General features: G+C 73.7%; 51 protein-coding genes and 1 pseudogene (1 of these 52 only partly in view). 30 read left to right on the forward strand and 22 right to left on the reverse strand.

All coding sequences use genetic code 11. The features are described from left to right. Both ACWDXC_RS37420 and aztA read right to left on the reverse strand, forming a co-directional pair. Positions 1-153: transposase (locus ACWDXC_RS37420; protein ID WP_449990594.1), on the reverse strand; the 153-nt coding region annotated here is incomplete at its 3' end. 71 nt (positions 154-224) lie between these two features. Then, positions 225-725: pseudogene (gene aztA, locus ACWDXC_RS37425) on the reverse strand (zinc ABC transporter ATP-binding protein AztA); the annotation flags it as partial. Between the two features lie 52 nt (positions 726-777). Here aztA and aztB point away from each other — a divergent pair. Genes aztB through aztD form a run of 4 tightly spaced genes read left to right on the forward strand, consistent with a single transcriptional unit; the run spans position 778 to position 4804 of the window. After that, entirely contained in the window at positions 778-1593 is an 816-nt protein-coding gene (aztB, locus tag ACWDXC_RS37430; protein ID WP_449990335.1) for a zinc ABC transporter permease AztB, read from the forward strand. Then, on the forward strand, positions 1590-2696 hold the full coding sequence (locus tag ACWDXC_RS37435; RefSeq protein ID WP_449990338.1) for a hypothetical protein: 1107 nt from the start codon (positions 1590-1592) through the stop codon (positions 2694-2696). Before aztB ends, ACWDXC_RS37435 begins: the two co-directional genes overlap by 4 nt. Then, complete coding sequence (gene aztC, locus ACWDXC_RS37440) at positions 2693-3583, forward strand: zinc ABC transporter substrate-binding protein AztC (protein ID WP_449990340.1); 891 nt, start codon at positions 2693-2695, stop codon at positions 3581-3583. Before ACWDXC_RS37435 ends, aztC begins: the two co-directional genes overlap by 4 nt. A gap of 36 nt (positions 3584-3619) precedes the next feature. Then, complete coding sequence (aztD, locus tag ACWDXC_RS37445) at positions 3620-4804, forward strand: zinc metallochaperone AztD (RefSeq protein WP_449990343.1); 1185 nt, start codon at positions 3620-3622, stop codon at positions 4802-4804. A 145-nt stretch (positions 4805-4949) separates the two neighbouring features. Here aztD and ACWDXC_RS37450 read toward each other — a convergent pair whose 3' ends face one another. Next, positions 4950-6227 (reverse strand): MFS transporter, encoded by a 1278-nt coding sequence (locus tag ACWDXC_RS37450; RefSeq protein ID WP_449990346.1) that lies wholly within the window; start codon positions 6225-6227, stop codon positions 4950-4952. A 122-nt stretch (positions 6228-6349) separates the two neighbouring features. Between ACWDXC_RS37450 and ACWDXC_RS37455 the strand changes: the two genes are divergently transcribed. Continuing rightward, entirely contained in the window at positions 6350-7843 is a 1494-nt protein-coding gene (locus tag ACWDXC_RS37455; protein ID WP_449990349.1) for a cobyric acid synthase, read from the forward strand. A 24-nt stretch (positions 7844-7867) separates the two neighbouring features. On the opposite strand, the gene ACWDXC_RS37460 is transcribed toward ACWDXC_RS37455, so the two are convergent. After that, the gene (locus ACWDXC_RS37460; protein ID WP_219503781.1) at positions 7868-8326 is read right to left on the reverse strand and encodes an ArsR/SmtB family transcription factor; all 459 of its coding nucleotides are present in this window, start codon (positions 8324-8326) and stop codon (positions 7868-7870) included. Positions 8327-8447: 121 nt separating this feature from the next. Between ACWDXC_RS37460 and ACWDXC_RS37465 the strand changes: the two genes are divergently transcribed. The 3 genes from ACWDXC_RS37465 to ACWDXC_RS37475 are packed head-to-tail and all read left to right on the forward strand — an operon-like array spanning position 8448 to position 11150. Continuing rightward, positions 8448-9359, forward strand: coding sequence for an ABC transporter ATP-binding protein (locus tag ACWDXC_RS37465; RefSeq protein ID WP_219503784.1), 912 nt, complete (start codon positions 8448-8450; stop codon positions 9357-9359). Further along, positions 9337-10128 (forward strand): ABC transporter permease subunit, encoded by a 792-nt coding sequence (locus ACWDXC_RS37470; protein WP_449990353.1) that lies wholly within the window; start codon positions 9337-9339, stop codon positions 10126-10128. The genes ACWDXC_RS37465 and ACWDXC_RS37470 overlap by 23 nt, the downstream gene beginning before the upstream one ends. Before the next feature lie 2 nt (positions 10129-10130). Beyond that, positions 10131-11150, forward strand: coding sequence for a PucR family transcriptional regulator (locus tag ACWDXC_RS37475; protein WP_449990356.1), 1020 nt, complete (start codon positions 10131-10133; stop codon positions 11148-11150). A 245-nt stretch (positions 11151-11395) separates the two neighbouring features. Here ACWDXC_RS37475 and ACWDXC_RS37480 read toward each other — a convergent pair whose 3' ends face one another. The 4 genes from ACWDXC_RS37480 to ACWDXC_RS37495 all read right to left on the reverse strand — a co-directional run bounded on the left by ACWDXC_RS37480 (position 11396) and on the right by ACWDXC_RS37495 (position 15923). Then, complete coding sequence (locus tag ACWDXC_RS37480; RefSeq protein WP_219503792.1) at positions 11396-12001, reverse strand: LysE family translocator; 606 nt, start codon at positions 11999-12001, stop codon at positions 11396-11398. Between the two features lie 68 nt (positions 12002-12069). After that, positions 12070-13017, reverse strand: coding sequence for a quinone oxidoreductase family protein (locus ACWDXC_RS37485; protein ID WP_449990359.1), 948 nt, complete (start codon positions 13015-13017; stop codon positions 12070-12072). A 522-nt stretch (positions 13018-13539) separates the two neighbouring features. Further along, positions 13540-14412 (reverse strand): Vgb family protein, encoded by an 873-nt coding sequence (locus ACWDXC_RS37490; protein WP_449990361.1) that lies wholly within the window; start codon positions 14410-14412, stop codon positions 13540-13542. Then, positions 14403-15923, reverse strand: coding sequence for an ABC-F family ATP-binding cassette domain-containing protein (locus ACWDXC_RS37495; protein WP_449990364.1), 1521 nt, complete (start codon positions 15921-15923; stop codon positions 14403-14405). The genes ACWDXC_RS37490 and ACWDXC_RS37495 overlap by 10 nt, the downstream gene beginning before the upstream one ends. A gap of 158 nt (positions 15924-16081) precedes the next feature. Between ACWDXC_RS37495 and ACWDXC_RS37500 the strand changes: the two genes are divergently transcribed. After that, a complete protein-coding gene (locus ACWDXC_RS37500; protein WP_219503804.1) occupies positions 16082-16630 on the forward strand; it encodes a TetR/AcrR family transcriptional regulator in 549 nt (182 codons plus the stop codon). Between the two features lie 7 nt (positions 16631-16637). Here the strand turns inward: ACWDXC_RS37500 and ACWDXC_RS37505 are convergent, their stop codons facing one another. After that, on the reverse strand, positions 16638-18263 hold the full coding sequence (locus ACWDXC_RS37505) for a serine/threonine-protein kinase (protein WP_308125706.1): 1626 nt from the start codon (positions 18261-18263) through the stop codon (positions 16638-16640). A 6-nt stretch (positions 18264-18269) separates the two neighbouring features. Then, entirely contained in the window at positions 18270-19220 is a 951-nt protein-coding gene (locus tag ACWDXC_RS37510; protein WP_449990368.1) for a hypothetical protein, read from the reverse strand. 188 nt (positions 19221-19408) lie between these two features. Between ACWDXC_RS37510 and ACWDXC_RS37515 the strand changes: the two genes are divergently transcribed. The 3 genes from ACWDXC_RS37515 (at position 19409) to ACWDXC_RS37525 (ending at position 23937) form a co-directional block, all read left to right on the forward strand. Continuing rightward, positions 19409-19675, forward strand: coding sequence for a DUF6504 family protein (locus ACWDXC_RS37515; RefSeq protein WP_219503810.1), 267 nt, complete (start codon positions 19409-19411; stop codon positions 19673-19675). Beyond that, positions 19675-23250: a DNA polymerase III subunit alpha gene (locus ACWDXC_RS37520; protein ID WP_449990597.1), complete on the forward strand. Its 3576-nt coding sequence runs from the start codon at positions 19675-19677 to the stop codon at positions 23248-23250. The genes ACWDXC_RS37515 and ACWDXC_RS37520 overlap by 1 nt, the downstream gene beginning before the upstream one ends. A gap of 159 nt (positions 23251-23409) precedes the next feature. Continuing rightward, the gene (locus tag ACWDXC_RS37525; protein WP_449990371.1) at positions 23410-23937 is read left to right on the forward strand and encodes a hypothetical protein; all 528 of its coding nucleotides are present in this window, start codon (positions 23410-23412) and stop codon (positions 23935-23937) included. A 119-nt stretch (positions 23938-24056) separates the two neighbouring features. On the opposite strand, the gene ACWDXC_RS37530 is transcribed toward ACWDXC_RS37525, so the two are convergent. Both ACWDXC_RS37530 and ACWDXC_RS37535 read right to left on the reverse strand, forming a co-directional pair. Then, on the reverse strand, positions 24057-25688 hold the full coding sequence (locus ACWDXC_RS37530) for a beta-N-acetylhexosaminidase (protein ID WP_449990373.1): 1632 nt from the start codon (positions 25686-25688) through the stop codon (positions 24057-24059). Then, a complete protein-coding gene (locus tag ACWDXC_RS37535; RefSeq protein ID WP_449990376.1) occupies positions 25685-26815 on the reverse strand; it encodes an MFS transporter in 1131 nt (376 codons plus the stop codon). The genes ACWDXC_RS37530 and ACWDXC_RS37535 overlap by 4 nt, the downstream gene beginning before the upstream one ends. 60 nt (positions 26816-26875) lie before the next feature. Between ACWDXC_RS37535 and ACWDXC_RS37540 the strand changes: the two genes are divergently transcribed. From ACWDXC_RS37540 to ACWDXC_RS37550, 3 genes are all read left to right on the forward strand, one after another. Then, positions 26876-27985, forward strand: coding sequence for an ROK family transcriptional regulator (locus tag ACWDXC_RS37540; protein WP_449990379.1), 1110 nt, complete (start codon positions 26876-26878; stop codon positions 27983-27985). A 165-nt stretch (positions 27986-28150) separates the two neighbouring features. Further along, positions 28151-30037 carry an ABC transporter permease gene (locus ACWDXC_RS37545; protein WP_449990381.1) on the forward strand — a complete coding sequence of 629 codons (1887 nt, stop codon included), beginning with the start codon at positions 28151-28153 and terminating at the stop codon, positions 30035-30037. Positions 30038-30058: 21 nt separating this feature from the next. Further along, a complete protein-coding gene (locus ACWDXC_RS37550) occupies positions 30059-31309 on the forward strand; it encodes an extracellular solute-binding protein (protein ID WP_219503830.1) in 1251 nt (416 codons plus the stop codon). Here the strand turns inward: ACWDXC_RS37550 and ACWDXC_RS37555 are convergent. Both ACWDXC_RS37555 and ACWDXC_RS37560 read right to left on the reverse strand, forming a co-directional pair. Continuing rightward, the gene (locus ACWDXC_RS37555; protein ID WP_308125707.1) at positions 31306-31989 is read right to left on the reverse strand and encodes a DUF4328 domain-containing protein; all 684 of its coding nucleotides are present in this window, start codon (positions 31987-31989) and stop codon (positions 31306-31308) included. The genes ACWDXC_RS37550 and ACWDXC_RS37555 overlap by 4 nt on opposite strands. Positions 31990-32057: 68 nt before the next feature. Then, positions 32058-32705, reverse strand: a complete 648-nt coding sequence (locus ACWDXC_RS37560) for a response regulator (RefSeq protein ID WP_219503836.1) — start codon at positions 32703-32705, stop codon at positions 32058-32060. A 90-nt stretch (positions 32706-32795) separates the two neighbouring features. On the opposite strand from ACWDXC_RS37560, the gene ACWDXC_RS37565 reads away from it, so the two are divergent. The 3 genes from ACWDXC_RS37565 (at position 32796) to ACWDXC_RS37575 (ending at position 36844) form a co-directional block, all read left to right on the forward strand. After that, positions 32796-33473 carry an ABC transporter ATP-binding protein gene (locus ACWDXC_RS37565; protein WP_449990385.1) on the forward strand — a complete coding sequence of 226 codons (678 nt, stop codon included), beginning with the start codon at positions 32796-32798 and terminating at the stop codon, positions 33471-33473. After that, positions 33470-35398, forward strand: coding sequence for an FtsX-like permease family protein (locus ACWDXC_RS37570; protein ID WP_449990388.1), 1929 nt, complete (start codon positions 33470-33472; stop codon positions 35396-35398). Before ACWDXC_RS37565 ends, ACWDXC_RS37570 begins: the two co-directional genes overlap by 4 nt. Positions 35399-35857: 459 nt before the next feature. Further along, positions 35858-36844 (forward strand): NAD-dependent epimerase/dehydratase family protein, encoded by a 987-nt coding sequence (locus ACWDXC_RS37575; protein ID WP_449990391.1) that lies wholly within the window; start codon positions 35858-35860, stop codon positions 36842-36844. A gap of 143 nt (positions 36845-36987) precedes the next feature. Here ACWDXC_RS37575 and ACWDXC_RS37580 read toward each other — a convergent pair whose 3' ends face one another. Continuing rightward, entirely contained in the window at positions 36988-37989 is a 1002-nt protein-coding gene (locus ACWDXC_RS37580) for an LLM class F420-dependent oxidoreductase (RefSeq protein ID WP_219503852.1), read from the reverse strand. 83 nt (positions 37990-38072) lie between these two features. Here ACWDXC_RS37580 and ACWDXC_RS37585 point away from each other — a divergent pair, with 83 nt between their 5' ends. Next, positions 38073-39503 carry a sulfatase family protein gene (locus ACWDXC_RS37585; protein WP_449990394.1) on the forward strand — a complete coding sequence of 477 codons (1431 nt, stop codon included), beginning with the start codon at positions 38073-38075 and terminating at the stop codon, positions 39501-39503. Here the strand turns inward: ACWDXC_RS37585 and ACWDXC_RS37590 are convergent. Continuing rightward, complete coding sequence (locus tag ACWDXC_RS37590) at positions 39492-40211, reverse strand: helix-turn-helix domain-containing protein (RefSeq protein WP_449990396.1); 720 nt, start codon at positions 40209-40211, stop codon at positions 39492-39494. The two genes, ACWDXC_RS37585 and ACWDXC_RS37590, sit on opposite strands and share 12 nt — an antisense overlap. A gap of 50 nt (positions 40212-40261) precedes the next feature. Between ACWDXC_RS37590 and ACWDXC_RS37595 the strand changes: the two genes are divergently transcribed. Then, the gene (locus ACWDXC_RS37595; protein WP_449990399.1) at positions 40262-41110 is read left to right on the forward strand and encodes an NAD(P)H-binding protein; all 849 of its coding nucleotides are present in this window, start codon (positions 40262-40264) and stop codon (positions 41108-41110) included. On the opposite strand, the gene ACWDXC_RS37600 is transcribed toward ACWDXC_RS37595, so the two are convergent. The 4 genes from ACWDXC_RS37600 to ACWDXC_RS37615 form a co-directional block, all read right to left on the reverse strand. Continuing rightward, complete coding sequence (locus ACWDXC_RS37600) at positions 41097-41366, reverse strand: hypothetical protein (RefSeq protein ID WP_449990402.1); 270 nt, start codon at positions 41364-41366, stop codon at positions 41097-41099. The genes ACWDXC_RS37595 and ACWDXC_RS37600 overlap by 14 nt on opposite strands. A gap of 82 nt (positions 41367-41448) precedes the next feature. Beyond that, positions 41449-41925 carry a hypothetical protein gene (locus ACWDXC_RS37605; protein ID WP_449990405.1) on the reverse strand — a complete coding sequence of 159 codons (477 nt, stop codon included), beginning with the start codon at positions 41923-41925 and terminating at the stop codon, positions 41449-41451. Positions 41926-41977: 52 nt separating this feature from the next. Then, positions 41978-42889: a class I SAM-dependent methyltransferase gene (locus tag ACWDXC_RS37610; protein ID WP_449990408.1), complete on the reverse strand. Its 912-nt coding sequence runs from the start codon at positions 42887-42889 to the stop codon at positions 41978-41980. Between the two features lie 50 nt (positions 42890-42939). Beyond that, positions 42940-43632, reverse strand: coding sequence for a FadR/GntR family transcriptional regulator (locus ACWDXC_RS37615; protein ID WP_449990411.1), 693 nt, complete (start codon positions 43630-43632; stop codon positions 42940-42942). Between the two features lie 95 nt (positions 43633-43727). Here ACWDXC_RS37615 and ACWDXC_RS37620 point away from each other — a divergent pair, with 95 nt between their 5' ends. From ACWDXC_RS37620 to ACWDXC_RS37630, 3 genes are read left to right on the forward strand one after another with little or no spacing between them, the layout of a single operon-like run. After that, positions 43728-44459 carry a (Fe-S)-binding protein gene (locus ACWDXC_RS37620; RefSeq protein ID WP_357590116.1) on the forward strand — a complete coding sequence of 244 codons (732 nt, stop codon included), beginning with the start codon at positions 43728-43730 and terminating at the stop codon, positions 44457-44459. Next, entirely contained in the window at positions 44456-45847 is a 1392-nt protein-coding gene (locus tag ACWDXC_RS37625; protein WP_449990414.1) for a lactate utilization protein B, read from the forward strand. The genes ACWDXC_RS37620 and ACWDXC_RS37625 overlap by 4 nt, the downstream gene beginning before the upstream one ends. Further along, positions 45834-46406 carry a LutC/YkgG family protein gene (locus ACWDXC_RS37630; protein WP_449990417.1) on the forward strand — a complete coding sequence of 191 codons (573 nt, stop codon included), beginning with the start codon at positions 45834-45836 and terminating at the stop codon, positions 46404-46406. Before ACWDXC_RS37625 ends, ACWDXC_RS37630 begins: the two co-directional genes overlap by 14 nt. On the opposite strand, the gene ACWDXC_RS37635 is transcribed toward ACWDXC_RS37630, so the two are convergent. Both ACWDXC_RS37635 and ACWDXC_RS37640 read right to left on the reverse strand, forming a co-directional pair. Further along, positions 46396-47406: a baeRF2 domain-containing protein gene (locus tag ACWDXC_RS37635; RefSeq protein ID WP_449990418.1), complete on the reverse strand. Its 1011-nt coding sequence runs from the start codon at positions 47404-47406 to the stop codon at positions 46396-46398. The two genes, ACWDXC_RS37630 and ACWDXC_RS37635, sit on opposite strands and share 11 nt — an antisense overlap. 3 nt (positions 47407-47409) lie before the next feature. Further along, entirely contained in the window at positions 47410-47820 is a 411-nt protein-coding gene (locus ACWDXC_RS37640) for a DUF2795 domain-containing protein (protein WP_449990421.1), read from the reverse strand. Between the two features lie 75 nt (positions 47821-47895). Between ACWDXC_RS37640 and ACWDXC_RS37645 the strand changes: the two genes are divergently transcribed. The 7 genes from ACWDXC_RS37645 to ACWDXC_RS37675 form a co-directional block, all read left to right on the forward strand. Continuing rightward, positions 47896-48975 carry a GNAT family N-acetyltransferase gene (locus tag ACWDXC_RS37645; RefSeq protein ID WP_449990423.1) on the forward strand — a complete coding sequence of 360 codons (1080 nt, stop codon included), beginning with the start codon at positions 47896-47898 and terminating at the stop codon, positions 48973-48975. A gap of 70 nt (positions 48976-49045) precedes the next feature. Further along, on the forward strand, positions 49046-50221 hold the full coding sequence (locus ACWDXC_RS37650; RefSeq protein ID WP_364178641.1) for a bifunctional cobalt-precorrin-7 (C(5))-methyltransferase/cobalt-precorrin-6B (C(15))-methyltransferase: 1176 nt from the start codon (positions 49046-49048) through the stop codon (positions 50219-50221). Positions 50222-50288: 67 nt separating this feature from the next. Then, entirely contained in the window at positions 50289-51134 is an 846-nt protein-coding gene (locus ACWDXC_RS37655) for a sirohydrochlorin chelatase (RefSeq protein ID WP_449990426.1), read from the forward strand. A gap of 14 nt (positions 51135-51148) precedes the next feature. Next, positions 51149-52312, forward strand: coding sequence for a nicotinate-nucleotide--dimethylbenzimidazole phosphoribosyltransferase (locus ACWDXC_RS37660; RefSeq protein WP_449990429.1), 1164 nt, complete (start codon positions 51149-51151; stop codon positions 52310-52312). A 37-nt stretch (positions 52313-52349) separates the two neighbouring features. Then, complete coding sequence (speB, locus tag ACWDXC_RS37665; RefSeq protein ID WP_449990432.1) at positions 52350-53363, forward strand: agmatinase; 1014 nt, start codon at positions 52350-52352, stop codon at positions 53361-53363. An 83-nt stretch (positions 53364-53446) separates the two neighbouring features. Next, the gene (cobA, locus tag ACWDXC_RS37670) at positions 53447-54679 is read left to right on the forward strand and encodes a uroporphyrinogen-III C-methyltransferase (RefSeq protein WP_449990435.1); all 1233 of its coding nucleotides are present in this window, start codon (positions 53447-53449) and stop codon (positions 54677-54679) included. A 23-nt stretch (positions 54680-54702) separates the two neighbouring features. After that, positions 54703-56112: the 5' portion of a dynamin family protein gene (locus tag ACWDXC_RS37675; RefSeq protein ID WP_449990437.1), read on the forward strand. 990 nt of this gene lie beyond the right edge of the window; 1410 of the gene's 2400 nt are visible here — the first part of the coding sequence; its start codon is at positions 54703-54705; its stop codon lies off the right edge, out of view.

Here is a 56112-nt window from a genome sequence, read left to right on the forward strand (position 1 = left end):
GACCCTCACCCGCCAGCGAATCCCGTCGATGAGTTGGCGCTTGGTCCACTGCGACGGCCGACCTGGCCTTTTGCCTGCGGGCAGCAGCGGCTCCAGCCGCGCCCACTGTGCATCGGTGAGGTCGAACCGCCGCGTCACCGCTAAGGTGGCCACGAGGTCTCCGGGTTACAGGTTCTTCTTGGTCGATGAACCCTCTACCGGAGACCTCTCTGCTTTCCGGCTGCGACACGCCGTTGATCACACTTCGAGACAGGGCCTAGGCCGGTAGCGGGCTCGTCGAGCAGGAGCAGGTCCGACTCCTGGGCGAGCCCCTGGGCGACGAGCGCGCGCTGGCGCTGCCCGCCCGACAGCGCGCCGAGCGGTCGCCGGGCCAGGTCGGTGATGCCCAGGCGGTCCAGGCAGGAGTCGACCACCGACCAGTCGTGCGCGCGCAGGCGGCGCCAGGGGCCGCGATGCGCCCAGCGGCCCATCGCCACGGTGTCGCGGACGGTGATCGGCAGGGCGTCGCTCACCTCGCTGCGCTGCACGACGTACGCGGGCCGGTGGCGCCGCTCGATCGTGCCGGACGTGACGGGGAGCACCCCGGCCAGCACGCTCAGCAGGGTGGATTTGCCTGACCCGTTCGGCCCGGCCACGGCGGTCACCCGGCCGTCCGGAATGTCGGCTGTGACCTGGTGCAACACCGTGCGCCGGGGATAGCCGGCGACCAGCTTGTCGATCTTCATGTCCCGCCCTCGACTTGAAATTGATAACGGTTTTCATTGTAAGGTGCGGGTCATGGATTGGTTGCTGGACCCCTTCGAGGTGTCCTTCGTACGGCAGGCGTTGTGGGCGTCGACGCTGGTCTCGCTGGTCTGCGCGATGGCCGGGACGTGGGTGGTGCTGCGCGGCATGGCGTTCATGGGCGACGCGATGTCGCACGGGATGCTGCCCGGGGTGGCGCTGGCCGCGCTGCTCGGCGGCAGCCCGGTGATCGGCGGGCTGCTTGCCGCGGCGGCGATGGCGGCGGGCGTGACCGCGCTGGGCAGGTCGCGGCGCGTGTCGCAGGACACGGCGATCGGGTTGCTGTTCGCGGGCATGCTCGCGCTGGGCGTGATCATCGTGTCGCGGTCCGGCTCGTTCGCGGTGGACCTGACCGGGTTCCTGTTCGGCGACGTGCTGGCGGTGCGGGACCACGAGCTGCTTCAGCTCGCCGTGGCGCTGGCCGTGGCGGCGCTGGTGACGCTGCTCGGGCACCGGATGTTCGTCGCGCTGGCCTTCGACCCGCGCAAGGCGCGCACGCTCGGGTTGCGGCCCGGGCCGGCGCACGCGCTGATGCTCGGCCTGGTCACGCTGGCGATCGTGGCGTCGTTCCACGTGGTGGGCACGCTGCTGGTGTTCGGGCTGCTCATCGCGCCCCCGGCGGCGATGGCGCTGTGGGCGCGGCGGATCCCGGCGATCATGCTGGGGGCCGCGCTGCTGGGCGTGCTCGCGGCGGCGTCGGGGCTGCTCGTGTCGTGGCATCTCGGCACGGCGGCGGGGGCGACGATCGCGGCCGTGGCGGTGTCGCTGTTCTTCGTGTCGGCGCTGGCGGCCAAGCTGAGGGCCCGATGAGGCGGGGTGCGGCGATCGCCGCGACGATCCTGCTCGCCGGGTGCGCCGCCGCCCCCGCCGTTCCCGCGACGCCCGCCGGCCCCGTGCCGCACGGCTACGTGGCAGGGGCGGAGGAGGCCGCCGAGCCGCAGTACCGCCTGGTGCTGGCCGAGCCCGGCGGCGCGGTGCACGTGCTCGACCTGATCACCGGGAAGGTCACCGGGGTCGGCGGCTCGGGCGCGGCCGACGGTGTCGACGGTGTCGACGGCGACGGGCGGTTCGCCTACGTCCGCACCGGTGACCGGCTGCGCGTCGTCGACGGCGGCGCCTGGACCGTCGACCACGGCGACCACGTCCACTACTACCGGTCCGCCCCCCGCGAGCTGGGCGCCGTCCCCGGGCGGCGGGTGGCCGCCGGCGCGGCGGTGACGGCGGTCTCGGGTGACGGCACGCTCCTGCTCGACCGTGCCCGGCTGGAGAAGGGCGAGATCGTCCGTACGGCCGAGCTCCCGTACGACATGGTCCTGCCGTATGGGGAGCGGCTGCTCGTGCCCGGCGAGAACGCGGTGCTGAGCAGGACGGGCGAACGGACGGGCGAGCTGGGCGAGCCCTGCCCGCGGCCCCGCGACGCGGCCGTCACCCGGAGAGGCCCGGTGTTCGCGTGCGCCGACGGCGTGCTGCTGGCCGGCCGGGACGGCGCGGTCAAGCTCGCCCACCCCGGCGGCGTGGGCGAGCTGCACGCCCGGCCGGGCAGCACCGTGCTCGCGGCCAAGGCCGGTGACCGGGGCGTGCTCGTGATCGACGTCACCGCGCGGACCGTCAGGCTGCTGCGCACCGGCCCCGTGGTGGCGGTCACCGCCACCGGCCCCGGCGCGCCGGTGCTCACGCTGACCGCCGACGGCGTCCTGCACGCCTGGAACCCCGCATCCGGCGAGCGTCAGGCCAGGGTCAAGCTGCTGGAGTCGGCGAGCACGCAGACCATCCAGGCCGACACCGGCCGCGCCTACGTCAACGACCCCGCCGGTCGGGTCGTGCACGAGATCGACTACGCCGACGGCCTGCGCCGCGCCCGCACGTTCAAGCTGGGCTTCGCGCCCGCGCACATGGTGGAGACAGGCCGATGAGGATGCTGCTGATCGTCGTGGCGCTGCTGCTGGCCGGCTGCTCGGCGGGGGGCGAGCGGCGGCCCGAGGTGGTCGTCACCACGAACATCCTCGGCGACGTCACCCGCATGATCATCGGTACGGAGGCCGACGTCACGGTGCTGATGAAGGCCGGGGCCGACCCGCACTCGTTCGGCGTGTCGGCCCCCGAGGCCGCCCGGCTCGAACGCGCCTCGCTCGTCGTCCACAACGGCCTCGGCCTGGAGGAGGGCGTGCTGCGGCACGTACGGGCCGCCGAGGAGGCGGGGGTGCCCGTGCTGGCCGCCGCCGAGGCCGCCGGGCCGCTGCCGTACGCGGACGGCGGCCGGCCCGATCCGCACTTCTGGACCGATCCGGGCCGCATGATCCGGGCCGTCGACGCGATCGCGGCGCGGGCCGAGCGCATCGACGGCGTCGACGCGGCCGCCGTCCGCGCCAACGCCGCCGCCTACCGGCGCGAGCTCGAACGGCTCGACGCCTGGATGGTGCGGCGGCTGGCCGCGATCCCGCCCGAGCGGCGAAAGCTCGTCACCAATCATCATGTCTTCGGCTATTTCGCCGAACGGTACGGGTTCGAGGTCGTCGGGGCGGTGATCCCGGGCGGCACCACGCTCGCCTCGCCGAGCGCCGCCGACCTCAAGGACCTGGCCGACGCTGTCCGCGAGCACGGCGTGCCCGCCATCTTCGCCGACTCCTCGCAACCCGACCGGCTCGTCCAGGTCCTGGCCTCGGAGGCCGGGCTGAAGGTCGAGGTCGTCGGCCTGTTCACCGAGTCCCTGAGCGCGGCCGGCGGTGGCGCCGACACCTACCTGCGGATGATGCGCGCCAACACCGACGCCATGGTCTCCGGCCTCAGCGCGAAACCCTGACGCGAATTTCTGACGCCAAACCCTGAAAGGAATCCGATGAATCACCGGCTCCCCCTCCTGCTGGCCGCGGCGGCCCTGCTCGCGAGCGCCTGCGCCGCTCAGCCCACGCAAACCGCCCAAAACGCCCAGCCCGGCCAGGCCGGGCCGAGCGCTCCGAGCGCGTCCAGGCCCGTCAAGGAGCCGCTGGTCGTCACGTACGACGGCGGCCTGTACGTCCTCGACGGCGAGACGCTGGCCGTCGCCCGCGACATTCCGCTGCCGGGCTTCAACCGGGTCAACCCGGCGGGCGACGAGCGGCACGTGATGGTGTCGACGTCGACCGGGTTCCGGGTGCTCGACGCGGTCGCGCCCGAGCTGAAGGCCGACGAGTTCAAGGCCCCCAAGCCCGGCCATGTCGTCCGCCACGCGGGCAGGACGGTGCTGTTCTCCGACGGCACCGGCCAGGTCACCGTCTTCGACCCGCACGAGCTGGCCGCCGGGCTGCCCGAGGGCGAGGTCTACCAGGCGGCGGCCCCGCACCACGGCGTGGCGATCCAGCTCGCGAACGGCGAGCTCGTCGTCACGCTCGGCACCGAGGAGAAGCGCAGCGGCATCGTCGTCCTGGACCGTGAGCGCGAGGAGATCACCCGCAGCGAGCAGTGCCCCGGCGTGCACGGCGAGGCCGCGGCCGAGGGCGAGACCGTGGTCGTCGGCTGCGAGGACGGCGTCCTCGTCTACCGCGCTGGCAAGATCACCAAGGTGCGGAGCCCCGACCCGTACGGGCGGATCGGCAACCAGGCCGGGAGCGACAGGTCGCCGATCGTCCTCGGCGACTACAAGAAGGACCCGGACGCCGAGCTGGAGCGGCCGGAGCAGGTGTCGCTCATCGACACTGCGTCGGGCAAGCTGCGGCTGGTGGACCTGGGGACGAGCTACACGTTCCGCTCGCTGGCGCGCGGGCCGCACGGCGAGGCGCTGGTGCTGGGCACCGACGGGGAGATCCACGTGATAGATCCGGAGAAGGGCGAGGTCGTCAGGACGATCCCGGTGATGGGGGAGTGGAGTGAGCCGATCGAGTGGCAGCGGCCCCGCCCGGCGATCTTCGTGCGGGGCCACGTCGCGTACGTGACCGACCCGGACGGCAAGCGGGTGCACGCGGTGGACGTCAAGTCCGGCAAGAAGCTGAGGACCGGCACGCTGCCGCAGGCGCCGAACGAGCTCAGCGGGGTGATGGCCCACTGACGGACGGCCCGGCCCCCGGTCGCTCGGGGGCCGGGGGCCGGGGTGGGTCAGGAGTGGCGGGCGGCGTCGAGGACCTTCGCGGCGTCGCGCTCGAAGGAGGCGCGGGCGCCGAGCGTGAGCAGGCCGCCGATCACCATCGGGACGATCAGGATGTACATGCCGCCGACCAGCGAGCCGAGCTGGTCCGAGGCGATGCCGACGATGAGCGAGCCGAACGCGCCGCAGCCGGTGATGAGGAGCTGGAGCGCGGCGAAGCCGAGCCCCGGGCACTGGCCGGCACCACGTCCGCCAGGCAGGCGGTCATGTTGGGGATGGCGACCGACATGGACGTGCAGGCGATGAGGGTGAGGATCGCCATCGGCCACAGCGAGTCCATCGACAGCGCGACGGCCAGGACGAGCGCGCCGATCGTGATGCCGCCGCCCCCGGCCAGCAGCCGGCCGCCCTTGCGGGTGCCGTGCCAGGTGCGGCCCAGCCAGGAGCCGATCAGCGTGCCGGTCAGCGTGCCCGCGATGGTGATCAGGCCGGACACCGAGCCCGCGGTGCCGGCCGCGACGCCGAAGGTGCGGACCATGAGCGTCGGCAGCCAGAAGAACACCCCGGCCAGGCCCAGCGTGAGCAGCCCGAGCCCCACGCAGACGAACACCAGCGACGGGATGGTGAGCACCTGCCGCATCTGCCTGCCGAACGGCACCTTCTCCGTGGTGGGGACGGTGTCGGGCGTCGGGGCGGGCACCGGCTCGGCGGCGACGGTGCCGGTGGTGCCCGTGGTGCCGGTGGCGGCGGCGGAGCGGGCGACGATCCGGTCCAGCTCGCCCCGGCGCGGCTCCTTGAGCATCCAGACGAGCACGGCGGTGAGCAGGCCCGGGATCACCATGATCATGAACGCGTTCCGCCACCCGTACGCCTCGCCGAGCACGCCGCCGAGCAGGGTGCCGACGCCGCCCAGGTAGGTCGTCACGCGGGTCAGGCCGTACGCCTTGGCCCGGGTGACGGGCGGGTAGTAGTCGGCGAGCAGGCTGCCGGAGGCGGGGTTGTCGATGTTCTCGGCGGCGGCGAGCAGCACCCGCATCAGGTAGAACATGACGAACCCGGTCGCCAGGCCGGTGCCGAGCGTGGCGACGGCCCAGATGAAGACCACGACGGCGATGATCCGCGTGCGGTTGTACCGGTCGGCGATGTAGCCGGCCGGGATGGCCACGATCGCCCCCGCCAGCGCTGCCGCCGTGGGGATGGAGCCGGCTGCGGTGTCGCTGAAGCCCCATTCCCGCTGCACCAGGGGGAGCACGCCCGACAGCAGGTTGGCTTCCATGCGGTCGACGAGTCCGACGATGAAGAGCACCACCAGCGGCGCCCAGCCGAACGGCGCCCGGGCGGCCGCGTCGATCCTGCCGGTCCGGGGCGAACCCAGCGTTCCGACCATGCCTCACCTTCCAGGAGGAAAATCTAGAATACCGTTCTAGGCGAACGTTCTAGTTAGAGTGGCAGAAGTCACAGGATTCGTAAATGGGTGGTTCCTTACGATTTCCCACTAACCTGCTCCAGGTGAAGGGCGCACTCCTGGTCGCGGGCACCACCTCCGACGCCGGCAAGAGCGTGGTCACCGCGGGCATCTGCCGCTGGCTGGCCCGCCAGGGCGTGCGCGTCGCGCCGTACAAGGCGCAGAACATGTCGCTCAACTCGTACGTCACCGCCGACGGCGCGGAGATCGGCCGGGCCCAGGCGATGCAGGCGCAGGCCGCGGGCCTGGAGCCGGTCGCCGACATGAACCCGATCCTGCTCAAGCCCGGCAGCGACCGGCGCAGCCAGGTCGTGCTCATGGGCCGCCCCGTCGCCGACGTCGACGCGATGGAGTACGGCGAGCTGCGCGACCTGCTGCGCGCCATGGCGCTGGAGTCGCTGGCGCGGCTGCGCGACAGCTACGACGTGGTCGTCTGCGAGGGCGCGGGCAGCCCCGCCGAGATCAACCTGCGCCCCGGCGACATCGCCAACATGGGCCTGGCCAGGGCCGCGAACCTGCCGGTGATCGTGGTCGGCGACATCGACAGGGGCGGGGTGTTCGCCGCCTTCTACGGCACCGTCGGCCTGCTGGAGGCCGCCGACCAGGCGCTCGTCGCCGGGTTCGTGGTCAACAAGTTCCGCGGCGCCCGTGAGCTGCTCGAACCGGGCCTCGACCAGCTCAGGGAGCTGACCGGGCGGCGCGTGTACGGGGTGCTGCCCTGGCTCGACGGGCTGTGGATGGACGTGGAGGACTCGCTGGCCCTGGACGGCCGCACGGTCGCGGCGCGCCCCCCGTACGGCAGGCGGACGCTGCGCGTGGCGGTCGTGCGGCTGCCCCGCATCTCGAACTTCACCGACGTGGACGCCCTGGCCGCCGAGCCGGGCGTGGTGGTGCGCTTCGTCACCGACCCCGCCGGGCTGGAGGACGCCGACCTCGTCGTGCTGCCCGGCAGCCGCGCCACCGTGTCCGACCTGGCCTGGCTGCGCCGCACCGGCCTGGCCGACGCGCTGGTGTCACGTACCGGGCCGATCCTCGGCATCTGCGGCGGCTTCCAGATGCTCGGGCGCGAGATCGTCGACGAGGTGGAGTCGGGCGCGGGCCGCGTCGACGGCCTCGGGCTGCTGCCCGTGCGCGTCGAGTTCGCCGCCGGCAAGATCCTGGGCAGGCCGTACGGCGAGGCGTACGGGCAGCCGGTGCGCGGCTACGAGATCCACCACGGCCGGGCCACGGTCGAGGGCGGCGAGCCGTTCCTGGACGGCTGCCGGGTGGGCGCCGTGCAGGGCACCACCTGGCACGGCGCGCTGGAGAACGACGGGTTCAGGCGCGCCTTCCTGGCCGACGTGGCGGCCCGCGCCGGGCGCGACTTCGTCCCCGACCCCGCCACCGACTTCGCCCGGCTGCGCGAGGAGCGCCTGGACGCGCTCGGCGACCTCGTCGAGCGGCACCTCGACACCGGCGCGCTGCTCGACCTCATCACGGAAGGCCCGCCCGGGGCGCCGACGCTGCCGCCCGGCGCTCCGCGACCCAGGCGCCGATGACCTCCAGCGCGGTCTCCGCCCCGCTCACTCCCGGCCGGCGACGTCCGTGGCCGCGGCCGCCAGGGCCAGCACCGGAAACACGGCCTGCGGCGGCACCCGGTAGACGCCGCGTTCGGGCTGCTCGACCAGGCCGGCCGAGGCGAGTGTCTTCAGGTGGTGGTAGAGCTGCCCCTGCGAGGCCAGCGCCAGCTCGCTCTGGAGGTCGGCGATCGGGCGCGGGCCGCTGAGCAGCAGTTGCAGGATGCGCAGCCTGGCGGGGTGGCCGGCGGCGGCGAGCACGGCGGCCATCGGCGCGGCCGGGCGTTCGACGAGCCAGCCGGGGGAGCGGGCCGACTCCCACCGCCACCGGTAGCCGCCCAGCCTGGCCTCGCCGCCGTAGACGACGCGGCCGGTGTCGTCGTCGGCGGGGGCCGCGACGGCCTGCCCGCCTTCCAGGGCGGCGACGCGGGCCTCCAGGGCGCGCACCCGTTCCTCGATGTCCACGCCAGCACTGTACTCAGGAATTCCGGATAAACGGTGTTGCCGGGTGCCGGAAGCGAACCGCCTCCGTCGCTGCCGGATCCGGCCGGTGACGCGGACGGGGACCGGGCGGGATCATTCCGGCATGACAGCGGTGGTGCGGGCCGAAGGGCTGACGAAGTACTACGGCAGGCGCCGGGGCCTGGAGGATCTCACGCTGGAGATCCGGCCGGGAGAGGTCTTCGGCTACCTGGGACCGAACGGCGCGGGCAAGACCACCACGATCCGGCTGCTCCTCGACGTGATCAGGCCCACCCGCGGCCACGTCACCGTCCTCGGCGCCGGCTCGCGGGAGGCCGCCGTGCGCGCCAGGATCGGCTACCTGCCGGGCGAGCTGGCGCTGGAGGGCAGGGAACGGGCCCGGGACTACCTGGCCTTCCTCGCCCGGGTGCGCGGCGGCGTGCCGCCCGCCCGGATCCGGGCGCTGGCCGAACGGCTGGACGCCGACCTGTCCGTGCCGATGCGCAAGCTCTCCAAGGGCAACAAGCAGAAGGTCGGGCTCATCCAGGCGTTCATGCACGAGCCGGAGCTGCTCGTCCTCGACGAGCCGACCGGCGGGCTCGACCCGCTGGTGCAGCAGGAGTTCCTGGCCATGGTGCGCGAGGTGCGCGCCTCCGGCCGGACCGTGCTCATGTCCTCCCACGTGCTGGCCGAGGTGGAGCACGTCTCCGACCGGGTCGGCATCGTACGGGCCGGGCGGCTGGTCGCGGTCGAGAACGTGGCGGCGCTACGGGAGAAGGCGGTGCGCCGGGTGGAGCTGCACTTCGACGCGCCGGTCCCGGCCGAGGCGTTCGCCGGGCTGCCCGGGGTGCGGGAGCTGCGCGTGGAGGGGGCGGCGCTGAGCTGCACGATCGACGGGCGGCCGGACGCGCTGGTCAAGGCGGCGGCCCGGTTCACCGTGGTGCACCTGGTCAGCGAGGAGCCCGATCTGGAGGAGATCTTCCTCACCTACTACAGCGAGGAGGGGCGAGACGATGATCGCCAAGAGCCTGCGTGACTTCAGGCGGTCGCTGATCTGGTGGGCGATCGGGATCAGCGCCTTCATGACCATGTATTTAGGGATTTATCCCAATATTCGGGAGAATCCCGATCTTTATGGGGCGCAGGCGCTGGCCAAGTTCCCCGGCGCGCTGCGTGACCTCATGGGCGGGCTGCAGGACATGACCAGCGGCGCCGGCTACCTGCAGTCGGTCGTCTACCAGCTGTTCGTGCCCATGCTGTTCGCGGTGTGCGCGATGCTCGTCGCCAACCGCGCCCTGGCCCAGCCGGAGGAGGCCGGCACGCTGGAGCTCGTCGTCACGCTGCCGGTGGACCGGCGGAGGCTGATCCTGGAGCGCTTCGCCGCCTTCGCGCTCGGCCTGCTGGCCGTGGCCGTCGTCACGCTGCTGGTCACCTGGGCGCTGGCCGAGGGCGTCGCGCTCGGCGTCGGCGCCGACCGGCTGATCGCCGCCCACACCGGCGTCTACCTGGTCGGGCTCTTCTTCGGCAGCCTCACGCTCGCCGCCGGCGCCGCCTCCGGCCGCCGGGCGCCCTCGCTCGCCCTGGCCGGCGTGTGGGCCGTGCTCGGCTACGTGGTCGTCACCGTCGGCCAGAACGTCGAGGCGGTCGCCTGGCTCAAGTGGATCTCGCCGTTCCACTACTACGCCGCCGGACGCCCCCTCTACCAGGGGCTTCCCGTGGGGGACTACCTTGTGCTGGCGGGCGCGAGCGCCGTGCTGGTGCTCACCGCCGTGCTCGCCTTCGACAGACGCGACGTAGGAGTCTGACCGTGACCCCCGAGGTGCCCGCTGAGCTGCTCGGCGGGCACCTTCACGCGCTCCGGCTGGCCGCCCGCAGCGGCCGGCTGCCCGACCGGGCCGCGCTCGACGCCAACCGCGCCGCCGGAGCCCACGCCGCCGAGCTGGGCGTCCCGCTCCCGGCGCTGGTCGACGCGGCGCTCGCCGCCGCCGACGGGCTCCCCGGCGTGCTGCCCGCCCTGCGCAGGGCCATCGCCGCGCTCCTCGCCGGGTACGAGCAGGCCCAGCTCGACGCCCTGCGCGGCGCCTCGGCCGAGCGCAGGCAGTTCGTCGACGACCTGCTGCTAGGCCGCGCCGAACGCCTCGCCGAACGCGCCGAGCACTTCGGCCTGCGCCTGGCCGAGTCGTACGTCGTGGCCGCCGCCCGCGGCCTCACCGACCCGGCGGACGCCGCCCAGCCCGAACGCATCGAACGCGACCTCATCGCCCGCTTCGGCTCCCACAACATCCTGCTCGCCGTCCGCGACGGGCTGCTCGTGTGCGTCGCCCCCGCCACGCTGCCCGCCGCCGTCGGCGAGTTCACCCATCACGTACGCGCCCGCTTCCCGGCAGGCTGGCGCGTCGGCGTCGGACGTCCGCAGCGCGGCCCCGGCGGCATCGTCGCCTCCTACCGCGAGGCCGCCGGAGCCCTGGACCTGGCCGACCGGCTCAGGCTCAAGCACGACGTCGTCAGGGCCGCCGACCTGCTCGTCTTCCCCGTGCTGCTGCGCGACAGGAGCGCCATGGAGGACCTGGTGACCAGCGTGCTGAGCCCGCTGCTGGAGGCGCGCGGCGGTCACGCGCCGCTCCTGGAGACCCTGGAGGCCGTCTTCGCCGCCCAGGGCAACCAGACCGCCGCCGCCCGCAGGCTCGGGCTCAGCGCCCGCGCCGTCACCTACCGGCTGCAGCGCATCCGCCGCCTGACCGGCTTCTCGCCCGACGACCCCACCCAGCGCTTCACGCTGGAGACCGCCGTTCTCGGCGCCCGCCTGCTGGACTGGCCGTGGGAGTGACGAGCCTGGTCTGCAGGCCGCCGAGCAAGCGAGCATCCGCTCCGGCTGCCGCAGCGGGTTCGGCCCCAGCTCGATCAGCTCGTCCTTGCCCGCCACGTGCCGGTAGAGCGAGGTGGCCCCGGCGCCCCGCCTATGCCGACCCCGCAGAAGGGCTCGTCGGCATCCTGCTCACCCAGGCCGCGATGGACTCCGCCGCGACGCCCCGGCTGCACCGCGACTTCTGGACCACCGCGTACCAGATGTGATCACTCCACCGCGAGCCGTACGCCGAACCCCACGATGACCACCCCCGTGACGCGGTCCAGCAGCCGGCGCACGGCCGGGGCGCGCAGCAGGCCGCCCATCACGGCCGCGAACGCGATCAGCACCCCGCTCCACACCAGCCCCTCCGCCACGTGCACCCCCGCCAGCAGCAGGCCCGACGCCGCGTCCGCCTGGTCCGACGGCAGGAACTGCGGCAGCATCGCCACGTAGAAGGCGCCCACCTTGGGATTGAGCAGGTTCGTGACCAGCCCGCGCCGGAACCCGGTGCGGAACCTCACCTCCCGCTCGGCCGGCGCCTCCACGTGCGCGTCCTTCCTGACGAACAGCAGGCGCAGCCCCATCCACACCAGGTACGCCGCCCCCGCCCAGCGCAGCACGTCGTAGGCGAACTGCGAGGCCGCCAGCAGCGTGGACAGCCCGGCGACCGACACCAGCCCCCACACCAGCACCCCGAGCTGGACCCCGAGCGCCACCCCCCACGCCGGACGCCGCCCGGCCAGCAGCGACGTCCGCAGGATGAGCGCCGTGTCCAGCCCCGGCGTGACGGTCAACAGCGCGACAACTAAGGCGAATCCCGCTATGTCCATGCGGGTCACAGTAAGGGATTTCGTGTGAGGAGATTCCCCTGAAGAGATGGAGGCGAGGGCCGGTCGCGTCAGGGGACGAGGAGCAGCTTCCCCGTGGTCCGGCGGGCCGCCAGGTCCTCCTGCGCCCGCCCCGCCTCCGCCAGCGGATAACGCCCCGACACCGTCACCTTCAGCTCACCCGAGGCGATCCAGCCGAACAGGTCACGCGCCCGCCACAGCAGCTCCTCCCGCTCCGCCACGTAATCCACCATCGTCGGCCGCGTCAGGAACACCGAACCCGCCCGGTTGAGCCGCTGCGGATCCACCGGCGGCACCGGCCCGCTCGCCGCCCCGTACAGCACCATCAGCCCGCGCCTCCGCAGCACCTCCAGCCCCGCGTCGAACGTCGCGGCGCCCACCCCGTCGTAGACCACGTCGACCTCGCCGCGCCACGCCTGCGCGAAGTCGTCGTACTGCCGGACCTCGTCCGCCCCCGCCTCGCGGGCCAGCTCCGCCTTCGCCTCCGTCGACGCCGTCGCCAGCACCCGCGCCCCCCGCAGCTTCGCCAGCTGCGTCAGCAGCAGCCCCACCCCGCCGGCCGCCGCGTGCACCAGCACCGTGTCGCCCGGCTTCACCTCGTGCGTCGAGTGCGTCAGGTAATGAGCCGTCATGCCCTGCAGCATCACGGCCGCCGCCAGCTCGGCCGGCACCCCGTCCGGCACCGGCACCACCCGGTCCGCCGCGACCACGGCCTTCTCCGCGTAGGACCCCATCACCCCGGCCCACGCCACGGTGTCGCCCACGGCCACCCCGTCCACCCCGGACCCGACGGCCGACACCACCCCCGCGCCCTCCGACCCGATCCCGCTGGGCAGCTGAAGCGGGTACAGGCCGGAGCGGTGGTAGATGTCGATGAAGTTCACGCCGCTCGCGGCGACATCCACCACCACCTCCCCGGCGCCGGGCTCCGGATCCGGACGCTCGACGTACTCGAGAACCTCTGGGCCGCCCTGGGCGGCGATCACGATGGCACGCATGCCCCTAGTCAACCCCGCCCACGCCCTTCCCCCCGCACCGCCCCACCCATCCAGCGAAACCGGCCCCCCAGAACCTGCCCAGCCCCCTGCGCCCGGTCGACGCATACGAAGTCGGAACCGCCGAGCGCGTCGTCCTGGTCGAGTTCGGCAGTTGCGAACAGGCGGTTGCCGCACGCGCGAGCGCGGCCTGCCAGAAGGCGCCGGCCGAACTCCCCGACGGCTTCGAGCGCGACTTCCGCATCATCGAAGCCCTCGACTGACCGAGGTCCGGCCGGATCCTCACTGAAGATCCACCATCTCGGCTTGCGCTGGTGCGGCTGCTGGCATGGCGGGGTTCGTGGGTGTGGCCGAGTGGCTGAGCGGCCGGATCGGAGAGTGGGAGCTCGGTCGCGGAGGACGGGCCTCGCGTGCGCCGGTCATGGGACGGCCGGTACGGCGGATGCCGGTTGCGCACACGCCGTACCCGCACACGCCGTACCCGCACACCCGGTGCCCCCGGCGCACCGGTGTCCCGGGGCGTCGTCAGGCCGGCGGGTCCATGCGGGCGAGGGCGCCGGATTCGAGGGCGGTCCAGATGGCGCCGTCGGGCCCCAGGGTGAGGCCGTGCGGCTCGGCGGGGGTGTCGGGGGTGGCGGGGAGGGGGTGCTCGTCCACCGCCCCGGCGGTGGTGATGCGGCCCAGGCGGCCGGTCGCCCAGAGGGTGAACCAGAGCGCCCCGTCAGGCCCGGTGATGATGGCGTGCGGGCGGGAGGCGCGGTCGGGGAGCGGGAACTCGTCGATCTTGCCGGTGACGTCGATGCGCCCGATCTGGCCGGCGCCGATCTCGGCGAACCAGAGCGCCCCGTCGGGGCCGGGGGTGATGTGGACCGGGGCGGCGCCCTCCGTGGGCAGGGGGTGGACGGTCACCTCGCCCCCGGTGGTGATCCGGCCGACGGCGTTGCCCTGGTTGAGGGTGAACCAGAGCGCGCCGTCGGCCCCGGCGGCGATGCCCGAGGGCATGCCTCCCGGCACCGGGACCGGGAACTCGGTGATCTCGCCGGTGGGCGCGATCCGGCCGATCGTGTCGGAGCGCATCGAGGTGAACCACATGGCCCCGTCGGGCCCGGTCACGATGCCGTAGGGCGAGTCGGCCTCGTACGAGGTGACCTCGCCGGTCGGGGAGATCCGCCCGACGCGGCCGCCCTGGAATTCGGTGAACCACATCGCCTCCCCGCCCGGTCCGGGCGTGATGACGGTGGGCCCGCCGTCGGCCGGGGCGAGCTGGTGGATCACCGGCTCGCCGCCGGGGAGCAGCCTGCCGATGCGGCCCTCGTGGACGAGCGTGAACCACAGCGCGCCGTCGGCCCCGGTCGCGATGCCGTAGGGGGCACCTGCGGTGATCTTGGTTACGTGCATGCGAGTTCCCCCGATATCTCCAGCGTGGCGCCCCGCCAGCGGCGGCACAGCGTGCGGTCGTGGGACACGACGACGAGCGCGCCCCGGTAGTGGTCGAGTGCCTGCTCCAGCTCTTCCACCAGTGTCAGCGACAGGTGGTTGGTGGGCTCGTCGAGCAGCAGCAGGTCGTGCTCGCCGGCCAGCAGCGTCGCCAGCGCGAGCCGGCGCCGCTGCCCGACGGACAGCGCCCCCACCCGCAGGTCGAGCGTCTCGGGCCGGAACAGCCCGGTGGCCAGCAGCGCCGCCCGGCGCTCGTGGCGGGGGCCGCGCCCGTAGGCGTCCAGCACCGGCAGCGCCGGATCGTAGGAGACCTCCTGCGGGAGCAGGCCGACGGACCCGCGCGCCTGCTCGGCGACGGCGTGGAGCAGCGTGGACTTGCCCGCGCCGTTGGCCCCGCGGATCAGCACCCGGTCACCTGCCGCGACGCTGAACCGCTCGACGACCAGCCGGTCGCCCACCCGTACGTCACGCACCTCGGTGAGCACGCGCCCGCCCTCCTCCGGCGCCTGGCCGGAGCGGGGGGACTGGGCGAAGGAGCCGCGGAAGCGGAGCGGCCGGGGCGGCGGCGGCACCGGGTCGGCCTCCAGCCTGCGCAGGCGCTCCTGCGCGTTGCGCACGCGGCTGGCGATCGAGCTCTGCACGCGGCCGGCGTTGCGGTCGTAGGCCATCTTGTTGTTGTCGCGCATCGCCCGCCCGGCGGCGACGCGGTGGGCGGTGGTGGCGGCGTGCTCGCGCACCTGGCGGACCTCGTCACGCCAGGCCGCGTGGGCCTGCTCCTGCCGGGCGCGGGCGGCGGCCTTGGCCTCCAGGAAGCCCGAGTAGCCGCCACCGAAGCGCGTCACGCCGCCCGACTCGACCTCCAGCACCGAGGTCGCCACCCGGTCGAGGAAGGCCCGGTCGTGCGAGACGGCGACGACGGTGCCGCGGTGGTCGCGCAGCCGCTCCTCGAGCCAGGTCAGCGCCGACTCGTCGAGGTGGTTGGTCGGCTCGTCGAGCAGCAGCGTCTCGGGGGAGGCGGCCAGCAGGCAGGCCAGGCCGAGCCGAGCCTGCTCCCCGCCCGACAGGCTGGACAGCACCCGGTCGCGCCCGACATGGGTCAGGCCGAGCCCGTGCAGCGACTTGTCCACCCGGGCGTCGGCCTCGTAGCCGCCCCGGGTCTCGAACGCGGTCGCGAGCTCCCCGTACTCCTCCATCCGGTCGGGGGTGAGGTCGGACTCCAGCTCGCGCATCCGGCGCTCGATGGCCCGCAGGCCGGCCAGGGCGGCGTCGATCGCCTGCCGCACCGTGTGGCCGGGCGGCAGGTCGAGCGTCTGGCCGAGGTAGCCCGCGTCGGCGGGCGGGACGGCCTCGCCCTCGTCGGGCCGCTCGACCCCCGCCAGGAGGCGGAGCAGCGTGGACTTGCCGGATCCGTTCTCGCCGACGATGCCCAGGCGCTCGCCCGGCCGCACGGACATCGACACGCCGGCCAGCACCCGGTGCAGGCCGTACGTCTTGGAAACGTCTCGGAGGATGGTCAGGATGGAGCTCCAATCGCAACTGAGGTAGCTTTAGCTTGCCACAGCCTGCCCGACAAACGCAACTGGAGTAGTCTTTGGAGACGAGCAAACGTCCGGGAGGGCGGAGCGCCAGGGTGCGCGACGCCGTGCGCCAGGCCACCCTCGCCGAGCTCGCCGAGCACGGCTTCCGCGGCCTCACCGTGGAGAACGTCGCCGAGCGCTCGGGCGTGCACAAGACGACCGTCTACCGGCGTTGGGGCAGCGTCGAAGGGCTGGTCTCCGACGCGCTGGAGCTGGCCCGCACCGAGCCGTGGCCCATCCCCGACACCGGCAGCGTCGAGGGCGACCTGCGCGGCGTCGCCAGGCTGGTGCAGAGCGGGTTCGACGACCCGGAGCTGGGGCCGGTGTCGTCGGCGTTCGTGGCGGCGGCCATGCAGAGCCCCGAGGCGGCCCGCGCCCTGCACGACTTCTTCGAGTCGCGCCACGAGCAGTCGTCCCAGGTGGTGCGGCGGGCGGTCGAGCGCGGCGAGCTGCCGGACACGGTGGACGTACGCGAGGTGATCAGGGTGGCGGTCGCGCCGATCTACTACCGGCTGTTCGTCGCCCACGAGCCGGTGACGCGGGACGACGCCGACCGCGCCGCCGACGCCGCCCTGGCGGCGGCCCGCGCGGGGGTGCTCTGAGCGCGGGTCACGGCTGCTGCCGGGCGCCCCGCAGCTCGAAGTCGTCCCAGGTGGTCTTCAGCAGGGACTCGCCGTCCTTGGGGACGCGGGCGAACAGCCCGACCGGGCCGTTGGCGATGCCGTTGGGGTCGTCGGCCTGCACGACACGGTCGCCGTTCACCCACATGGACAGCCGCACCGTCTTGCCCGTCTGCTCGCAGGCGGCCTCGATGCGGACCTTGCCCTCCGGCTTGCCGGCCTCGCCCTGGGCGAGGGTGCCGCCCGAGCCGTCCCAGATGCGCCTGATCCGGGCGGTGCCGGCGGTGTCGAGGCCGAACTCGTAGTAGGTGCCGTCCTCGGCCGCGTGGCAGTAGACGCCGTAGACGCCGCTCCCGGTGATGTGCTCGACCTCGGCGCTGACGGCCACGAGGACGGTCTCGGGCAGCATCGGGGTGGGCGTGGCGGACGGCTCGGGGGCGGCGGTGGGCGTCTCGGTCAGGAAGGGGACGGCGGCCTCGGCCCAGTTCTCCTCGTCGCCCTGCTCGACGTCGAGCCCGTAGGTGCCGTCGGTGCGGTAGCCGAAGCTGGCCTCGTCCTCGGCGTCGTAGGTGCCGGACCAGCCGCCGGAGGTCTGCGTGAAGTCCTCGCGGTGCAGGACGCCCAGCTCGGGCGGCCCGCCGGAGGAGAGGGCGACCCAGCCGGCGATCCCGAGCCCGGCGGCGACGGCCACGGCCGCCGCGATCCCGGCGTAGAGGCGGCCCCGCCGCGGCGGGCCCGGCGGGGGGCCGCCGGCGGCGGTCAGCGGCGTGGTGGCGCGCTGCCAGGCGACCTGGACGGTCTGGGCCACCTGCTCGGGCCCGGCGGCCCGGCCGACGAGGTGGTCGAGGAGCTGCTGGGCGGTCGGCCGCTGGGCGGGGTCCTTGTGCAGGGCGGCCCGCACGAGCTCGCGCAGGCCGGGCTCGACGTCGTCGAGGTTCGGCTCGGTGTTGAGCACCTGGTAGACGATGGCCGGCAGCGTCTCGCCGCCGAACGGTGAGCGGCCGCTCGCCGCGTACGCGATCAGGCAGCCCCAGGAGAACACGTCGCACGCCGGCGAGACGGGGTCGCCGCGCAGGACCTCGGGCGCCATGTAGCGGGGGGTGCCGATCAGCTCGCCGGTGCCGGTGACGCCGCCGAGGGTGTCGAGCGCCCGCGCGATGCCGAAGTCGATCACGCGCGGGCCGACGGGGGAGAGCAGCACGTTGGACGGCTTGAGGTCGCGGTGCACCACTCCGGCCGCGTGGATGGCGGTGAGCGCGGTGGCGACGCTGACGGCCAGCGCGTCGAGGCTGGAGCCGCGCAGCGGGCCGGACTGCTGGACGGCCTGCTCCAGGTTGGGGCCGGGCACGTACTCGGTGACGACGTAGAGCTGGCCGCCGTCGAGCGCCGCCTCCAGCACCGCCGCGGTGCAGAAGCGGCGCACCCGCTGCGCCGCGTCCGCCTCCCTGCGGAAGCGCATGCGGAACTGCTCGTGCTGGCTGAACTCCGGGTTGATCACCTTGATGGCGACCTGTTGCCCGGAGGGGTCCTCGGCGAGATGGACCGTGCCCATCCCACCCCTGCCCAGCACGTTCAGCAGTCTGTAGCGCCCGATGTGGGAGGAATCACCGCTCACGGCGGGTCAGCTTACCGACAGGTGACCCTCACGCGCAGTGTCGCGGGTACGGAGCGCGTACGAGATCGCCGCCACCGCCATCCCGGCGCCCCACACCAGGTACGCGGGGACCGACACCCAGAAGAACGCCTCGGGCAGCGCGAGCCCGTCCTGAGGCGGGAAGGGGTTGCGCCCGTTCAGCCGCTCGTACACCATCTGCCCGAGCCCCGCGCCGAAGTAGGCCACCAGCCCGGCCGACACGCCCGCGCCCGGCCACAGCACCAGCGGCCTGGGCACCCGCTGCCCGGCCAGCCCGGGGACCCAGCGCGGCCAGATCCGCCCCCACCGGTGCACCAGCGCCAGCGGCAGCAGCGTTCCCCCCAGCAGGAACCCGGCCTCGAACACCAGCACCATCCAGCCGTCCTCAAGAGGCGTCTCCCCGAACCCGACGACGGCCTGCGCCGCGACCCTGATCGCGCAGCCGGCCACGGCGGTGTAGGCGGCCGCGTAGGCCCACCGGGGCGTCGAGGCCAGCGCGGGCAGGGCGCGCCGGCCGGTCCGCCGCCGGTAGCGGAACGCGGCCCGCAGCAGCAGCGCCCCCGTGGTCACGCAGGCGGCCTTGCTCAGCGCGCCCAGCGGGTGGAAGGAGATGCCGAGGCCGGGCAGGACGCCGCCGACGACGTCGAGCAGCAGCAGCGCCCCCGCCACGATCAGCGCGGCCCCCACGGCCCACGACGCCACCGGCAGCGCCGCCCGCACCGGCCTCGGCGGGTCGGCCGCGAGCATGGCGGCCAGGAGCAGCGCCGCCGCCGCGCACAGCGCGACGGCCCACCACCCGGTGAACACCACCAGGTCGGGACCGACCGGCGAGAGCCGCTCCGGCATGTTCCCCAGCTGCCAGTACGTGCGCAGCGCCCCGTACAGGAGCGCCAGCGCCAGCGCGAACGCGGTGAGCCGGTCGGGTCGTGTGCTGTCCATGACGCCGATCCTGCTGCGGCGGCGCGGCCCGCGGATCCCCGCCCGGGGCCAGACGCGTCCCCCGCGCGGGGGAGAACCCGGCCGCCGACTTGCGTTGAGGGGGCGTGAGAACATATGTTCGATTCGTAAGCGCCCGCCTTCCCCCGGGTGGCTCAGCAGGAAGAACGAGAGCCGCGGGGAGAAGCGTCTTGAGCAGACTCTATGGCGATCCGATAGAGGTGTGGACCCGGGACGGGGAGCCGACCCAGTTCGTCTGGCGCGATCGTCTCTATCTCGTCAGGCGCGTGCTCGACCACTGGGTCGTGGCGCGCGAGTGGTGGAAGACCGGCGAGGGCGACCCCGGCGAGCGCCGGTTCTGGCGGGTCGAGGCCAGCCCCGGCCGCGAGGTCGGCTCGTACGAGCTGAGGTTCGACACCGCCAGCAACGGCTGGCTGCTGCTGCGGGCGTGGGACTGATGGCGCCGTTCCCGCACCTCAACGTGAGCTCCGCGTACTCGATGCGCTACGGCACCGCGTTCCCGAAGGCGCTGGTGGCGCGGGCCGCCGAGCACGGGATGGACATCCTCGCGCTGACCGACCGCGACGGGCTGTACGGGGCGGTCAAGCACGCGCAGGCGTGCGCGGACGCCGGGATCTCCCCGGTCTTCGGGGCGAACCTGGCGCTCGCCCCGACGGGGGAGCGGCGGCCGCGGACCGGCCCGGGGGCGCAGGACCGGGTGACCGTGCTGGCGCGCTCGCACGGCTGGTCGCGGCTGGCGCGGCTGGTCACGGCCGCCCATTACACGGGCGAGCGCGGCGACCCCCGGGTGAGCCGGGAGCTGATCGGCGAGCACGACGGCGCCGACGGCGGGCTGGTGGTGCTGCTCGGGCCGCGCTCCGACGTGGGCCGGGCGGTGGCCGAGCGGCGCGACGACCGCGCCCGCGCGCTGCTCGCGCTCTGGCGCGACGCGCTGCCCGGCGTGGTGGTCGAGGTGGTCGACCAGTACGGGTTCGGCGACGCCACGACGGCGCTGCGGATGCTCGCGCTGGCGGAGTCGGCCGGGGTGCCCGCGGTGCTGAGCAACGCGGCGCGCTACCTGGACCCGGCCGACCACCAGGTGGGCGACGTGCTCGACGCGGCCCGCCAGCTCGTCCCGCTGCACCCGCGCCACCTGGAACGCACCACCTCGCACGCCTATCTCAAGAGCGGCAAGGAGATGCTGCAGGTGGCCGCCAAGATCTGCGGCGGCGACCAGGAGCGCGTCACCCGGCTGCTGCGCGCCACCCGGCAGGTCGCCGAGGCGTGCGCGATGGAGGCGGCCGAGCTGCTCGCGCTCCGCAAGAGCCCGCCGGACCTGCACCTGCCGGAGATCGGCCGCGACCCGGTGCCGCTGCTGCGCCACCGGGTGGAGGACGGGCTGGCCGAGCGCGGGCTGGACAGGTCGCGGGAGGCGCGGGAGCGGCTGGCGGCCGAGCTGCACATCATCGAGAAGAAGCGCCTGTCCGGTTACTTCATCGCGGTCGCCGGCATCACCGACATGATCCGCGAGATGGGCGTGCGCTGCGCCATCCGCGGCTCCGGCGCCGGCAGCCTGGTCAACTACCTCATCGGCATCGGCGAGGTGAACCCGCTCGACCACGGCCTGCTCATGGAGCGCTTCCTGTCGGAGGGCCGCGTCGGGCTGCCCGACATCGACGTGGACGTCGAGTCCGCCCGCCGCCTCGACTGCTACAAGGCGATCTTCGACCGCTACGGCGAGTCGCGGGTGGCCTGCGTGTCCATGATGGAGACCTACCGGGCGCGCAGCGCGATCCGCGACGTGGCCGGGGCCATGGGGCTGCCGCCGCACGAGATCGACGCCATCGCCAAGGCGTTCCCGCACATCAGGGCCATGCAGATCACCGCCTCCCTGCGCGACCTGCCGGAGCTGCGCGACAGCCGCCTCGGCGAGGCCGGCCTGGACCGGGTGTTCCGGCTGGCCGAGAAGCTCGACGGGCTGCCCCGGCACATCGCGCTGCACCCGTGCGGCGTGCTCGTCGGCAACTCCGGCCTGCGCGACCGCACGCCCGTGGAGCGCAGCCTGCTGGAGTTCCCCATGTCGCAGTTCGACAAGGACGACGTGGAGGAGGCCGGGCTGCTCAAGCTCGACGTGCTCGGCGTGCGGATGCAGTCGGCGCTCGCGTACGCGCTGGGCGAGATCAAGCGGGTGGACGACGTCGTCGTCGAGCTCGACACGCAGAGCGGCGACGAGCCCGGCGTCCAGTACGTCCCGCACGACGACCAGGAGACGTACGACATGATCTGCGCGGGCCGGACCCTCGGCTGCTTCCAGATCGAGTCGCCGGGACAGCGCGAGCTGGTCGCCAAGCTGGAGCCGCGCAGGATGCACGACCTGATCGTGGACATCTCCCTGTTCAGGCCGGGACCGGTCAACTCCGACATGGTCACCCCGTACCTGGAAGCCAGGCACGGGTGGCGCAGACCGTACTATCCGCACGAGAAGCTGCGCGAGGCGCTGAAGGAGACGCACGGCGTGGTGGTCTTCCACGAGCAGGTGCTGAAGATCATCCAGGTGATGACGGGCAGGGACCTGTCCTACGCCGAGGCGCTGCGGCGCACGCTCGGCACGCCCGAGGGCCGCGACCGGGTGCGCCGCCACTTCGTGCCGCTGGCCAAGGCGAACGGGTTCGACGACGGCGCCGTGGAACGCGCCTGGAAGGTGCTCGACGCGTTCGGCGGGTTCGGGTTCTGCAAGGCGCACGCGGCGGCGTTCGCGCTGCCCACCTACCAGTCGGCCTGGCTCAAACGGCACCACGCCGCCGCGTTCTTCGCCGGGGTGCTGACGCACGACCCCGGCATGTACCCGCCGCGCGTCCTCATCGACGAGGCCCGCCAGTGCGGGGTGCGGATCCTGCCGCTGGACGTGAACAAGTCGGCCAAGGACTGGCGGGTCGAACGGCTCCAGCTCCGCGTCGACCCCGCCGACCTAGCCGGGAGCGACGAGCCGCCCCGGCGGCGGCGCGACTTCAGGATCGAGGAGATCGGCAAGGGCTACGCGCTGCGCGTGCCGTTCTCGGCGGTCAAGGGGGTGAGCGAGGCCGAGGTGGCGCGCATGGTCGAGGGCCAGCCGTACACCTCGCTCGCCGACTTCTGGGACCGGGCCCGCCCGTCCAGGCCGACGCTGGAGCGGATCGTCCAGGTCGGCGGCCTGGACGCGCTGCACGGCCTGCGCCCCGGCGGCCCCCGCTGGAAGCCCGGCGAGCTCACCAGGCGCGACCTGATCGCCCAGGTCGGCGTGCTGGAGCGGACCTCGGCCCACGGCGTGCGGTCCGGGCCGCGCGCCACCAAGCGCTACACGCCCCGCCAGGCCGCCCCCGAACGCCACCTGGCCGCCGTGCAGCTCCCGCTCGGGTTCGCCGAGCACATCCCGCCCGGCGAACTGCCCGAGATGACCGAGACGGAGATGGTCGAGGCCGAGCTGGAGATCCTCGGCATGGACGTCAGCCGCCACGTCATCAGCTTCCACGACGAGCTGCTCGACGGCCTCGGCGTGGTGCGCGCCAAGGACCTGCTCACGCTGCGCAACGGCGCCGAGGTGCTGGTGGCGGGGGTCAAGGTCGCCACCCAGACGCCCGCCATCCGCTCCGGCCAGCGCATCGTCTTCGTCACGCTGGACGACTCGACGGGGCCGGTCGACCTGACCTTCTTCGAGTCGGTGCAGGGCAGGTGCGCCTCGACGGTGTTCGGGTCGTGGCTCATGGTCGTGCGGGGGGTGGTCAGGCGCACCGGCGCCCGGGCCGTCTCCATGCGCGCGGTCGACTGCTGGAACCTGGTGGACCTCGACGCCGTCTGGCGCTCGCGCGGGCTCGACGCGGTCCGGGCGGTCATCGCCGAGACCCCGGAGGAGCGGGGCGGCGTCGGCGGGCGGGCGATCGAGTACGCCAACGGGTTCAGGCTGTCGCCCTACTCCGACCTCGGCCCGGCGATCACCGAGCCGCCGCGCCGCCTCTGGCACGCCAGCCCGGGCAGCTCCGGGCCCACGGCGGCGTGAACAGGGACCGAAGTCCAACAGCAGCCGAAGTCCAACAGCAGCCGAAGTCCAACAGGGACCGAAGTCCTTCGACGGCGGGCCTTGCGGCACTGCCGGGCGCGGGCCGGAGCCGATGGGATGGGACGTGACGACAGCGATCCACGCAGAGAGGTGCCCGTCATGGCCGTCCATGTGCAGCAGCCCGTCAGGCGTCACACCGTCACCGCCGGCGCCCGCCGCCCGGCCGACTACGTCTGGGCGGTCGCCCGGATCGCGCTTGGCTGGATCTTCCTCTGGGCCTTCCTGGACAAGACGTTCGGCTGGGGGCTCGCCACCCCGGCGGACAAGGCGTGGATCGCGGGCGGGAGCCCGACGACGGGGTTCCTGAAGGGGGCCGGGGAGAACGCGCTCGGCGGCTTCTTCGCCGGCCTCGCCGGTCAGGCGTGGGTCGACTGGCTGTTCATGGCCGGTCTGCTCGGGCTCGGCGGCGCGCTCGTGCTGGGCGTCGGGCTGCGGGTCGCCGCGGTCACCGGCGGCCTGCTGCTCGTGCTGATGTGGGCGGCGGCGCTGCCGCTGGCCACCAACCCGTTCCTGGACGACCACCTGATCTACGCCGTCGTGCTGGCCGGGCTGGCGCTGGCCGACGCGGGGACCACGTTCGGCCTGGGCGGGCTGCCGGTCGTGCGCCGCACCCCCTGGCTCCGATAGCCGCGCCCTCGCCGCCCACCCCGGTCTCCTCCGGGGTGGGCGCCGTCGCGTTCAAGCGCAGGAGGTGCTCAAGCGCGGGTGGTGCTCAAGCGCGGGTGGTGCTCAGGCGTGTGCGGTGCTCAGGCGCTGTGGGCGGTGGGCTCCGCGACCACGCCGGAGTCGGGCAGCCGGGCGGCCCACTCCTGCCAGTGCTCCCGGGTGGTGCGCACCTCCGAGGAGTGGGCGCGCGCCCCGGTGCCGCCCATCTGCCAGGGCCGCGGCCCCTCCAGCGGCCGGTACTCGCAGCCCGCCGCGTCCAGCCGGGCCAGATGCCCCCCGCTCAGCCGCTCGACCAGCGACGCGTAGCCGACCGGCGCGCCCGACCAGACCGCCTCGGCGATGGCGCAGGCCCGGGGGAACACCATGTAGTCCAGGTGCCGCTCGTGCGGGATGTACTCGCTCCACGCCTGGAACTGCCCGCCGAGCACCCTGGCCCGCTCCTCGTCCGTCCACGACGCGGGCAGCGGCGCGAACGCCGCCGCGTCCTCCAGCGTGATCGGCCCGCCGATGGCCAGCGGCTCGTCGGGCCGGTCGGACTGGTCGTAGTCGAGGTAGGTCGGGTACGTGGACGCGCGGACCACGTCGTGCCCGGCGGCGGCGGCCTCCCGGGAGATGGCGTCGCCGCGCCAGCACATCACGATCGTGTCGGGCAGCACGCCGCCCGTCTGGAACGCCTCGTCCCACACCACCATGCGCTTGCCGCGCCCGGCCAGGTAGGCGCCGATCTCGCGCAGGAACCAGCCGTGCAGGTCGCCCGGCGTCCTGGCGCCGATCGCCGCCATGTGCGCGGCCACCTCCGGGTCGCCCGGCCAGTCGGAGGTGACGCACTCGTCGCCGCCCAGGTGCACGTACGGGGTGTCGATGGCGGTGAGCAGCTCGTCGAGGAGCTCGCACACCAGCTTGACCGCGGCGGGGACCGGCTTGAGGACCCCGGCCGAGATGCCCCAGCCGCGCAGCACCTCGCGGGTGCCGGTGCCCAGCTCGGGGAAGGCGGTCAGCAGCGCGGAGGCGTGGCCGGGCAGGTCGATCTCGGGGACGACGACGATCCCGCGCTGGGCGGCGTAGGCGGACACCTCGGCCAGGTCGTCGAGGGTGTAGTAGCCGCCGTGCGGGGTGCCGTCGAAGGTCGTCCGGCCGTGGTGGTGGCCGGACATGCTCTCGGGGCGGTGTGTGGCCAGCCTGTTGATCTCCGGATATTTCCTGCTCTCGATGCGCCAGCCCTGGTCGTCGGTCAGGTGCAGGTGGAGGCGGTTCATCCGGTGCATGGCCAACAGGTCGACATAGCGCAGCAACGTATGCTTGGTCATGAAATGCCGGGCGACGTCCAGCATGCCGCCGCGCCAGCCCAGCGCGGGCTCGTCCTCGACCTCGCCGCACGGCACCACGCCGCCGGCCCGCCCGGCGACCCGGTACGCGTCAGGGCCGCGCAACTGCCTGAGCGTCTGCACAGCGTGCCGTACCCCGGCGAGGTCCGCGGCCACGATCTCGGCGCCGCCGGCCGAGACGCGCAGCCGGTAGGACTCGGGCCGGCCCGCCTCCAGGCGCACGGACAGCGCGCCCTCGGGCCCGGCGGCCACGGGCAGCGGCCCGAGCAGCGACTGGACCGCCTCGACCAGGGCGGGCTCGCCGTGCACGGCGCCGAGGGCGAACGTGCCCCCGGAGCCGGCCGCACGACGGGGAGCGGGCAGCAATGTCCGGTACGGATCGGTCATGTCAGTGCCTTTCGTGAGCTTCCGGTGCGGAAATAGAGAGCGAGGGGCACGATGGCGCCCGAGGTGACGGCGACGGTGCTGAGCGCGCCCGCCAGCCCGATCTGCTCGGCGAGGAAGCCGATCAGCGGCGGCCCGCCGAGCATCCCCGTGTGCCCGATGGTGGAGGCCAGGCTCACGCCTGAGGGCCCGCCGAGCGCCCCGGCCTGCGCGATGGCCAGCGGGAACACGTTCGCCAGCCCGAGCCCGACCGCGACGAACCCGGCGAACGCCACCGCGACCGAGCCCGTCCAGGAGGCCGCGAGGATGCCGCCCAGCGCCAGCAGCGCGCCGGTGATGAGCACGGCCGTCGGGCCGTGCCGGCGCACCAGGTGGCTGCCCGTCAGCCGGGCGAACGCGATCGCCACGGAGTAGGCCGAGAAGCCGAAGGCCGCCAGGCTCGCCTCCGCGTGCAGGTCGTCGCGCAGGTGGAGCACGCTCCAGTCGGCCACGGCGCCCTCGCCGAAGGCCGCGCACCCGGCCAGCGCCCCGCACAGGGCCAGGGCCAGGCCGAACCCGCCGCGCCAGCCCCGCGCGGGCCGCGCGGGCCGCACGGCGGGCAGCCGCCCGCGCAGCAGCGGCCGGGCGAGCACGGCCGTGCAGGCGAGGACGAGGGCCGACACCAGCAGGAAGTGCTGCAGGGTGGTGAGCAGGGTGGCCAGCAGGCCGCCGAGCAGCGCCCCCGCGAGGCCGCCCGCGCTCCACAGCCCGTGCAGCATCGACATGATCGGCCGTTCCGTGGCCTGCTCGGCCTCGACGGCCGCGCTGTTCAGCCCGATGTTGAGCACCCCGTAGCAGAGCCCGGTGCCCGCGAGCGTCACGCACAGCGCCACGATCGTGCCGGGCAGCGCGATCAGCGGCACGGCCAGGCTGAGCATGGTGATCGCGGCCAGGACGACCGGCCGGGTGCCGAAGCGCGCGCACAGCCGCCCGCTCACGGTCATGGCCAGGCCGGTGCCGATGGACATGCACATGAGCGCGACGCCGAGGCCGCCGGTGGTGACGCCCAGGTGGTCCTTGATGGAGGGGATGCGCACCACCCAGGTGGCGAAGACGACGCCGTCCAGGAAGAAGAACAGCGACAGGGGCATACCCGGCAAATTAACAGGATGGGATCCAGAAAGAAAGAGGCCGTGTGATACACAGTCGCCATGCACACCGCCTCCCCGCACACCGCGCGACTGATCAACGACCGGATGGCGTACGAGGTGCTGCTGTCCCACGGCCCGCTGTCCCGGGCGGAGCTGCAGCAGCGCACGGGCCTGTCCAGGGCGACCGTCGCCGAGCTGGTCGACCGCATGGTGGAGTCGGGCCTGATCTCCCAGGCCGGTCAGGCGCAGACCCGCAGGCGCGGTCCCAACGCGCTGCTCTACGGCGTGGTCGCCGACCGGGCGCACGTCGCGGGCGTGGAGGTGCGTCCCGACCGCATCCTCGTCTCGGTCAACGACGTCACCGGACACCAGCTCGGCACCGCCGAGCTGCCCCAGGATCCGGCCGCCGAGCCCGACAGGCTCGTCTACGACGCCATCACGGCGGCGCTGGCCGACGCCCGGATCGGCGGCCTCGACGGCGTCGTCATCGGCACGCTCGGCGTGGTGGACCCGGTCAGCGGCGACGTCGCCTACATCCAGGCGCTGCCCACCTGGCACTCCAATCTGCTGCCCGGCCTGCGCGCCCGGCTCGGCGTGCCCGTGCTGGTGGAGAACGAGGTCAACCTGGTCGGCCTGGCCGAGCACCGGCTGGGCGCGGCCCGCGGGCACGACACGTTCGCGCTGCTGTCGCTCGGCGAGGGGCTGGGCGGGGCGGTGATCCTGGACGGCCGCCTGCACCGGGGCAGGTCGGGCGGGGCGGGCGAGCTCGCCTACGCCCCGACCGGCGTCGGCGGCGGCAGGCTGAACCAGCTCGTCGACGGGCCCGCCGTCCGCGCGCTGGCCGCGCGGCACGGGCTGCCCGACGGCGACGCGGTCGAGGCCGTGCGGCAGGCCACCCCGCGGTTCCTGGACGAGCTGGCCGAGCGGGTCACGGTCGCCGCCCAGGGCGTCTGCGCCGTCCTCGACCCCGGCTTCGTGGTGCTGGCCGGCGAGATCGGCCGGGCGGGCGGGCCCGAGCTGGCCGCCCGGGTCGAGGAGCGGCTCCGGGAGGCCACCCCGCTGCCCACCCAGGTCGCCGCCGGCACCGTGGAGGGCGACCCGGTGCTGCGCGGCGCCGTGGTCATCGCCCTGGAGCGGCTGCACCGGCAGACGTTCGGCCTGACGACCTGACGAGCGGGCTGACCAGGCATGTTCGTCGCCTGGCGCCCGATTCGTGACAGTGAGCGGTACATGCGCGGCGTTGCTTGAAGATGCTTGAATTTGCGGCCAATCGCTTGACATTGCTCAAAATGGTGGAACACCATTGCGCCCACTGTCGACGAAAGGTCCTGTGAGATGAGGAGCCGCACCGAGGGCGCCGGCCTGATGCAGCGAACGGCCGACCTGTGGCATCGCACCGTCCCCTGGCGCTGGCTCACCCCGAGCACGGTCCTCATCGCGTGCGTCGTCCTCTTCCCGGCCCTCTACATGGTCTACATGTCCTTCCTGGACATCAGCCGGATCGGGCTGGTCAGGGGCTTCGCCGGGTTCGACAACTACGCCAGGCTCCTGGCCGAGGACGCGCTCGGCACCGTCGTCGGCAACACGCTGCTGTGGCTGGTCATCGTCGTCGGCCTGACCGTGCTGCTCTCGCTCGGACTGGCGCAGTTCCTGTCCAAGGAGTTCTTCGGCCGCAGGTTCGTCCGGCTAGCGCTGCTGGTGCCCTGGGCGACCTCGCTGGTGATGACCGCGACCGTGTGGCGCTTCATCTACGAGGGCGGCAACGGGCTGCTCAACCGGCTGCTCATGGACCTGTCGATCATCTCCGCCCCGGTCGACTGGTACAAGGACCCCGCCACCGCCCTCTACTCCGTCATGGCGGTCGGCATCATCACCTCGATGCCGTTCACCACGTACGTGCTGCTGTCGGGACTGCAGACGGTGCCGCACGACGTGCTGGAGGCCGCGAAGATCGACGGGGCCGGGGCGTGGGCGACCTGGCGCCGGGTGACGCTGCCGATCCTGCGGCCGTCGCTGATGATCGCGCTGATCCTCAACATGCTGCACGTCTTCAACGCGTTCACCGTGATCTGGGTGATCATGGGCAAGACGTCGGGCAACCACGCCGACACCACCGTCACCTGGCTGTACAAGATCGCGTTCACCGCCCAGCTCGACTCCGGCGAGGCGGCGGCGCTCGGCGTGCTCAACGTCGTCTTCCTGCTGCTGCTCATCCTGCTCTTCGTGCTGGTGCTGCGGCCCCACCGCAACCCCGCGACGACCGAGGAGCGCCCCACGAAGGTCACAGCTCCCTCCGCCGCGGCGGCCGTCGCCGTGGCGCGTCCCGGCGCCTCCCCGCGCCGTCCCGTGCGGATCAGGCGGAGCAGTCCCGCGCTGGTCAGAGCGGGCCGGGCCTGGCGGCGCGTGCGGCCCGTCGTCCTGCCGGTCGTGGGGTTCGCCGTGGCGCTGTTCTTCCTCGCGCCCTACGCCGCGATGCTGTCGGGCTCGCTCAAGACCGACGCCGAGCTGTTCGCCGTCCCCGCCGACTACCTGCCCGGGACCTGGGCCTGGTCCAACTACGCCGACGTGTGGAACAAGATCCCGCTGGCCGACTACTTCCGCGTCAGCCTGACCGTCGCGCTCGTCTCCACCGCGCTCGTGCTCGTGGTCGCCGCGCCCGCCGCGTACGTGCTGGCACGCTCCAGGTTCCGGGGGCGTACGGCGTTCCTCGGCGTGATCCTCGTGACGCAGATGTTCCCCGCGGTCGCGCTGCTCATCGGCCTCTACCAGCAGGCGCTGTTCGTCGACGGAATCAACAGCTACGGCGTGATCATCGCCATCAACTCCGCCTTCAACCTGGCCTTCGCCGTGTGGATCCTGCACGCGCACTTCAGCTCGATCCCCGTGGAGATCGACGAGGCGGCGATGATGGACGGCCTCGGCCGGTTCCGGATCATGGTGCGGATGATCCTCCCGCTGGCCGCCCCCGGCCTCGTCACCGTGATGATCTTCACGTTCATCCAGGTGTGGAACGAGTTCGTCATCGCCCTGACCCTCTTCAACGACCCCGCCACCGGCCGCGTGCCGCTCACCGTCGGCGTCCAGCAGTTCATCGGCCTGTACGAGACCAACTATCAGTACCTGTTCGCCGCGGCCCTCATGGCGATCGTGCCCGCGGTGATCCTCTTCGCGCTCATCGAGAAGCATCTGGTGAGCGGCCTGACCGCAGGCAGCACCAAGTGACTAGAGAAGGACTGGCGTGACATGACCAGAAGAAGATCACGACTTGGCGCCCTGGCCGCGCTGGCCGGCCTCGTCCTCACGACGGCGGCGTGCGGCGGCGGCTCGGGCGGTGGCGGCGGCGACCAGCAGTCGATCAAACTGGTCGTCGCGCAGTACACCGAGGGCACCCGGCCCTACTGGGACGAGCTGATCAAGTCCTTCGAGACCGCGCACCCCGGCAAGAACGTCGACCTCCAGGTCATCGACTGGGGCAACCTGCAGAGCCAGGTCAACACCATGGTGCAGACCAAGCAGTTCCCCGACGTGCTCAACATCAACGTCTTCGCCGACTACGCCGAGGCCGGGCTGCTCTACCGCGCCGACGAGGTCGTCTCCAAGGAGGTGCTGTCGGACTTCCTGCCGTCCTTCGCCGAGAACGCCTCCTACGACGGCGCCCAGTACGGTCTGCCGTTCGTCGCCACCGTCAACGGCATGTACTACAACAAGAAGATCCTCAAGGAGGCCGGCTACGACAAGCCCCCGGCCACCTGGGACGAGTTCCGCGCCGCCGCGAAGGCGATCAAGGCGCTGCCCGGCGGCTACGTGCCCTACGCGCTGGCGCTCGGCGCCGAGGCCGGCGACTACGAGCTCGGCACCTGGGTGCGCGCCAACGGCGGCGACTGGCGCACCGACGGCAAGTGGACCGTCAACGGCGAGCGCAGCGTCGAGGCGCTGCAGTTCCTCAAGTCGCTCGCGCAGGAGGGCTACACCCAGCCGAACCCCGGCCAGACCAACCGGCCCGACGGCACCTGGCCGCTGTTCGCCCAGGGCAAGGTCGGCATGGTCTACGCCTCCTTCGGCACCCGCGCCTTCCTGGAGCAGGTCGACCAGGCGAAGATCGACTACGGCGCCACCACGCACCCCACCAACCACGGCGCCGAGCCCGCCACGCACGGCATCCAGGACTATCTGATGGCCTTCAAGAAGGACGGCAACCAGCAGCTCGTCCGCGAGTTCCTCGACTACTTCTACCAGGTCGACAACTACACCAAGTATCTGAAGGTCGAGGGCCTGCTGCCGACCACCGCCTCCGCCACCGAGGCCATGCGGAAGGACCCCAAGGTCAGCCCGTACGTCGACATGGTGGCCAAGGCCCGCTTCGACCCGACCTCGCAGCCGGTCTGGGCCGAGCTGCGCGGCACCATGGCAGCCGACCTGGGCAACGCCCTCGCCCCCACCGGCGACCCGCGCGCGACCCTCGACAAGCTGCAGAAGATCGCCGAAGGGTCCTAGGTGGCGCTGCCGAGCCCCGGCGGCGTGAACGGCGCCAGCGCCGCCACCGGCTCGGGAGCCTCACGCTCCGCGCAGGCCGACTGCTGAACCCGGGTGATCCGCCGCACGGTGGCCGCGCACAGCAGCGCGGCCAGCGCGGCGCAGGCGAGCTGCGGGACGCCGAGGCCGGTCAGGTCGCCCTCGGCGGCGTCCAGCGGCAGCACGATCGTGATCAGGGCCAGCGCCGTCAGCCAGCTCACCCACCAGCCCGACACGAGCGCCAGCCAGCGCCACCGCTCGCCCTCGGGCGGGCGGGCGCCCTGCCACACCTCGTGCACCAGCATCGCGGGGGCCAGCAGGTTGACGCCGGGAATCAGCCACGCGGCGGCCACCGGCCCGGTCGTCGCCGCCGGGTCGTTGACCTGCCGGGCGCGCACCAGCCAGGTGACGTAGGCGGCCCCGGCCGCCACGGTCGCGCCCGTGGCCAGCATCATCAGCACCGCGAACGCCGTCACCGCCCCGACCACGGCCTCGGCGTCGGCCCCCTGCGGGCGGCCACCGTACGCGGCGAGCTGGGCGGCGAGGCTGCGCCCGCGCACCTGTTCGAAGACGACCAGAGCGCTCAAGGAGACGACCTGCGCGGCCAGCGTGAGGTAGACGGCATTGGCCGCTTTGACGGGCGGTGCCTGGGCAAAGCGCACGATGTTCTCCCCCCGGGCCATGCGCTGAGGTTCTGCCTTCACTTCTATCCCGCGGGCACCTCGGTTAATCAGCTCACGACCCCCGATTCCCACGCCCAAGCCGCGATTTCCACCCGGTTCCGAGCGCCGAGTTTGGCGAAGATGCTGCCCAGGTGCGTCTTGACCGTCGACAGCGACACGAACAGCTCGGCGGCCACCTCCTGGTTGGTCCGCCCCCGCGCGATCAGCCGCACCACGTCGAGCTCCCGGTCGGTCAGCGGCTCGGGCAGCGGCGCGGCCCGGCGCTGCGGCTGCGCCAGATGCCGCAGCAGCCGCACGGTCACCGACGGCGACACCAGCGACTCCCCGCTCGCCGCCGCCCTGACCGCCTCCACCAGCAGCGTCGGCCCGCTGTCCTTCAGCAGGAACCCGGTCGCCCCCGCCCGCAGCGCCCCGTACACGTACTCGTCCAGGTCGAACGTGGTGACGATGACCACCCGCAGCGGGCTCTCCACCCCCGGACCGGCCAGCGCCCGGGTCGCCTCCAGCCCGTCGAGCCTCGGCATCCGGATGTCGAGCAGGCACACGTCCGGCCTGAGCCGCCTGGCCTCCGCGACCGCGTCGGCGCCGTCGGCCACCGCGGCGACGACCTCCATGTCCGGTTGGGCGTCCAGGATCATCTGGAAGCCGGTGCGCACGAGCTGCTGGTCGTCGGCGATGAGTACCCGAATAGTCACGGCCCAACTCTAGGATCAGCCGTTCGGCCGAGGCGCAACCGGTCACAAGGCCGATCCGCCGCACCCCGCCCCGGCGGGAGGCTTGCCCGCATGAACGACGTGCTTGCGGGATTGGCCCTGACCAAGAGGTTCGGGCAGACGGTCGCCCTCGGTGGCGTGGACATCACCGTACGGGCCGCCGAAGCGGTGGCGATCATGGGGCCGAGCGGCTCCGGCAAGTCCACCCTGCTCCACTGCCTGGCCGGGATCATGAAGCCGGACGACGGCGAGGTGCACCTGCTCGGGCAGCGCATCGACGCCATGGGCGAGCGCGAGCGCAGCGCCCTGCGCCGCACCCGGTTCGGGTTCGTGTTCCAGTTCGGCCAGCTCCTGCCGGAGCTGCCCGCCGAGGAGAACGTCGCGCTCCCGCTCATGCTCGGCGGCGTCGCCAGGGCCCAGGCCGTCCGCCAGGCACGCGAATGGTTCGGGCCCCTCGGGCTCCAGGGCATGGAGACGCGGCGGCCCGGCGAGCTGTCCGGCGGCCAGGCCCAGCGCGTGGCGATCGCCCGCGCCCTCGTCACCAAGCCCGCCGTCGTGTTCGCCGACGAGCCCACCGGCGCGCTCGACCAGAGCACCGGCCACGACACGATGCGCCTGCTCGTCGAGGCGACCCGCGCCAACGGCGCCTCCCTGATCGTCGTCACCCACGACCCGAACGTGGCCGCCTGGTGCGACCGCACCGTCGAGGTCCGTGACGGCAAGCTCCTCACGGGCGGGGTCCCGGCGTGAACCTCGAACTCACCTGGCGGCTGCTCAAAGGCGGCGGCCGCCGCGGCCTGCTCGGCACCTGGCTCACCCTCGGCGCCGTGGCGGTCTCCACCGCGCTGCTGCTGTTCGCCGTCACCGCCAACTTCGCCTTCGAGGACAGGGGCGAGCGCGGCGCCTGGCGCAACCCGGTCCCCGCCGCCCAGGGGCAGCGGGCCGTCGCCGTCGAAGGCACCCGGCTCGACTACGTACGCGACCGGCAGATCGTCATCGTCGACCTCGCCGCCCTCGGCAGCTCCCCGCCCGTCCCGCCCGGCATGCCGCGCTTCCCCGCGCCCGGCGAGGCGTACTTCTCGCCCGCGCTCGCCGCCCTGGCCAAGCAACTGCCCGCCGCGCAGCTCGCCGGGCGCTTCCCCGCCATGACCGGCGTGCTCGGCGAGGAGGCCCTCGTCCACCCCGAAGAGCTGGTCGCCGTCGTCGGCCAGCGCCCCGACGCGCCCGTCATGACCGCGCCACGCGGCGCCGACGAGGCCCCCGTACGCGTCGCCGACCTCGCCGGGGAGCCGTCCATGGACTCCCAGGGCTACCGCATCCTCGCGCTCATCGGCAGCGTGCTCATGGTGGTGCCGCTGCTCGTCTTCGGCGGGGCCGCCGCCCGGCTGACCGTCGCCAGACGAGACCAGCGGCTCGCCGCCCTCCGGCTCGTCGGCGCGACCCCCGGCCAGGTCGTCGGCATGACCGTCGCCGAAGCCGTCATCGTCGCGTTCGCCGGCGTGCTCACCGGCACCGTCGCCTACGCCCTCGCCCTGCCGCTGCTGACCGGCATCCGCATGAGCGGCGGCCCCTGGTTCGCCGCCGACCTGTGGCCCGACCCGCCCGTGCTCGCCGCCACCGTCGTCGCCGTGCCCCTGCTGGTCGGCCTGTCCGCCGTCGCCGGGCTGCGCCGCGTCGTGGTCAGCCCGCTCGGCGTCGCCAAACGCGAGACGCCGCCCGCCATGCGCTTCCTGCGCGTCCTCGTCCTGCTCGCCGCGCTCGCCGCGTTCCCGCTGATGGGGCGCGACACCGGCATCGCGATCATCGTGGCGGCGATCGGGCTCGCGTTCCTGTCCGTCAACCTGGTCGGGCCGTGGGTCGTCGCCCTCATCGGCCGCATCACCGCCCGCGGCGCCCGCGGGCCCGCCCGGCTGCTGGCCGGCCGGCGGCTCGTCGACGACCCCCGCTCGGCCTGGCGCACCGTCAGCGGCGTCGCGCTCACCGGGTTCGTCGCCGGGTTCCTCGCCCTGCTCAGCCCCGGCGCGCTCACCAGTGACGCCGTCCCCGGGCAGCTCCGCGTCCTCGTCCCCGAAGGCTCGTCCGCCACCGTCGCCGAACACGCCCGCGACCGGCTCCGCGAAGCCGGCGTCACCGCCACCGTCAAACAGTCCGACGACGTCGTCGCCGTCACCGTGGCCGACCGCGACGACCCCGCCACCCTCGACCGCGGCCGCACCGCGCTCGCCGGTCTCGTCCCCGGCCGCACCGTCACCACCGGCGCCGACGACGACCACACCGGCACCCAGCTCCTCGCCGACATCGGCGTCGGCACCGTCGTCGTGCTGTCGGTGTCCTTCCTCGTCGCCATCGCCAGCGCCGGCATCACCGCCGCCTCCTCCATCCTGGACCGGCGGCAGACGTACGGGCTGCTCAGGCTCGCGGGCACCCCCCTCACGGTGCTCGACCGGGCCCGGCGGGCCGAGACGCTCATCCCGCTCACCGTCATGGGCGGCGGCTCCATCCTGGTCGGGGCCTTCTGTGCCACGCCGTTCATGTTCGGCGCCCCGAACGCCAACGGGCTGATCATGCTGCTGGTGTGCGTCGGGCTCGGCTTCGCCGGCGTCCTCGCCGCCGGCGCCCTCAGCCGCCCCCTCCTCCGCGCGGTCACCACCGACCCAACCCCCCGCCCCGACTGACCTTCACGGGACGTCGGACCGGGGTTGCCCCCCGCTCGGCTGCGCGCGGGGCGGGGCCGCTCCACCACCGCCCGGGTCTTCGGAGAAGGGCCCCGGGCCGCCGAGCGCCCCGGCCGCCCACCCTGGCCGGGCTGCCGAACGGGCGGGCGGCTCCTCCGCCACCTCGGCCTTCGGCCTTCGGGGGTGGCCCGCGCCCCGGCTGCGCCCACCCGGTCGGCCCCGGCGTGGCGGACCGGCCGCTCGCGGTGTGGGCCGCTCGGCGTCGCGAGGTCGCCGCCGGCTCCGTAAGGGGTCGTTCCGTAAGCACCCGCCAACCGCCAGCCCCGTCGGTCCCGCCCAGTCCCATCCGAGAAGGGGGTGCCGTCGGGGGCGTTCCCTTCGCCGGGCCGGGGTGGTGGGTGGGTGCGCTGTGGGCGAATCTGGGTGGGTTTGGGGTGGGTGGGGTGTTTGGATGGCGGAATGGAGATCTTGGTACTGGGCGGGACCGCCTGGGTGGGGCGGGAGCTGTCGCGGCAGGCGATCGAACGCGGGCACCGGGTGACGTGCCTGGCGCGCGGCGAGAGCGGGCAGGTGGCCGACGGGGCGACGCTGGTGGCCGCCGACCGGCGTGACCCCGCGGCGTACGAGCGGCTGGCCGGGCGTGACTGGGACGCGGTGGTCGAGGTGTCGTGGCAGCCGGGCTTCGTGCGCGGGGCGCTCGACGCGCTGGCCGGGCGGGCGCGGCACTGGACGTACGTCTCCTCCGTCAACGCGTACGCCTCCCACGCCACCCCGGGCGCGGACGAGTCGGCGGAGCTGCTCGCGCCCACCGACCGGGACGAGGTGGACCGTGAGCTCTACGGCGAGGCGAAGGTCGCCTGCGAGCAGGCGTCGGCGGCGGCGGCCGGCGACCGGCTGCTGGTCGCCCGCGCGGGGCTCATCGGCGGGCCGGGCGACCACAGCGGGCGCTCCGGCTACTGGGTGGCGCGGGCGGCCCGCGACCCGCTCGGCCCGATGCTGGTCCCGGACGAACCGGACAGCCCGACGCAGGCCGTGGACGTGCGTGACCTGAGCGCGTGGCTGCTGGACACGGCCGAGAAGGGCGGCACGGGCACGTTCGACGCCGTGGGGCCGACGGTGCCGTTCGGGGAGTGGATCGAGCTGGCCCGTACGGTCGGCGGCCACACCGGTCCGGTCGTCACCGCGAGCTCCGACTGGCTGGTGGCCAACGGCGTGGGCCAGTACATGGGGCCCGAGTCGCTGCCGATGTGGCTGCCGGAGCCGGGCTGGGAGGGCTGGTCGGCCCGCACCGGGGCGGCCGCGCGCGCCGCCGGGCTCACCCACCGGCCGCGCGCCGAGCTGCTGGCCGACACCCTGCGCTGGGAGCGCGAGCAGGGCCTCGACCGCGAGCGCCGAGCCGGTCTCAGCGCCGCCCGCGAACGGGAACTCCTGGCCGCCCTCGGCTGACGTCCCTCCCGGGCCGGCGCCTTACGGGTGGACGCCTGTCGTGGGACGGCGCCTCCCGGGTCCGTGCCTGTCGTGGGACGGCGCCTCCCGGGGCCGGCCTGGGCGGGCGGGGCTCCGTGCGGGGAGGGCTCGGGTCGGCGGGGTCAGCTCAGGACGAGGTCGCGGGTGAGGCGGAGGGAGGGCTCGTCGCGGGGGCCCATGACCAGCAGGGTCGTGACGGGCGACTTGTGCCAGGGTTCCAGGCGTTCCTTGATGCGGCCCGGCGGCCCGACCAGGGAGATGCCGTCGGCGAGCTCGTCGGGGATGGCGCGGAACGCCTCGTCCTTGCGCCCGGCGAGGTAGAGCGCCTGGATGCGCTCGGCGGCCTCGGCGTAGCCCATGCGGCCGATGATGTCGGCGTGGAAGTTGCGCTGCTTGGCGCCCATGCCGCCGATGTAGAGGGTGAGCATCATCTTGACCCCGTCCAGGGCGGACCGGACGTCGTCGGAGATGACGACCATGACCATGGCGGCGATGTCGAAGCCCGGGTCGCGGCCGGCGAGGGCCGGGCCGTACATCTCCTCGATCTTGCCGGGCAGGGCGAACAGCGGGAGCCAGCCCTGGCCGAGTTCGGCGGCCAGGGCGACGTTCTTGGGGCCTTCGGCGCCCAGGTAGACGGGGATGTCGGGGCGCAGCGGGTGGGTGATGGGTTTGAGCGGCTTGCCGAGGCCGCCCGGCAGGGGGAGCGGGTAGTGGGGGCCGCCGGAGGTGACCGGGTGCTCGCGGCGCCACACCTGGCGCATGATGTCGACGTACTCGCGGGTCCTGGCCAGCGGTTTGGCGAACGGCTGGCCGTACCAGCCCTCGACGACCTGGGGGCCGGAGGCGCCGATGCCGAGCAGCAGGCGTCCGCCGGTGAGGTGGTCGAGCGTCATCGCGGTCATGGCGGTGGTGACCGGCGGGCGGGCTGACATCTGGGCGATCGAGGTGCCCAGTTTGATGCGCGTGGTGCGCGCGCCGTACCAGGCCAGCGGGGTGAACACGTCGCTGCCGTACGCCTCGGCGGTCCACACCGAGTCGTAGCCGAGCCGCTCGGCGGCGAGCACCGAGTCGGTCGCGTCGTCGGCGTGGCGTTGCCAGTAGCCGAGGTTCAGGCCGAGCTTCATGAGGCGCCTCCCGAATCAAGTTCCATTTACGGGTGGCGCGGGTGCGGGTGTCAATGCGGGATCATCCGGGGACGAGTGCTTTCGTGCTCAAGGGTCTGCGGCATGTGGTGTGCGTCCTGCTTCTGCTGGTGCCTGGAGCCGAGCCGGTGGTCGTTTCCGGCGGGTCGCGGCCGAACATCGTGTTCGTCATGGCGGACGACCTCGAAGCGGGAAATCTGGCGCAATTTCCCAATATTTCGCGCCATATCGTGCAGCAGGGCGCGTCGTTCGACCGGTTCTTCGTGACGAACTCCTGGTGCTGCCCGTCACGCGCCTCCATCCTCAGATCCCAGTACGTCCACAGCCACGGCGTCTGGACGAACACGCCCCCCGAGGGTGGATTCGAGCGCTTTCACAAGCTCGGCCGGGAACGCTCCACCATCGGCACCTGGATGCGCGATGCCGGATATCGCACCGCGCTCATGGGCAAGTATCTCAACCACTACCCGGACCGGGCGGCCCCCGCCGCGTACGTGCCGCCGGGCTGGGACGAATGGCACGTCCCGGTGCGCAACCTGTACGACGAGTACGGCTACCGGCTCAACGCCAACGGCGACCTGGCCGAGTACGGCTGGGGCGAGCAGGACTACCTCGCCGACGTGCTGGCCGACAAGGCGCGCGACTTCATCACCGGCTCCCGGGGGCCGTTCTTCCTGTTCCTCAACCCCATCGCGCCGCACCTGCCGGCCAACCCGGCGCTGCGCCACACCGACGCCTTCGCCTGGGCCAGGGCGCCCCGGCCGCCGTCGTTCAACCAGGAGGACGTGAGCCGCGAACCCCTCTGGCTGCGCTCCCGGCCGCCGCTGGACGAACGCGAGCTCGCCGCCGTCGACCGGCGCCACCGCAACCGGATGCGCGCCATGCTCGGCGTCGACGACCTCGTCGGCGCCGTGGTCGCCGCCCTGGAGGAGAGCGGCAAACTGGACAACACATACCTGTTCTTCGGCTCCGACAACGGCTTCCACCAGGGCACGCACCGGCTCGCGCAGGGCAAGACCACGCCGTTCGACGAGGCCATCAGGGTGCCGCTGGCCGTACGCGGGCCCGGGGTGCGCCCCGGGACGACGATCAGCGAGCTGGGCGCGACCGTGGACCTGGCGCCGACGTTCGCCGAGCTCGGCGGGGCCGAGGTGCCGCCGTTCGCCGAGGGGCGCTCGCTGGCGCCGCTCCTGCGCGGCGAGCGGCCCGCCACGCGGCGCAGGAACGTGCTGGTCGAGTTCGCCCGCCCGGCCAAGCGGTCCTCGGCCGCGCAGACCCCGGTGCCGCCCTACCAGGCGTTGCGCACCGAACGCCACACGTACGTCAGATACGCGACGGGGGAGGAGCAGCTGTACGATCTGCGGACGGACCCGTACCAGCTCCACAACCTGGCCGCGGACGCCGACCCGAGGCTGGTGGCGCGGCTGCGCGCCCGGCTCGACGGGATGCGCGCGTGCTCCGGGGCGTCGTGCCGGGTGGCCGACTCACGCGGCTGAGCACGGAGCCGGCGCGGGCAGCCGGCCCGCCCGGTAGGCGCTCGGCGGCACCCCCATCACCGCGCGGAACTCGGCGGTCATGTGCGACTGGTCGTAGTAGCCCGCGTCGGCGGCCAGCGCCGCGGCCGGCCGGCGGCACACCTCGCCCAGCACCCGACGTACCCGGTCGATCCTGGCGAACCGCTTGGGCGCCATCCCGACGCCCGCCGTGAACACGTCACGCAGATGCCGCTCGCTCACCCCCAGCTCACCCGCCACCGCCCGCACGCCGGCCCGAGGCAGCAGCGTCCCCGCCGCGTCCACCAGGTGCGCGCGGTCCAGCTCGGCGCGCGGCTGCCCGGCCAGCCGTTCCAGGAACGCCGCCTCGATCCGCTCCCGAGCCCGCCGCTCCCAGCCGTCGCCGCCCGCCTGCCCGGCCAGCTCGTCCGCCAGCCGGTCGGCCCGTACGCCCCACAGCTCCCGCAGCGGCACGACCCGGTCGGCGAGCTCGTCCAGCGCCACCCCGAGCAGCGGCCGGGCGCGCCCCGGCCGCAGCCGTACCGTCACGCAGTGCGGCACCAGCTTGGGCTCCAGGTAGGAGGCCCGGGTGCGGGGCCCGAGCGCGTACAGCTCGCCCGCGCCGTCGGCGCCCGTGCGGAAGGCCACCGTGGCCGCCGTGTCGGGCTCGCGGACGTGGAAGGAGAGGTGGAGGGAGGCGGCGTCCTTCATGTGCCGATTCTTCCTAGAGTCGCGGGCGGGTGCGGCGGCACGGTGAACCCATGATCCTGATCACCGGTGCCACGGGCACCATCGGCGGCCACGTGACCCGCCTGCTCACCGGCCGCGGCGAGCCGGTCCGCGTCCTGGTCCGCGACCCGGCACGCGCCCCCGCCGGGGCCGGCGTCGTCCGCGCCGACTACAACGACCCCCGCTCGCTCGCCGCCGCCTTCGACGGCGTCACCGCCGCGTTCCTCGCCACCGCGTTCGGCCCCGCCCTGCCCGCTCACGACCTCGCCCTGGTCGAGGCCGCCCGCGCGGCGGGCGTCAAGAAGGTGGTGAAACTCTCCACCATTCCCGTCGCCGCGACCGGCGGCGCCGACCCCGGCGCCTGGCACCGGCCAGGCGAGCGCGCCGTCGCGGCCGGCGGCCTGGCCTGGACGCTGCTGCGGCCCGCCGGGTTCGCGTCCAACTCGCTGGCCTGGGCCGAGGCCGTACGGACGGGCGCGCCGATCCCGAACTTCACCGGCGACGGCACGCACCCCGTCGTCGACCCGCGCGACGTGGCGGCGGTCGCCGTCGCCGCCCTCACCTCGCCGGGCCACGAGGGGCGCTCCCACGACCTGACCGGGCCCGCGATGGTGAGCGTCCCCGACCAGGTCGCGACCCTGGCACGGCTGCTCGGCCGCCCCCTGGAGACCGTCGACGTGCCGGCCGCCACAGCCCGGGACCAGATGGTCGCCGCCGGCGCCGACCCGGTGCTGGCCGACCTCGCCGCCTCGGGCTGGGCGATGCTCCGGGACGGCGCCTCACCGGGCGTCACCGACACGGTCCCGCGCATCCTGGGCCGCCCCGCCGCCGCCTACGCGACCTGGGCCGCCGACCACCTGACCGCCTTCACCGGTAACTGATCGCCGTACGTCCGGCCCGAGGCACGACCTCCCCGGCCCAGTCGAAGGCGGCCTCCTGGTCGTCCTGGGAGATGGCGGCGGTGAAGTGGACGGGCGTCCCCCCACCGGCGGGCCGCACCACCCAGCCGCCCCTCTCCCTGCTCAGCACCCACCGCTCGACCGCCGGGGCCGGGACCGGACGCGGCCGGACCAGTTGCCGGGCCGCCGCCGGAAGGGCCGCCCACCGCGACCCGGGCGCCGGAGCGTACCCGGTCACCCCGGACCGGGTACGGCCGGAAAGACACCACCGCAGCACCCCGGCCAAGTGCCCGAACGCTTCCCGCCGCCGCCTCCACGAGTCAGCCGATCCCGCATTCATCAGCGGACACCAGCCTCTCCGCGCTGTCCTTCTGGGCGGGCTCGAACTCCTGCACCCGTCCGTCGTCGGCCCGCAGGGCGCCCACCGCCGTCCCCCGGGCCCGCCACAGCCCGGGAAAACACGGCACTGCGACCGTCAGCGTCTGCGGCTCCGGCACGGGCACCCTCCTGTCGGTCCTCTCGTCCATTGTCACCCAACGGCCGTTGGTGTCCCGGGTCTGCAGGCGAAGGGAGATCCGGTGCAAGACAGGCGGAAGGTCGCACCAGTACTTCAGGGTGGCGCCGATCCCCGCCGCGGACACGCTGACGGTCTGATGAAGCACCTCCATGAAGCACCGGGGTTCGGACACGCGCCCCCTCTCACCGGTGCGGTCCTGCTCGTCGCATCTGGCGGGCGCGGTCATGAGCGTGACCATCGCGCATGCCGCAAGCTGCGCTCGCACCAAGCTGAAGAGCATCGAGGCCGGCCTCCGATCCGTGGGTGCGCCCCAGCGGAAACGGTAGTGCTCGTCAGTCGGTGGGGGCGGGGGTTTCGGCAGGGAGGGTGAAGTGCCAGATGATCATGGTGGGGCGGTCGGTGTTGGCGGCCTGGGTGGCTTCGGGGACCAGGGCGGTGAGGATCCAGGGCCAGACGTCCCACCTGGCGACCGCCTCCGAGGTGGTGGGGGGTTCGGCGGGGCTGGGGGCCGGGGGGAGGCGGGGTTCCTCGCAGGCGCGGAGGTGGAGGCCGGCGGCCAGGGCGGCGCGCAGGTAGTCGCCCACCGGGTGGTGGTAGGTGGCGATCCGCCCGGGTCGTCCGTCGGGCAGGCGCACCGTGGGGACGAAGCCGCGCGCGACCCCCTCGGGGTGCATGTCGGAGATCACGAGGTGGCCGCCGGGCCGCAGCACCCGGGCGAACTCCGCCATCGCGGGCCCGAGCGACGGTACGTGCGTCAGCGCCAGGGAGCAGGCCACGAGGTCCACGGCGTCGTCGGGCACCGGCAGCCGGTCCAGCTCGCCGTGGCGGAAGTCGCCCTGCGGCACCCGTTCGCGGGCCAGGGCGAGCATGTCGGGCGAGCTGTCCACGCCGATGACCCGGTGGCCGCGCCCGGCGAGGGCCGCCGCCATCCGGCCGGTGCCGCAGGCGGCGTCCAGGGCGGCGCCCGGCGGCAGCTCGCCGACGATCCCGGCCACGAGGGGCTCGTCGATGTCGAACAGCCCGTTCGGCCCGTCGTAGGTGCCGGACCAGATGCGGTATCCCTCGGCCGACTCCACCCGCGCGACCTCGACGGCGGCGTCGGCCAGTGCCTCGTCGTCCAGCAGCCTGCGGATCTCGGCGATGCGGGCCTCGACGAACGCGCGGTCGTGCCCGCCGGTGAAGGACCGCAGCAGGGCGGCCCCTTCGATGCCCAGCAGGTAGGCCAGGGGATGCTCGTGGATCACCCGGGCGAGACTAGCCAGGACGTTCCGGACGTCGCCAGCTATTTACGCCGTCAGAGCGAGGGGTAGGCGCGGGCGAGGTGGTCCGTGACCGCCCGCTCGGCCTCGCCGGGGTCGCCGCCGGTGATGGCGGCGAGGATGCGCGCGTGGTCGGCCTGGAGCGCCGCGGTGTCCCCCAGCCGTTCCACGGCCTCGACCGCGTAGCGCCGCATGGAGTCGCGCAGCGACCGCATGATGGCCCCGGTCAGCCGGTTGCCGGAGGCGTCGGCCAGCGCGCAGTGGAAGGCGGTGTCATGCTCCACGAACTCCTCCGGCGTGCGCGCCGCCGCCATCCCTTCGTAGGCCGCGGCGAGGGCCGAGGTGTCGGCGCGGGCGGCGGCGGCGTGGCCGGCGGCCCAGCGTTCGATCATCAGCCGGGTGTCGACGACCTCGCGCAGCTCCAGGGCGGCCAGGCCGAGGTGCAGCCGGAGCAGGTCGGTCAGCGCGGTGTCGGGACGGGAGACGAGCACGGCGCCCGCGTCGGGGCCCCGCCCGGCCTGGGACGACACGACGCCGAGCGTCTCCAGCACGCGCATCGCCTCGCGCACCGACGACCGGCTGACCCCGAGCTGTTCGGCGAGCTGCCGCTCGGCGGGGAGCCGGTCGCCGGCGGTGAGGCCGTCCTCGGAGATGCGGTGCTCGATCTGCGCGAGCACGTCCTCGAACGTGCGGGTCCGCTTGACGGGACGCCAGCGGGTGTCGGTCAACGAGGCCCCCTCGGAGCGTGGCGGGGATGCGGCCCGCCGATGCCATCGGATATGGTCTGACCATACTGTGGTCCGACCATACCTGAAGGAGAGGCGTGCGAGTCGCCCTGTTCATCACGTGTGTGAACGACACGCTCTTCCCCGGCACCGGCAAGGCCGTCGTGTCGCTCCTGCGCAGGCTGGGCTGCGAGGTCGACTTCCCCGCCGCGCAGACCTGCTGCGGGCAGATGCACGTCAACACCGGCTACCGCGCGGACGGCGTACGGCTGGCGCGTCACTTCACCGAGGTGTTCTCGGGGTACGACGCGGTGGTGGCGCCCTCCGGTTCGTGTGCCGCGATGGTCCGCGAGCAGTACCCGAAGCTGGTGCGGCCAGGCAGCAGGGGAGCGGCGGCCGTCGCGGAGGTGGCGCCGAAGGTGTACGAGCTGTCGGAGTTCCTGGTGGACGTCCTGAAGGTGGAGGACGTCGGCGCATATTTCCCGCACCGGGTGACATATCACCCGACGTGCCACTCCCTCCGCGGCCTGCGCCTGGGTGACCGCCCGGCCCGGCTCCTGAGCCGCGTGCGCGGCCTGGAGCTGGTCCCGCTCCCGGCGGCCGACGAGTGCTGCGGCTTCGGCGGCACGTTCGCGGTGAAGAACCCGGCCGTCTCCGCAGCCATGGGCGCCGACAAGGTGCGCAACGTGCTCGGCACCGGCGCCGAGGTGCTGTGCGCGGCGGACAACTCCTGCCTGATGCACCTCGGCGGCACGCTCGACCGGCAGAAGGCGGGCGTACGGGTCATGCACCTCGCCGAGATCCTGGCCACGACGGAGGCGACGGGATGAGCGGCACTTTCCTCGGCATGCCCGGCAGTTTCCCGAAAAATGCCGAAAAAGCGGTCCAGAACTCGCAACTCCGCTTCAACCTCCGCAAGGCCACGCACACCATCCGGGGCAAGCGCGCGAGCGTCGTGGCCGAGCTGCCCGACTGGCAGGAGCTCCGCGCCGCCGCCAAGGCCGTCAAGGACGAGACCCTGCGCCACCTCGACCGCTACCTCGTCCAGCTGGAGGAGGCGGTCACCCGAGCGGGCGGCCACGTCCACTGGGCCCGCGACGCCGCCGAGGCCAACCGCATCGTCACCGGCCTGGTCCAGGCCACCGGCGAGAGCGAGGTCGTCAAGGTCAAGTCGATGGCCACCCAGGAGATCGGCCTCAACGAGGCGCTGGCCGAGCACGGCATCACGGCGTACGAGACGGACCTGGCGGAGCTGATCGTGCAGCTCGGCGACGACTTCCCGAGCCACATCCTGGTCCCGGCGATCCACCGCAACCGGGCCGAGATCCGCGAGATCTTCCTGGAGAGGATGCCCGAGACGCCCGACGGCCTGACCGACGAGCCCGCCGCGCTGGCCGAGGCCGCCCGGCTTCACCTGCGCGAACGCTTCCTCAGGAGCAAGGTCGCGATCTCCGGCGCCAACTTCATGATCGCCGAGACCGGCACGCTGGTCGTGCTGGAGTCCGAGGGCAACGGCCGCATGTGCCTGACGCTGCCCGAGACGCTGATCAGCGTGGTCGGCATCGAGAAGCTGCTGCCCTCCTGGCGCGATCTGGAGATCTTCCTGCAGTTGCTGCCCCGCAGCTCGACCGGCGAGCGGATGAACCCGTACACGAGCATGTGGACCGGAGCCACCGAGGGCCAGGAGTTCCACCTGGTGCTGCTCGACAACGGGCGCACGGACGTGCTCGCCGACGAGGTGGGCCGTCAGGCGCTGCGCTGCATCCGCTGCTCGGCCTGCCTGAACGTGTGCCCGGTCTACGAGCGTGCGGGCGGCCACGCGTACGGGTCGGTCTATCCGGGGCCCATCGGCGCGATCCTCACCCCGCAGTTGCGCGGCATGGGCTCGGAGCTGGACGCCTCGCTGCCGTACGCCTCCAGCCTGTGCGGCGCGTGCTTCGACGTGTGCCCGGTGGCGATCGACATCCCCGAGGTGCTGGTCGACCTGCGCGCCAAGGCCCCGCACGGGACCGCGGAGCGGGCGGGCATGCGGGTGGCGGGCTGGGTGCTCGGCGACGAGGCGCGGCTGGCGAAGGCGCAGCGGCTGGCCGCGCGCGTACGCGGGCTGGTGCCGCGCAGGCTGCCCGGCCCGCTGTCGGCCTGGACCGACACGAGGGATCTGCCCGAGATCCCGGAAGAATCGTTCAGAGACTGGTGGGAGCGGCATGAGCGCCCGTGAGGAGATCCTCGGCCGGATCAGGCGGGCCGTCCGCGACGCGCCCGAGGTGGAGATCCCGCGCGACTACCGGACGAGTGTCCCGGTGGACGACCCGGTGGGGCTGTTCGCCGAGCGGGTGGACGACTACCGGGCCGTCGTGCACGTGCTGCCGGCGGCCGAGGTGCCGGCCAAGGTCGCGGAGCTGGTACGGGGCAGGCGGATGATCGTCCCCGACGGGCTGCCGGACGAATGGGCGGGCGGCGTGGCGGGCGGGGCCGAGCTGAGCGGCGCCGACGGCGTGGTCACCGGCTGCGCGGTGGCGATCGCCGAGACCGGCACGATCGTGCTGGACGCGGGACCCGGCCAGGGCACGCGCGCCCAGACGCTGGTGCCCGACTACCACCTGTGCGTGGTGCGGGCGGACCAGGTCGTGGCGAGCGTCCCGGAGGCGGTCGCCCGGCTCGACCCGGTCCGCCCGCTCACCTGGATCAGCGGCCCGTCCGCCACCAGCGACATCGAGCTCAACCGGGTGGAGGGCGTGCACGGCCCCAGGACGCTCGAAGTGATCGTCAGTATCTGAGCACCGCCGCGACGTCCGCCACGTCGTCGCAGAACCAGAGCTCGGCGTCCGTCATGGCCGCCGCCCTGGCCAGCGCCGAGTCGGCGCGCTCCTCGACCGGCTCGGCCACGCCCCAGGCGCGCACCTCGCCGGCGTCGGTGGAGATCTGCGTGGCGCTCTCGCCCGTCCAGACGCGACCGGGCAGCTCGCCCGGCAGGAGCAGGGCGTGCACCCGGCCGTCGCGCAGGGCCTGGGCGACCCTGGCGAGACCGGTGGGCCCGTTCTGCTCGCGGTGGCGGTTGAGCAGCTCGGCCCGCCTGCGGTCCAGCCAGCTGTCGAGCGCGCTCTGCACGTCGCGCTCGAAGCCGCCGTGGTCGCCGCGGTGGCCGTGCTCGACCATGAGCATCCGGTCGGCCGACTTGGTGCCGAGGTGGTCGCCGAGCAGCGAGCGCGACTTCGGCTCGCCCGCGACCAGGACCAGCTCCGCGCCGATCCGCCGCACCTGCTCGTCGATCTCGTGGGCGACGGCCGTGGCGTTCTTCTCCCAGGTCTCGTCGACGGCCCGCTCGTAGCGTTTCTGCGACCAGCCGCCCTGCGCGGTCTTCTGCAACGGCCAGGACTCGGCCTCGATGGTCGCGGTGCGCGGCGAGCCGTTGGCGTACGCGCTCACCTCGGCGCCCGCGTGGTCGATGATCACGCGCAGGTGCGGCACGCTCTCGCCGCGCCGCATGAGCATGGGCGTGACCAGCGGCAGCGGCGAGACGTGCGCGAGCGGCACCGGCTGCCCGCTGAACGTCTCGGCCAGCACCACCTCACCCCCGGCGCAGAACACGGCCCGCCCGGGCGCCGGGCGCAGCACCTCGTCCTCCAGCGCCGCGGGCGGGTTCACCCCGGCCTGCTCCAGCTTGTCGCGCAGGCTGGTCCACTGCGTCGACCTGTCCCGCTCGGTGATCGCGCCCACGTACACGGACGCGTACGGCCCGCTGCGCTCATAGAGGGGACGGATGAAGTCGAGCCGCACCGGTCACCACCTCCGCTTCTCCACGCCGAGCCCGAGCGCCCGCGCCACCTCCGCGATGTTGGCGAAGCGGCGTTCCGGCAGGGCGTGCAGCATCTCCGTCACCTTGTCCGGGGCGTCCGTCTCCCGGGCGTGCCGCAGTAGATCGCCCTTCTTCGCCGGGAAATTGGTGTCACTGAGCCATTTGGCCAGATCGCTGCGGACATCCACCCCTTCGGCGGTGATGCCTTCCGCCGTTCCCGGCTCGCGTCCGGGCGCGTAGCTGCGGACGGACTCCTCCTCGCCGGGCGCGGGCATGGGCTCGGGCTCCTTCCACTCCTCGGCGTGCGAGGTGCCCCCACCTCGGACCAGGCCCTCGGTCTCCTGCTTCTGATGCTCATCGATGCGAGGACCGTGCTTCGAGCTTCCGCGTTCCATAGATGTCACTCCTCCCCAAAGCGCCCCTACCCCCGCTTTGGTGGACAAACATCACCAGTGTGTACGCTGCCGAGCGTGTTCGACGCTGACGCCGACATCGCCACCGAACGGCTGGTGCTCCGGTCGTTCGGCCCCCACGACGAGCGCCGGATCCGCTCGATCGTCGAGGCGCGGGTCCCCTTCCTGCCGCCCGGCGCCCCCGGCCACCTGTCGGGCGTGCGGCAGTGGCTCACCCACGGCGTGCACGAGCTGCACCGCTCCGGCCAGGGCAGGCACCTGGCCATGACCGACGCCGAAGGCCGCATCGTGGGCGCGATCAGCCTGTTCAAGACCTCCTGGGGCGCGGGCACCACCGAGGTCGGCTACGGCGTCCACCCCCTGCACCGGCGCCGGGGCTACGCCACCGAGGCGCTGCGCGGCCTGACCGGCTGGGTGTTCGACACCACCGCGCTGCGCCGCATCGACCTGACCGCCAACCTGGACAACCTGGCCTCGCTGCGCGTCGCCCAGAAAGCGGGCTTCACCTGGGAAGGCGTGCTCCGCGCCGCCGTGCTGGAGGACGACGGGCCGCACGACCTGGTCATGTTCGGGCTGCTGCGCGGCGACTCCCGGCTTCCCTCGGACACGCTGCCCCGCGCCGAACTGAGCACCGTACGCCTCCTGCTCAGGCCGCTCGCCGAGCAGGACGTACCGGATCTGGCCGCGACCGGCGCGGACCCGCTCACCCAGGCCGGCACCGGCGTCCCGCGCGGCTACACCGAGGACGACGCCCGCGAGTGGGTCGCCGCCTCCGAACGGACGAGACTGCGCGGCCACGGCGCCGCCTGGGCGGCGACGGACCGGACGACCGGCCGGTTCCTGCTCAGCCTGGACGTCAGGGACGTCGACTGGATGAACCGGACCTGTGAGGTCGGCTACATGGCCGCGCCGTGGGCCCGCGGCCACGGCTACACCGCCGAGGCCGTCGCCGCCGTCGCCCGCTGGCTCTTCGCCGAGCGGGGCTTCCAGCGGCTCCGCCTGCGCGCCGCCCCCGCCAACACCGCCTCCCTCCGCGTCGCGGAGAAAGCCGGGTTCGTCCGCGAAGGCGTCGAACGTGCCGCGCTGGGCGGCCAGGACCTGGTGGTGTTCAGCCTCATCCCGGCCGACCTGCCCTGAAGCGCCCCGCCTCCCTGTGGTGAAAAGCCGGGAGAACCGTCACCCTGGGTACGAGGGGACGGTGAGGCGCATGATCACAGTGGTCGGGTGGGACGGATCCGAACTGTCGGCCCAGGCGGTCGACCGGCTGCGCGAGGCGACCCTCGTCGTCGGGCCCGCGGCGCTGCTCGGCAGGCTCACGCTGACCGCCGTGACCGTCCCCGACGACGCCCTCCTCGACACCCTCGACCTCCACCTCGAACAGGGCTCCGGCCCCGCCGTGGTGCTCGCCCCCGGCGACCCCGGCTTCTTCGGCGCCGTCCGCGCCCTGCGCGGCCACGGGCTCAAGCCGGACGTGCTGCCCGCCACCTCCCTCGTCAGCCGGGCCTTCGCCCGCGCCGGCCTCAACTGGGAGGACGCCCTCGTCGTCGCCCCCGCCGGGGCGCACCAGCTCAACCGCGTCGTCAACGCCTGCCGCGCGCATCCCAAGGTCGCCCTCGTCGTCGCGCCCGGCGTCGGCCCCGGCGACGTCGCCCGCGAGCTCGCCCCGACCACGCCGCGCTCCCTCATCGTCTGCGAGGACCTCGGCGGCCCCGGCGAGCGCGTCACCCACAGCCGCATGGGCGAGGCCACCACGCGCCCCTGGAAGGACCCCGACGTGGTGCTCGTCCTCGACCCGCTGCACCGGCCCAAGGAGCCGAGCTGGGTGGCGGGCGCCCGCCCCGGCCCCGCCGAATGGGCGCTGCCGCTGGAGTCCAGGCTGCCCGCGGAGGTCAGGGCGTACGTGCTGGCCAAGCTCGGCCCCCGGCTCGGCGACCTCGTCTGGGACGTGGGCGCGGGCGGCGGCGAGATCGCCGTCGAGTGCGCCAGGCTCGGCGCGGCCGTCGTCGCCGTCGAACGCGACGCCGCCTCCTGCGACCGGCTGCGCGCCAACGTCCTCCACTACGGCGTCAAGGTCGCGCTGACCAGGGGACAGGCCCCGCCCGCCCTCGAACCGCTGCCCGACCCCGACGCCGTGTTCGTCGGCGGCGGCGGCCCCGACGTGGTCGCCGCCTGCGCCGCCCGCCGCCCCCGCTCGCTCGTGTGTGCGCTCAACTCCGTCGAACGCGTCCCCACCGTGCTCGGCCTGCTGCGCGAGCAGGGCTACCGCGCCGAAGGCAGCCAGATCCTGGCCGCCAGGATCGCCCTCGAACCCGACGGCTCCCACAGCCTGGCCGCCGCCGACCCCGTCTTCGTCGTGCACGCGACACCCGCGCACACAGCGTGACCTGTCGCCCACCGGCGCCCATCGGTTATCCTCGCGTGTCTTCCTCTACGCACCGGAGCACCTTCCCATGAAGCCCCCGCTCCTGCTCATCGGGCAGGGATCGAACGACGACGCCGACTCCGCGGAGTTCGGCCGGTTCGTCCACCGGCTCCGTTGCCGGCTCGACCAGACGGCCGCCGACGTCTCGGGCGGCTACCTGGAGCGTGCCACGCCCCGCCTCAGCGAGTCCGTCGCCTCCCTCGTCGCCCGCGGCCACCACCGGCTCGTCGCCATGCCGCTCAGCCTCAACCGGCTGAGCGAGGAGCTGCCCGCCGCCCTGGAGCAGGAGCAGCGCCGCCACCCCACGCTCATGTACGACTACGGCAGGCCGCTCGGCCCCGACCCCCGCGTGCTCGCCCTGCTCGCCGAACGGCTCAACGACGCCGCCACCGACATCCCCCGGCTGCGCCCGCTGGAGCTCGTCGGCGCCCCGCCCCGCCTCCGCGCCGTCGACACGCCCCCCGCCGACGGCCTCCAGACGCACGTCGAGCCCGGCGAGACCGCCGTCGTCCTGGTCGGCGAAGGCGCCACCGACCCCGTCGCCAACGCCGAGGTCCACCGGGTGTCACGGCTGTTCTGGGAGACGCACGCCTACGACTTCATGACCGTCGAGACCGCGTTCGTGTCGCTCACCCCGCCCGGCGTCCCCGGCGGCCTGGAGCGCTGCCGCCGCCTCGGCGCCAAGCGCGTCATCGTCGTGCCCTACCTGCTGTTCGCCGGGGCCACGCTGGAGCGCGTCTGGGCGCAGGCCCTCGCCTACGGAGCCGGGCACCCCGAGCTCGACATCCGCTGCGCCGAGGTGATCGGCGACTGCGAGACCCTCGCCGACGTCGTCATCGACCGCTACGAGGAAGCACTCCAGCTCGTCCCGTGACCGGAGGTAGTGCAGTGCCCGCCGACACCGAGCCCGGCCAGTCGCCCCTGTCCGGGGTCCTCGCCGCCATCCGCCCCGCCGACCCCGCCGTCCTCGCCGACGCCCGCGCCCACCAGGACCGCCTCACCAAGCCCCGCGGCTCGCTCGGCGCCCTGGAGGACGTCGCCGTACGCCTCGCCGGCGCGGCAGGCGTCACCCCGCCGCCCATGCCCGCGCCCGCCGCCCTGGCCATCTTCGCCGCCGACCACGGCGTCCACGCCCAGGGCGTCAGCCCGTGGCCGCAGGAGGTCACGGTCCAGATGGTGGCCAACTTCCTGGCCGGCGGCGCCGTCGCCAACGCCTTCGCCGCCCAGGCCGGCGCCACCGTCACCGTCGTGGACGTCGGCGTCGCCGCCGACCTCCCGGACGATCCCCGCCTGGTCAGGCGCAAGGTCGCGTACGGCACGGCCGACCTGTCGCAGGGGCCCGCGATGACCGTCGACCAGGCCGTCCAGGCGCTGGAGACCGGCATCGCCGTCGCCCGCGACCTCGTCGCCCAGGGCGCCCGCTGCCTCATCACCGGCGACATGGGGATCGCCAACACCACGGCCTCGGCCGCCCTCATCTCCGCCTTCACCGGCCGCGACCCGGCCGACGTCACGGGGCGCGGCACCGGCATCACCGACGAGACCCACGCCCTCAAGGTCCGCACCGTCCGCCAGGCCCTCCACGTCAACGCCATCCCCGTCGCGGGTGCGCGGCTTCCTGGGGAGGAAGGCGCGGAGGGTGCGCGGCTTCACGGGGAGGGCATGGAGGCGGACGAGGCGGTCGAGGCGTTGCGGGTGCTCGCCGCCGTCGGCGGGTTCGAGCATGCCGCGATCGCCGGGTTCATCCTGGGCGGCGCGGCCCTGCGGGTCCCGGTGATCCTCGACGGCGTGATCGCCGGCGCCGCCGCCCTGGCCGCCGCCGCGCTCGACCCCGCCGCGACCGACCACTGCGTGGCGGGCCACCGCTCGGCCGAGCCCGGCCATTCGGCCGCCCTCGACCACCTGGGCCTGCGCCCCCTGGTGGACCTGGAGCTCCGCCTGGGCGAGGGCACCGGCGGCCTGCTGGCCCACCCGCTGGTGTGCGCCGCCGTATGCGTGATGCACGACGTGGCCACCTTCGACGCGGCGGGAGTGACCGAAAAGCCCGTGTGATGATGGGGGACACGGCAACGACCACGTGAGGTGACCAGTGTCCCGATACGGTCCGATGTTCGGTCCCGACATCACGTTCCTCGGCGTCGAGCGGTGCGACGTCGGCGATCCCGCAACGTACGCGGACGCCGACGTGGTGATCATCGGAGCGCCGTTCGACGGCGGTACCTCCAACCGCCCGGGCGCCAGGTTCGGCCCGATGGCGCTGCGCCAGGCCTGCTACCTGCCGCACGACGGCTCCCGCCCGAGCCTTGCCCTGCGCGTCGACGCGCTGCGCGACCTGCGCGTGCTCGACGCCGGGGACGTGGAGTGCTACTCGGGGGACGTGGAGGGCTCGCTGGCCGCGATCGAGGACGCGGTGCACCGGGTGGCGTCCTCGGGCGCGATCCCGCTGGTGCTGGGCGGCGACCACACGGTGGCGCTGCCGGACGCGCGCGGCACGGCGCGGGCCCACGCCCCCGGCCGCACCTCGATGATCCACTTCGACGCGCACGCCGATACGGGCAACATCTCGTTCGGCCACCTGTACGGTCACGGGCAGCCGATGCGCCGCCTCATCGAGTCCGGGGCGATCCGCGGTGACCGGTTCCTCCAGATCGGCCTGCGCGGCTACTGGCCCGAGCCGGAGACCCTGAGCTGGATGGCCGAGCGGAACATGCGCTCGTACGAGATGACCGAGATCGTGGCGCGCGGCCTGGAGACGTGCCTGACGGAGGCGTTCGGCATCGCGCTCGACGAGTGTGACCGGATCTTCCTGTCGGTCGACATCGACGTGTGCGACCCCGGGCACGCGCCCGGCACCGGCACCCCCGAGCCGGGCGGGCTGACCGCCAGGGAGCTGCTCGACGCCGTCCGCCGGATCTGTTACGAGCTGCCCGTGGCCGGGATGGAGGTGGTGGAGGTCGCCCCGCCGTACGATCACGCCGACGTGACCGCGTTCCTCGGGAACAGGGTTATCCTTGAGGCGCTCTCCGCGATGGCCAGACGCCGTAAGGACGACGAAGGCGGGCCGCGCTGGGACCCTCGGCAGCCCCTTCTCGACGGGCGTTGACCCATGCGAAACGAATGACGCGATGAGACCCGGTAGGTTTACGTCCTAGCACACCAACCTTCGCGAACGGGAGATTCCCGACAATGGGTCCCTACCTCCTCGGCCTGCGGCTTTCCGGCCGCCGGGTCCTCGTCGTGGGCGGCGGGCGCGTCGCACAGCGGCGAGTGCCGGCGCTGCTCGCGGCGGGTGCGGAGGTGACCGTGGTCTCGCCGAGCGTCACCCCCGCTCTCGACGACCTCATCGCCGCCGGCCGCATCACCTGGCACGCCCGCCCGTACGAGGTGGGCGACTGCGACGGCGCCTGGCTCGTGCAGGCCTGCACCGACGACCGGTCCGCCAACACGGCCGTGGCCGCCGAGGCCGAGGCCAAGCGGATCTGGTGCGTGCGCGCCGACGACAAGGACGCCTCCGCCGCCTGGACCCCCGCCTCCGGCCGGGTCGACGAGGTCAGCGTGGCCATCACCGCAGGCGGCGACCCGCGCCGGGCGGCCGGCATCCGCGACGCCGTCGTGGACGCGCTGCGCGACGGCACCGTCGACGCCCGCCGCAACCGCACCAAGCCCGTCGGCGTCGCCCTGGTCGGCGGCGGTCCCGGCGATCCCGGGCTCATCACCGTGCGCGGCCGCCAGCTCCTGGCGCAGGCCGACGTCGTGATCGCCGACCGGCTCGCGCCTCGCGCGCTGCTCGACGAGCTGGCCCCCGACGTCGAGCTCGTCGACGCCGCCAAGGTGCCCTATGGCCGCTCCCTGTCCCAGGACACGATCAACGAGCTGCTCGTCGACCGGGCCAGGGCGGGCAAGTTCGTGGTCAGGCTCAAGGGCGGCGACCCGTTCGTGTTCGGGCGCGGCGGCGAGGAGATGATCGCCTGCGCCCGGGCCGGCATCCCGGTGATGGTCGTGCCCGGCATCACCAGCCCCGTGGCCGTGCCCGCCGCCGCCGGCGTCCCGGTGACCCATCGAGGCGTGAGCCAGGAGTTCCACGTCATATCGGTGCACGTCGCCCCGGACGACCCCCGGTCCACCGTCGACTGGCCCGGCCTGGCGCGCTCCCGTGGCACCCTGGTGCTCATGATGGCCGTCGAACGGCTCGCCAAGGTGGCCGAAACGCTCGTGCGAGACGGACGTCCGCCGGAGACTCCCGTAATGGTGGTGCAGGACGGTACCCTTCCGACCCAGCGGGCGGTAATCGCCTCGCTTTCCACCGTGGCCGACCGCGTGTCCGCGGCTGGGATACGGCCACCGGCGATCGTCGTCGTCGGCGATGTCGTAAAGGTCGGCCAGGAGGTCGAGATGGTTCGAGCGGAGCGCTTGCCGTGAACACGGCCATGGATGACGGGCGCATGGATGACGGGCGCGAGGAGTCGCCGGGGGAGCAGACCCTGACCTTCCGCGCCATCACTGACGTGCCCCCGTCCGACACCGCCCCGGCGGCCCCCGACGCCCCCGGCCCCACGCGGCCGTCCCCTCCACCTGCGGCGGAGGCCGACGCAGGCGACCAGGACGAGGCGCCCACGTCGGTGTGGGACGTCCCCGTACGCCGCCCGCCCGCCGCGCCGACCTCCGTATGGGAACGCCCGTCCCGCCCCGCCCCCGCCGCCCCGCCCGCCTCCCCTGAGAGGGACGAGGATCTCTTCACGGAGACCGCCTCCTCCTCTTCCTCCGACGACGAGGACCTACCCGACAGCGCGGACGCTCCCGCCGAGAGCGACCACGCCCCTGAGGACGCCACGGCTGCCCTCGCCGACGACTCGGACGAGGATGCCGACAGCGCGTGGCTGTGGGGCGACGACGAGAGCGACGACGTCTCCGGAGAGACCGCGGAAGAGGCCCCAGACGCCGTCCCGTCCGACGAAACCCCGACCGACGACGCGGTTCCGTCCGGCGAGGCCCCGTCCGATGAGGACGATGCCCCGTCCGATGAGGCGGACGTGGCCGGTGATGTCGCCGGAGCCGCCGACGCCGACGACGGCGCTTCCGACGTCGCCGAGGACGCCTCCGACGAGGACACCCCCGATGACACCGAGGCCGAGACCGAGACCGCTTCCGCCCTGGCTGACGATGACGCCGGGGCGGAGGACGTACCCGGTGAGGCCGAAGAGGACCTGCCGCCCGAGACCGTCGAGGCGCTGACGGCGGCGCTCGGGGCGCTGCGGGAGAGCGTGGCCGGGCTGCGGTTCGGGCTCGACCTGCCGGGCGCCGAGGAGGCGCGGCAGGCGCGGGCCGACCTGCAGGCGCAGCTCGAGGACTACGTGCTGCCGAGGGTGCGCACCCGGACCGCGCCGGCGCTGATCGTGATCGCGGGCTCGACCGGCGCGGGCAAGTCCACGCTGGTCAACTCGCTGGCGGAGAAGAACGTCTCCCGCACCGGGGTGCGGCGGCCGACCACCGGCGTGCCGGTCCTCGTGTGTCACCCGGACGACCGCAAGTGGTTCACCGAGGGCGAGCTGCTGGGCGGGCTGCGGCGGCTCGACAAGCCGGAGCCCGGCGCGGGCATGCGCAGCGTCGTCGTGGTCGCCACGGAGAAGCTGCCGCAGGGCGTCGCGCTGCTCGACACGCCGGACATCGACTCGGTGGTCGAGGAGCACCACGAGATCGCGCACCGCATGCTCGACGCCGCCGACCTGTGGATCTTCGTCACCACCGCCGCCCGCTACGCCGACGCCCCCGCGTGGAACCTGCTCCGCCTGGCCAAGGAACGCGGCGCCCGGCTGGCGATCGTGCTGTCCAGGGTGCAGCCGAGGGCGCGCGAG

The organism is Nonomuraea sp. NPDC003214 (assembly GCF_053590035.1).

What these genes read in the sequence shown, in the direction of transcription:
- aztB (WP_449990335.1), top strand. Translation starts at nt 778, where the DNA reads ATGGATTGGTTGCTGGACCCCTTCGAGGTGTCCTTCGTACGGCAGGCG.
- ACWDXC_RS37435 (WP_449990338.1), top strand. Translation starts at nt 1,590, where the DNA reads ATGAGGCGGGGTGCGGCGATCGCCGCGACGATCCTGCTCGCCGGGTGC.
- aztC (WP_449990340.1), top strand. Translation starts at nt 2,693, where the DNA reads ATGAGGATGCTGCTGATCGTCGTGGCGCTGCTGCTGGCCGGCTGCTCG.
- aztD (WP_449990343.1), top strand. Translation starts at nt 3,620, where the DNA reads ATGAATCACCGGCTCCCCCTCCTGCTGGCCGCGGCGGCCCTGCTCGCG.
- ACWDXC_RS37450 (WP_449990346.1), bottom strand. Translation starts at nt 6,227, where the DNA reads ATGGTCGGAACGCTGGGTTCGCCCCGGACCGGCAGGATCGACGCGGCC.
- ACWDXC_RS37465 (WP_219503784.1), top strand. Translation starts at nt 8,448, where the DNA reads ATGACAGCGGTGGTGCGGGCCGAAGGGCTGACGAAGTACTACGGCAGG.
- ACWDXC_RS37470 (WP_449990353.1), top strand. Translation starts at nt 9,337, where the DNA reads ATGATCGCCAAGAGCCTGCGTGACTTCAGGCGGTCGCTGATCTGGTGG.
- ACWDXC_RS37480 (WP_219503792.1), bottom strand. Translation starts at nt 12,001, where the DNA reads ATGGACATAGCGGGATTCGCCTTAGTTGTCGCGCTGTTGACCGTCACG.
- ACWDXC_RS37485 (WP_449990359.1), bottom strand. Translation starts at nt 13,017, where the DNA reads ATGCGTGCCATCGTGATCGCCGCCCAGGGCGGCCCAGAGGTTCTCGAG.
- ACWDXC_RS37490 (WP_449990361.1), bottom strand. Translation starts at nt 14,412, where the DNA reads ATGCACGTAACCAAGATCACCGCAGGTGCCCCCTACGGCATCGCGACC.
- ACWDXC_RS37510 (WP_449990368.1), bottom strand. Translation starts at nt 19,220, where the DNA reads ATGGACAGCACACGACCCGACCGGCTCACCGCGTTCGCGCTGGCGCTG.
- ACWDXC_RS37520 (WP_449990597.1), top strand. Translation starts at nt 19,675, where the DNA reads ATGGCGCCGTTCCCGCACCTCAACGTGAGCTCCGCGTACTCGATGCGC.
- ACWDXC_RS37525 (WP_449990371.1), top strand. Translation starts at nt 23,410, where the DNA reads ATGGCCGTCCATGTGCAGCAGCCCGTCAGGCGTCACACCGTCACCGCC.
- ACWDXC_RS37530 (WP_449990373.1), bottom strand. Translation starts at nt 25,688, where the DNA reads ATGACCGATCCGTACCGGACATTGCTGCCCGCTCCCCGTCGTGCGGCC.
- ACWDXC_RS37535 (WP_449990376.1), bottom strand. Translation starts at nt 26,815, where the DNA reads ATGCCCCTGTCGCTGTTCTTCTTCCTGGACGGCGTCGTCTTCGCCACC.
- ACWDXC_RS37540 (WP_449990379.1), top strand. Translation starts at nt 26,876, where the DNA reads ATGCACACCGCCTCCCCGCACACCGCGCGACTGATCAACGACCGGATG.
- ACWDXC_RS37545 (WP_449990381.1), top strand. Translation starts at nt 28,151, where the DNA reads ATGAGGAGCCGCACCGAGGGCGCCGGCCTGATGCAGCGAACGGCCGAC.
- ACWDXC_RS37550 (WP_219503830.1), top strand. Translation starts at nt 30,059, where the DNA reads ATGACCAGAAGAAGATCACGACTTGGCGCCCTGGCCGCGCTGGCCGGC.
- ACWDXC_RS37565 (WP_449990385.1), top strand. Translation starts at nt 32,796, where the DNA reads ATGAACGACGTGCTTGCGGGATTGGCCCTGACCAAGAGGTTCGGGCAG.
- ACWDXC_RS37575 (WP_449990391.1), top strand. Translation starts at nt 35,858, where the DNA reads ATGGAGATCTTGGTACTGGGCGGGACCGCCTGGGTGGGGCGGGAGCTG.
- ACWDXC_RS37580 (WP_219503852.1), bottom strand. Translation starts at nt 37,989, where the DNA reads ATGAAGCTCGGCCTGAACCTCGGCTACTGGCAACGCCACGCCGACGAC.
- ACWDXC_RS37590 (WP_449990396.1), bottom strand. Translation starts at nt 40,211, where the DNA reads ATGAAGGACGCCGCCTCCCTCCACCTCTCCTTCCACGTCCGCGAGCCC.
- ACWDXC_RS37595 (WP_449990399.1), top strand. Translation starts at nt 40,262, where the DNA reads ATGATCCTGATCACCGGTGCCACGGGCACCATCGGCGGCCACGTGACC.
- ACWDXC_RS37605 (WP_449990405.1), bottom strand. Translation starts at nt 41,925, where the DNA reads ATGCTCTTCAGCTTGGTGCGAGCGCAGCTTGCGGCATGCGCGATGGTC.
- ACWDXC_RS37625 (WP_449990414.1), top strand. Translation starts at nt 44,456, where the DNA reads ATGAGCGGCACTTTCCTCGGCATGCCCGGCAGTTTCCCGAAAAATGCC.
- ACWDXC_RS37630 (WP_449990417.1), top strand. Translation starts at nt 45,834, where the DNA reads ATGAGCGCCCGTGAGGAGATCCTCGGCCGGATCAGGCGGGCCGTCCGC.
- ACWDXC_RS37640 (WP_449990421.1), bottom strand. Translation starts at nt 47,820, where the DNA reads ATGGAACGCGGAAGCTCGAAGCACGGTCCTCGCATCGATGAGCATCAG.
- ACWDXC_RS37650 (WP_364178641.1), top strand. Translation starts at nt 49,046, where the DNA reads ATGATCACAGTGGTCGGGTGGGACGGATCCGAACTGTCGGCCCAGGCG.
- ACWDXC_RS37655 (WP_449990426.1), top strand. Translation starts at nt 50,289, where the DNA reads ATGAAGCCCCCGCTCCTGCTCATCGGGCAGGGATCGAACGACGACGCC.
- cobA (WP_449990435.1), top strand. Translation starts at nt 53,447, where the DNA reads ATGGGTCCCTACCTCCTCGGCCTGCGGCTTTCCGGCCGCCGGGTCCTC.